Origin of the sequence: Streptomyces sp. NPDC052236 (genome assembly GCF_044548015.1) — a bacterium.
GTDB lineage: Bacteria > Actinomycetota > Actinomycetes > Streptomycetales > Streptomycetaceae > Streptomyces.
The window spans coordinates 115343-172093 of record NZ_JBIUBL010000001.1; the positions used below are offsets into that span (position 1 = coordinate 115343).

Genomic DNA, 56751 nt, shown 5'->3' on the forward strand with positions numbered 1-56751 from the left:
CGGGCGCACTCGTCGGCTCCCCCGGCTTCATGGCCCCCGAGCAGGTACGCGGCGACCGGGTGACCGCCACCGCCGACATCTTCTGTCTCGGGGCGGTTCTCGCGTACGCGGCGACGGGCCGTTTCCCGTTCGGCTCGGCCGACAGCGGCGTCCACGCGCTGATGTTCCGTATCGCGCAGGAGGAACCGGACCTGACGGGGGTCCCGGAAGGCCTGCTCGACCTCGTACGGGACTGCCTGGACAAGGACCCCGGGGCCCGCCCGTCACTGGCGGAGATCCTGGAGCGTACGAGCGCGGGTACGACGTCCGACGCGGACGGGGAGCCATGGCTGCCGGGTGCGCTGATCGCGCAACTCGGCCGCCACGCGGTGCAGTTGCTGGAGGTGGAACAGCCGAAGGAACGCCCCCAGCTCCCCCCGGCACCGACGCAGCCACCGACGATGACCTCAACGGCGTCCGCCTCCCCGAAGCCCCCCGCCCCGCTCCCGCTGCTTCCGCCACCGCCGCCGTTCCCGGTCGCCGAGACGGTGCAGTCGATGGCATACGGCTACCCGCCGCAGTCGCCACCCCCCGCATACGGCCATGGGTACGGCTACCCCCAGTACCCCGAGCCCCCAGTACCGGCATCGCCACCGCGCCGTCGCCGCGGACCCGCCATCGCCCTCATCGCCGTGGCCCTGGTGGTCGCGCTCGGCGCGGGCGGCCTCGTCTACGCGCTCATGGGCGACGACGACGGCAAGTCCGCCGCCCCCGCCCCGAAGCCGGGCCCGACGAACACGGCGGCCCCCACCACCCCCAGCCCGCAGACGCCGTCCGCCACCCCGTCGAACGCGCCCGCCACCACCCCCGCGAGCGGCGACGTCCCGGCGGAGTACGTCGGCACCTGGCGCGGCTCCTTCGAGACCGCCGACGGCACCAACACCCGCGTCATGACGATCACCCAGGGCACGACAGGCGACACGGTCATGACCCTGAGCGGCACCGGCCCGAACTACGACTGCGGCTGGCAGGCCACCCTCCGCGCCCCGGGCCCACCCCTCGAACTCGGCCCCACCCAGGTCACATCCGGGGACCGAAAGCAGTGCGCCCCCGGCCAGTGGAGCCGCCTCGACATGCCCGACGAGACAACGATCGTCCGTGAACTGGTGGGCTCGGGCGGCTCACCGATCACGTACACGAAGTCCAGTTAGGGAGTTTCGTCCAGATCACCGGGAAGTCGGGGCGCCGGCCTTCCGACCGACGCCCCGTACGGTTCACCCCGTTTTCAGCGCCTCAGTAGGCGATCTGGCCGGTGCTCCGCCTCGTTCCCTCGAATTGGATGTAGAACTCGGTTGTGTCCCGCACATTCGTGGCGGCCAGCACCCACCGCCCCGTCGTGGCCGTCTTCCAAGCGTTGCAACTGCCGGTGGCCCTGAAGCAGGTCCTGACCCGGCGGGTGGCATCGCTGATCTTCACGTTGATGTCGACGCAGCTGGCGGTGGTGCGGGCGTACGAGCCCGTAGCGGGCCAGTGCGCGTTGCTGCTGCCGCTGCCCGGCGTACCGGTGTAGTTCCTCGGGGTGTCCAGGCAGGCCTGAACCGTTGTGGGCGCCTGCGCCGAGGCACTGGCCGGGCCGGTCGTCGCAACGGCCACTCCTCCCCCGAGCAGTACGGCGGTCAACGCGAAAGGAGCGATACGAGTTTGCATTCGCACGAGATTTCCCCCTCAGTGTGGAGTGCTTCCGACATCGCAGAAACTAACGTCCGTCATACCTTCACCACGTCAACCCAGGGGTGCACCTTCTGACTGGACCCCTGGCGGTACCGGTAAACCACAGCTGTAGACGCGGCGACCGCCGAAGGCTGCGGCCGGCCGGCCGCCACCGCCCCGTACGGGCGCCGTGCCCGTACGCTGCCGCCCGTGCGAAGGACGAAGCGAACGCTCCGAGCGGCACGACCGTCGTTACTCGACGCCACCCTGGCCATGGCCTTCACGGCGGTGAGCGTCCTGTTGAGCCGCGAGCCCCCGCCCAGCAGCGAGTGGCAGACGCAGGACGCCCTGGGCCTCACGCTGACCTGCCTGATCAACGCGCCCCTCCTGGCCCGAAGGAAAGCGCCCGTGGTGGTGTGCACGGTCGCCTGCTCCCTGTGGGCGGTGTTCATCGCCCTCGACTACTGGCCGGTCGTGAACTCCATGGGCCCCGCTCTCGCCCTCTACACCGTGGCCTCCCTGTGTCCCCTGCGCCCCGCCGTCGTCTGCACCGTGCTGGTGGGCGCCGTCTGGGCGTACGCCGGGATCCGGGCCGAGCAGGGTTCCATGGCCACCGTCGCCGCCCAGGCCGTCGTATTCCCGGCCGTCGCCTGCCGGTTCGGTATCGCCGCACGGATCTCCACGCAACGCGCCGAGCGCCTCGCCGAGTTGGCGCGGCAACTGCGCCACGAGCAACGGGACCGGGCGCGCCGCGCGGTCGCCGAGGAGCAGCGGCGCATCGCCCGCGAGCTGCACGACGTGGTCGCCCACCACATGTCGGTGGTCAACGTGCAGGCAGGAATGGCGGGTTATGTCTTCGACTCCGCGCCGGACACCGCCCGCGGGGCGCTGCGGGCCATCGCGGAAACCAGCCACGAGGCGCTGGGAGAACTGCGCCGCATGTTGACCCTGCTGCGCACCGGACCGGACAACGTCCGCGACGGGGACCGGGCCGACTCGGAGGAGGGAAACGCCGGGGACACACCGTACGCGCCGATGCCTGACCTCGCCCGTCTCGGGGAAGTGGCGGAACGGGTCAGGGCCGCCGGCGTACCCGTCGACCTGCGAATTGAGGGAGAGCCCCGGTCGCTGGCGCCCGGTGTGCAGCTGTGCGCCTACCGGGTGGTGCAGGAGGCGCTGACCAATGTCATCAAACACGCCCCCTCGGCGAGCGCCACCGTGCGCGTCGAGTACCGGCCCGGGGAACTACTGGTCCACGTCACCGACGACGGTCGGCGGGATCGCTCACTTCCGGCCAATATCCCTCCTTCGTCCGGACTCGGCTTGATCGGCATGCGGGAACGCGCCAGGCTCTACGGCGGAGCGGTGGACGTCGGTCCGCGGGCCGAAGGGGGATTCAGCGTGCGCCTCATTCTTCCCACCTCGGCGAGCGCCGGGCCCGGGGGGAGTGGGTTACCGGGATGATCAGGGTGCTCGTGGTCGACGACCAGTACCTGATCCGTGCGGGGCTCGTCGCACTGCTGCGGGCGGCACCCGGCGTGGAGGTCGTGGGTGAAGCGGCCGACGGTGAAGAGGCGGTGGCCTGCGCGGCCCACACCCGGCCAGATGTGATTCTCATGGACATCCGCATGCCTGGCATGGACGGCACCACCGCCACCGAACGCATCCTCGCCGAGGCCGTCGGCCGCGCCCCGGAGTCCCCGTCCGGCAAGCCCGCGCTGCCGCGCGTCCTCGTGCTCACCACCTTCGACCTCGACGAATACGTGTACGCGGCGCTTCGCGCCGGAGCGTCCGGGTTCCTCCTCAAGGACACCGGCCCGCAGCGGCTGCTGGAGGCGATCACCGCCGTCGCAAACGGTGACATGCTCTTCGCGCCGAGCGTCACCCGCAGACTCATCGAGTCGTACGTCCAGCGCGCGGAACCGGTCCCGGACACCCCGGCCGCCCTTGAGGCGCTCACCGCACGCGAACGCGAGGTGCTTCAGCTCACGGCCAGAGGCCTGTCCAACACCAAGATCGCCGAACAGCTGTACATCAGCGAGGCGACCGTCAAGACACATTTGAACCGCACCATGACCAAGCTCGACCTCGGCAGTCGTGCCCAGGCCGTCGTGATCGCCTACGAGACCGGCCTCGTCGTACCCGGCAGCTCCGCCGGCTGAGTGTGCCGCCGTCCGCACGGGAAAACGGTTCTGCGTGCGGCCGGATCGCGCCTATGGTCGTCCGCGACGACGACCGTGACATGACGTGGAGGACGACTGTGCGCTACCGCGACCTGGGACGCAGTGGAATGTCGGTGTCCGAGATCGGCTACGGGGCCTGGGGAATCGGCGAGACCCATTGGGTGGGCGCCACGGAGGACGAGTCCGTACGCGCGCTGCACCGCGCCATCGACCTCGGCGTGAACTTCATCGACACCGCCCGCGGCTACGGCGAGAGCGAGCGGATCGTGGGCCGGGTGGTCCGCGAGCGGACCGGTGACCAGGTGTACGTGGCGACCAAGGTGCCGCCGAAGAACGGCATCTGGCCCGCCCCCGACGGTCTTGACCCCGCGACCACCTTCCCCGGCGCGCATATCCGCGACAGCCTGGAGACCAGTCTGCGCACCAGTGGCCTCGACCACTTCGACGTACTGCAGTTCCACGTCTGGAGCGACGAATGGGTCGGCCGCGGCGACTGGCTGGAGACCATCGCCGAGCTGAAGCAGGAGGGGAAGATCCGCCTGTTCGGCGTGTCCATCAACGACCACCAGCCCGACAACGCCCTCGCCCTCGTCCGTAGCGGCGTGGTGGACACCGTGCAGGTGATCTACAACATCTTCGACCAGGCCCCGGCCGACACCCTGCTGCCCGCCTGCCAGGAACACGGGGTCGGCGTGATCGTCCGGGTCGCCCTCGACGAAGGCGGTCTGACAGGCCGGATCAAGGCCAGAACCACCTTCCCCGAGGGCGACTTCCGCAGCCGCTACTTCCGCGGCGACCGTCCCGCGCAGGTCGAGCAGCACGTCAACGCGATCACCGCCGATCTGGGGATCGCCTGCGACGAGATCGCGGAGACCGCCCTGCGGTACGTGCTCAGCGCACCGGCCGTCTCCACCGTCATCCCGGGCATGCGCAGCGTACGGAACGTGGAGCGCAACACCGTCGTGAGCGACGGCCGCCCGCTGACCGCAGACCAGCTCGCCGTGCTCGCCAAGCACCGCTGGCAGCGCAACTTCTACGCCTGACTGAGGTACGGCCGGGGTCTCCATGGCCGGGCTGTTCAGTGGCTGCTGAGGAGGCCCTGCGCGAAGCCACCGTCGACAGGGAACTCGACGTTGGTGGTGAAGGTCGCGTCGGCAGCCAGGAACAGGGCGGCGGAGGCCACCTGGAGGGCCCGCCGGTGCCCGGGCGCCGGCGGGCCGGTACGAGGAAGGCCGCCAGTCTGCTGGCGTCCGCTGCCGGGGCGCGCGCGTCGGTGGGGCCCCGCTGCTGCCGGCCGAGCGCGGCGACGTCGACCGGATCACCGCCGCCGTACGGAAGGCGCTCGGGGACGCGGGGTTCACGGAGGCGTCCGGGCGGGTCGCCGAGCTGGGCTGGGAGGCCGAGTCAGAGGCTCACGCCTCGAAATCCGTCATGCCGTACTCGACGGATTCATAGTCGCCAAGGTCCACTTCGTCGTCCCATCCGGCGACTTCGCCGATGAGCGGCGGCACCTCTATCCGGCTCCAGTCGACGGTGACCCTGACCGCGTCCCCGAGGCTGCCCATGAACATCCGATCGGACAGTGTCCCGCCGTCCGCGGCCTCGTCGAAGTCGTAGCCGACAGGCTCGCCCGGACCCTTGAACGTGATGTCCGGATAGCCGTCGATCGCGATGGTGATGAACGGGTGGAGGTCGATCGACTGCTCCCGTTTGCCGTGCTGGTAGACGTCCAGCGTCAGTTCCGCGCCGTACCAGCACAGCAAATACAGGTTGATCTCTTCGGCCAGCTCCCCGGCAAGGTCGGCCTTCACCTCATCCAGGGTGCCCCTGATGAAGTGCGCGTCCATACGGGCGCCCCCTGGGCTCACGCCGAAGGCCAGGTCGTAGAAGCTGAGTTCAGTCATACCCGGGACGGTAGCGGCCACCACTGACAGTCACTCCAGTAGTGCGCACGCTGCCTTGTTCAGCAGCACCGGGTGTACGAACCGGCTGTCGGGGGTCGGCGGTACGCGCCAGGCCAGCGGCCAGGTAAGGCCGTGCAGGGCGGGCACCGGCACGTAACTCACGTGGCACGGTCCCGCGTTGAGGCGGATGGTGCCGCGTGGCCAGTGGCGGTGGGACGTACTCCCCGCCGGTACGAGGAAGTAGACGGATCGCCACCCGGACGACTCGATGACGATGGGGCCGGGTTCGCCGTCCGTCAACTCCTCGATGAAGTCGGCGAGCCTGCGCCCGTCCTCGCCGTCGACCCGTACCGCGTCGAATTGCACGCCTGCCTTGCGGAGCTGGAATCCAGAGGCCGGAATCCAGTCCAGGTTCACTTGGCGACTTTCTGTATTCATAGGGACATTCTGAGTGACGACGACTAGCGTTTTCCATGGTCACGCGGGTGGCGTCGGGCAGGGTCGACCGGTCCCAACAATCGTCCCGCTGGGCGAAATTCGGCATGGATCGGTTGGGACCGGTTGAGTCCGGTCGAGTCGAAAGGTGATCGGAAATGGCACGAGCAGAGAACAAGGAAATGGCAGGCCCAGCGACGCGTCTCGTGGCCGATGTCGCAAAGCACCTGCGCAACAGGAGGCACTGGACACAGGACCAGCTGGGCAAGCAACTCGGCTTCTCCGGCGCGGCAGTGAGCGCGATGGAGACGTGCGCGCAGCCCGCGAGCGACGAGATGCTCGTCGCGCTGGAGCGGGTGCTCGGGGAGGGCACCGGCATCTTCGAGCACGCGCGGGACTACGTACGGCTGGACAAGTACCCGGCGCAGTTCAAGAATCACGCGCTGCTGGAGCTCAAGGCGGTGGGGCTGTGCCTGTACGCGCCGATCGCCGTCCACGGTCTCTTCCAAACTGAGGAGTACGCGCGGGCGCTGATCAGCGGTGGGTACCCGCCGCCCCCGCAAGAGCGGGTCGACGAGTTGGTGGAGGGAAGGATGGCACGGAAGGCGCTGTTCGACCGGGAGCCGATGTCGCTGATCGAGCTGGTGCTCGAAGAGTCGGTGCTGCATCGCGGGATCGGGAGCGAGGAGATCATGCGTGCCCAGATGTCGCATCTCGCGGAGTGTGCGCGGCGGCGCAACGTGACGCTCCAGGTCCTGCCGAGGAACTGCGGCTTCAGCGGCGAATACGCGGGCGCTCGCGGCGAGCTGAACCTGGTGGAGACTCCTGAGCACGACCGTCTTGCCTATCTGGAGATCCAGGGCGAGAGCTTGCTGTTCACCGAGCCGGGAAAGGTGAGTACATACGCACAGCAGTATGCGAAGATCCGAGCACAGGCCCTGGGTCCTCGTGAATCGCTGGACCTTATCGAGCGGTTGGCAGGAGATTGGCAATGAGTAACACCCTTCGGTGGTTCACCTCCAGCTACAGCGACGACACCGGTGGCAACTGCGTCGAGGTCGCCATCGACTGGCGGACGTCCTCATACAGCGACAGCGGCGGCGGCAACTGCGTAGAGATCGCCACCTGCCCCCACGCCGTACACCTCCGCGACTCCAAGCTCCAGAACAGCCCCACCTTCACCGTCGCCCCCACCGCCTGGACGAACTTCCTCGCCTGGGCGGACTGAGGAGAAGCAGCCATGACGACCACTGGCACGGAGATCCCCGGCCCGGCGGGTCTGCCCTTACTGGGCTCGATGCTTGATCTCAAGCGCGACTCGCTCGGCACCTACCTCCACGCACAGCGCGAACACGGAGACGTAGTCCGGATCACCGCAGGCCCGCCCGGCCTGCGGGTCGAGATCTACGGCGTGTTCTCGGCGGAGGGCGCCCAGCAGGTGCTGGCGACCGAGTCCGCCAACTTCCGTAAGGACAACCCGTTCTACGAGGAGGTCCGGCAGTCCTTCGGCAATGGCCTGCTGACCAGCCAAGACACCGACTATCTGCGGCAACGGCGGCTCGTACAGCCCCTGTTCACCCGCCGCCGGGTCGACGGCTACGCCGCCTCCATCACCGACGAGACCTCGGCCATGCTCGCCACCTGGCGCAACGCCCCGGACGCCACGGTGGACGTCGCCGCCGAGACGACCCGGCTCACTCTGCGCGCGGTTGCCCGCATCCTGTTCGGCGTGGATGTCGAGAGCGCGGTCGACGTGGTGCAGCGCAGTTTCCCGATCATCGGGGAGTACACACTCACGCGCGGCTACTCCCCCGCCAACTTCCCGCGCTCCTGGCCGACGCCCGCAAACCGGCGGGCCACCGCCGCGATGGACGAGCTGTACGCGGAGTGCGACCGGATCATCGAGAAACGGCGCGCGGACGGGGACGCCGCGATGGGCGAGGACCTGCTGACGCTCCTCACCCACGCCGAGAGCGACGAGGACACCCCCCTCGACGCGTCCGAGGTCCGCGACCAGGTGCTGGTCTTCCTGCTGGCCGGGCACGAGACGACGGCGACTTCGCTGGCGTTCGCGCTGCACCTGCTGGCCCGCCACCCGGAGGAGCAGACCCGGGCGCGGGAGGAGGTCGTACGCGTACTGGCGGACGGGCGGGTCCCCGGGGCGGCGGATCTTGACGCGCTGCCGTATCTGACAAAGGTCCTCAAGGAGGCGATGCGGCTCTATCCGGCGGGGCCGGTCGTCGGCCGCCAGGCCGTCGCGGCGTCGGAGATCGACGGCCATACGATCCCGGCGGGCGCGACGGTGGTCGTGGCGCCATGGGTGACGCACCGGCATCCCCGGTACTGGGACGAGCCTGAGCGCTTCGACCCCGAGAGGTTCACACCCGAGCGCGAGAAGGCCCGCCCTCGGTACGCGTGGTTCCCGTTCGGGGGCGGGCCACGAGCGTGTATCGGCCAGCACTTCTCGATGCTGGAATCGGTGCTGGCGCTCGCGATGATCCTCCAGGAGTACGAACTGGAGGCGGTGGACGTGGAGGTCCCGGTCTCCACGGGCATCACGCTACGGGCGGCGGGCCCGGCCCGATGCGTCTTGCGGCCGGTGGGCCGAGGCACGGGACCCGCCTGACGCGGGGCGCGGGGCCGGGACGACTCGCACCGGCTGGACATCGCGGGCGACGCGCCGTCCGTGGACGATATCGGCGAGAGCGCGTACCCGTACCGGGAGATCGAGTACGCGTACACGTACGGCCGGCCGCCCGCCGACTCGCCGGCGTCGAGCTTCCTGGCCCGGGCAGGACGTGGTCCGGACGCACGGGCACTTGCCGTGCGCGACGCCGAAGGGGCTGCGGATCTGCGGCGAGGGCTGACCTCGCGGTCACCGGTGCGTCAGTCGCAGGACCGGTGGTGCTTCTCACTCGCGCCACTCGGGTCAGCAACTGCCAAGGTGACCTTCATACGCCCCTCCCTGTCCCCTGCCCGGAAGTTAGCAACGCGTCCTGGTGGCGGATAGGCCACCGTTCGGGCAGCTGAGACTCGTCGGCGCGATCGGCGCGATCAACGTGCTGAGTGCGGCGGCGCCGTCGAGGAGAGCTCTCGATCGGGCATCGATGCTCGCGTCCCGGGCGGCCAATGTGGTCATTACTTCGTCCCATCGGCGGGTGCGTCGCAGCTCCGGCATCAAGGCGTGGAGTGGGGCGATGCGGTAGCCGGCCATGCGTAGCTGATGAACGATCCGCGCGTCTCGGATGTCATCGGGGAAGTACCGTCGCGGTCCTCGCGGGGAGGCTCGACGGGGCACGACAAGGCCCTCCGCGTCCCAGTGCCGCAACGTCGAGGGACGCACACCGAGCGCGACGGCGAGCTCAGAGATGCTCATGGCGTCCGATGGCCGTACCTCGTCGATCGGTTCCTCGGAGATTGTCGCGGCGGCCTCTTTGGCCAGCCTGAGCTCCCGCCGCTCCGTGTCGAGTCGAGCGTGTGCCGCGTCCAGTAGGGCAAGCAGGTCCGAACTGGGATGCGCGTGCGCCGCACGCATGATCCTCTTGGCCTCGACCGGCCCTGTGCCGTCCGCAAGAGCTCGATAGGCCAGCGCGGAACGCAGATGCGCTTCGTCGTAGATCCGGTATCCCGTGCCGGTGCGCGTCGCTGGAGGCAGCACGCCGTCGCGCTCGAGATTGCGCACCTGTTGGACAGAGCACCCCGCATGTCGCGCGACATCGATCGTCCGCATATTGGCCGACTTGCGACTTCTCACCAGTCCACCTCGGCTGTTGGGGCCAAAGTCTCCACAAGTGAATGAAACGCTGGAACACATGAGTATCGACGAGATCATTGAGTTCCTCAACGGCCTCGATGGGGTTCTGACCCTCAGGCCGACACCCGGCGACGGTTCACCCGAGATCAGTTGGGGCGACACGTTCTTCTACTACGCACCCGATGGCGAGGTCCCGAAGACAACTCAGCCCTTCGCGACGATCGTGACGAAGGACTATCCGGGCGACGAGCGATCACGTCTGAACCGTCCCGACACCTTTCGCCTGAATCTCTTCGCCGGAAAGGAAGCCTTCACCAGCCGGACAGGCCAACAGCCGCGCGACGCGACCAGGAGTGAGGTCGACCCGGGTGAGACCGACCCGAGCGTGATCGACTCCGTGATGGCACACCCCGTCTACGGCACTCTGGGCTGGCTGGCTGTGGTGAACCCGGGATCGCGAACGGAGCCGGCGATCCGAGAGCTGCTTTGCACGGCCCGCCTCCTGGCCCGCTCGCGCTACCAGCGGCGTGTCTGATGGTCTCGCTGTCCGCGGCCGACCCGACCCCGTCAATGGGTCGGGTCGGCCGCGGACAGCCCCGTGCTCCTACAGGAAGGAGTTGATCTCGATCGTCTCGGTACGGCCGGGGCCGACTCCGATCGCCGAGATCGGCGCGCCCGACATGTCCTCCAGCGCCTTGACGTACGCCTGCGCGTTCGCCGGCAGGTCCGCGAACGTCTGCGCCTTGGTGATGTCCTCCGACCAGCCCGGCAGATACTCGTACACCGGCTTCGCGTGGTGGAAGTCGGACTGGCTGTACGGGAGCTCCTCGACGCGCTTGCCGTCGATGTCGTACGCGACGCACACCGGAATCTGCTCCCAGCCGGTCAGCACGTCCAGCTTGGTGAGGAAGAAGTCGGTCAGGCCGTTGACCCGGGTCGCGTACCGCGCGATGACCGCGTCGAACCAGCCGCAGCGGCGGTCGCGGCCGGTGGTCACGCCCCGCTCGCCGCCGATGCGGCGCAGCGCCGCGCCGTCGTCGTCGAAGAGCTCCGTGGGGAACGGGCCCGCACCGACGCGCGTCGTGTACGCCTTGAGAATGCCGATGACCCGGCTGATCTTCGTCGGGCCCACGCCGGCTCCGGTGCAGGCGCCGCCCGCGGTCGGGTTCGATGAGGTGACGAAGGGGTACGTGCCATGGTCGACGTCCAGGAGCGTGCCCTGGCCGCCCTCGAAGAGGACGACCTTGCCCTCGTCAATGGCGTTGTTGAGGATCAGGGTCGTGTCCGCGACGTACGGCCGGAGCTTCTCCGCGTACTGCAGCATCTCCTCGATGATTTTGCCCGCCTCGATGGCGCGGCGGTTGTAGAGCTTGGCGAGAAGCTGGTTCTTGGAGTCGAGCGCGGCCTCGACCTTCTGCTCAAGGATCGACTCGTCGTAGAGGTCCTGGACGCGGATGCCGATGCGGTTGATCTTGTCGGAGTACGTCGGGCCGATGCCACGGCCGGTCGTGCCGATTTTCCGCTTCCCGAGGAACCGTTCCGTCACCTTGTCGAGGGTGACATTGTACGGAGTGATCAGATGCGCGTTGCCGCTGAGCAGCAGCTTTGACGTGTCGATGCCTCGGTCATTGAGGCCGCTCAGCTCAGAGAGCAGAACCGCCGGGTCGACCACGACGCCGTTCCCGATGACCGGGGTACAACCCGGCGAGAGAATGCCGGAAGGGAGGAGATGCAGCGCATACTTCTGGTCGCCGACGACGACCGTGTGGCCGGCGTTGTTGCCGCCCTGGTAGCGCACTACATAATCCACTGATCCACCGAGCAGGTCGGTGGCCTTTCCCTTGCCCTCGTCACCCCACTGAGCACCGAGCAGCACAAGTGCGGGCACAGGCGTACACCCCTTCCGGGCGGGGCATGTCCAAGGTCAGGGGGCCTGAGCCGTGCCTGGGTCTTCGGACCGGTTGCCCCGGAATAGACCAAGCCCCTGGCGCAATAGCGCAAGGGGCTCTTGCACAAAGATGCTACCCGAGGAAGGACCGAGGTGTCGGCTCACGACCAGCTACTGGTGGTCATCGACCCGGTCGCCCGCCGAAGTGACGGCGAGTCCGTGCGGATCGCGAAGGATGTTCTGTGTGGCGGTTCGGAGGCGAAGATCTGCCTTCCTGAGGGACCGGAGGAATTCGCGCGGGCGCTGGCCCGCAGGGGCTCACGGCGGCCAGTGGTGATCGGAGACGACAGAGCGTTGCTGCGGGCGGTGGCGCTGCTGCACCGTGACCGGTGGCTGGGAGACGGGGCGCTGGCGGTCGTCCCGGTCGGCCCTTCGGTGGAGCTGGCGCATTCGCTGGGCGTGCCGATGGGCGCGGTGGCGGCGGCGCGGGCGGTGCTGGAGGGGGCGGTGCAGCGGCTGGACCTGCTGGAGGACGAGAGCGACGGGGTGGTGCTGGGGGACCTGTCGATACCGGCGCGTACGGCTGCGGCCGGCGCGAACGGGGCGGCGCATGGTTCGCACGGGGGTCATGGGACGACGTGGGTGTGGGACACCTGCCGCTCCCTGGTCCGCACCCTGGTCCACCCGGCCCCGCCGGTGCCGGTGGCGGCGCGGGCGCAGCGGCTGCGGGTGGAGGCGGACGGGGTGGTCCTGACGGACCTGGACCGGCTGGTGGAGGCGGTGACGGTACGGGCGGGAGGCGGGCGCGCGGACGTGGTGGTCCGCCACGGCGCGGACACGGAGCCGGTACGGGCGAGGGCGCTGTCGGTGACGGTGTCGGGAGCGGACTTCCGCTACCGCGCGGACGCGCACATCACGGGCCCGGTGCAGACGAGGACGTGGACGCTGCGGCCGGGGGCGTGGGGGCTGACGCTGCCGCGGGTGGCGGGGGGCGGGTAACCCTGCGGGGTATTGGGGGCGTCAGCCCCCAATACCCCGGTACCGCCCTTCGGGCGGAGTCCTCAATCGCCGGACAGGCTGGATTTCGCGCCGAACAACTCCGCGCGCCGCACGCGCCAGCGTTCCAGCATTCCCGCCAGTTCCTCCTCCATGAACTCGAAGAACGCCAGCGTCTCCGCCAGACGGCGGCCCGCCTCGCTCTCCGGTCCCAGGCCGACCACGCCTTCCCGCAGCGCGTCCTCCCACCGCTTCATCATCTGGTCGCGGTTCGCCAGCGCCTCGTACCACTGGTTGTTGTGCACGCGGTAGCGATCACGCCGTGAGCCAGGCTCGCGCTCCCGCGAGACCATGTGCTGCTGCGACAGATACCGCACCGCGCCGGAGATCGCCGCCGGGCTGATCCGCAGCTGTTCGCTCAGCTCGGCCGACGTCATCGCCCCCGAGTCCGACGACAGCAGCGCCGCGAAAACCCGCGCGGGCATCCGTTGCATCCCGGCCTCCGCAAGCTGCGCGGCGAAGCTCTCGACGAACCGAGAGACCGCCTTGTCGTCTCTCTGCGTTCCGTCGCGTTCGGTCATCACCATCATCTCCCCAGCTCAGCGCGCTATCACGAGTTTATACGGTTCCTTAACTTCACAACTTTGTGAAGCGAGCGTACGTTCAGAAACATGACTAACGCAATCACCGTCGCCGGACTGCACAAGGCGTTCGGCCGGACCCACGCACTGGACGGCCTCGACCTCGCCGTCGAAACCGGCGAGGTACACGGTTTCCTCGGCCCCAACGGCGCCGGGAAGTCCACGACCATCCGGGTCCTCCTCGGACTCCTGCGCGCCGACTCCGGCGCGACGCAGCTCCTCGGCAAGGACCCCTGGAACGACGCTGTCGAACTGCACCGGCGCCTCGCCTACGTTCCCGGTGATGTCGAGCTCTGGCCCAATCTGACCGGCGGCGAAGCCATCGACCTGCTCTCGCGGCTGCGCGGCGGCATCAACAAGCACCGCCGCGACGAGCTCATCGAGCGCTTCGACCTCGACCCGACCAAGAAGGGCCGCGCCTACTCCAAGGGCAACCGCCAGAAGGTCGCCATCGTCGCCGCGCTCGCGTCCGACGCCGAGCTGCTGCTCCTCGACGAGCCGACCGCCGGTCTCGACCCCCTCATGGAGGTCGTCTTCCAGGACGTGATCCTCCAGGCCAAGCACGCGGGCAAGACCGTGCTGCTCTCCAGCCACATCCTGGCCCAGGTCGAGAAGCTCGCCGACCGGGTCAGCATCATCCGTCTCGGCCGGGTCGTGCAGTCCGGGACGCTCAGCGAGATGCGCCATCTGACCCGTACGACCGTCGAGGCCGAGACCGAGCGCCCGGCCGACGGACTCGACGCGCTGCCGGGCGTGCACGAGGTGCGTACGGAAGGCGGCCGGGTGTGGTTCGCCGTGGACGGCGCGCACCTCGACGGCGCGATCCGCAGGCTCTCCGAGTCAGGCATCCGCAGCCTGATCAGTCACCCGCCGACGCTCGAAGAGCTCATGCTGCGCCACTACGGCGACGAGCTCGCCGCCAACGGAAGCACCAACAGCAGCACCAACGGAAGCGCCAACGCACACCCGACCGGAGAGGTCCGATGACCACCGCCACCGCAACCCGAGCACCCGCCCCCACCGGGTCCGTCGCGGGCGGCAACGCACTCGCCGGGACCCGCACCCTGATCCGGTTCAATCTGCGCAGGGACCGCGTCCGGCTGCCCGTATGGATCCTCGCGCTGTTCCTCTCCACGGTCTCCACGGCCAGCAACTACAAGACGCTGTACGCCGACCCCGAGGACCGCGCCTCTGTCGTCAAAACCATGGACAGCCCGGCCGGGCTCGCCATGAGCGGACCGCGCCACTACCTGGACGACTACAACTTCGGCGCGATGCTGGGCCACCAGATGTTCGGCTTCATGGCCGTCATGGTCGGCCTGATGAGCGTGCTCATCGTCACCCGGCACACCCGCAACGAGGAGGAGACCAACCGCGCCGAACTCGTCCGCTCCGCCGTCGTCGGACGCCACGCGCACCTGGCCGCCGCACTGACCGTCGCGGTGCTCGCCAACCTCGTACTCGCCCTGCTGCTGGCCCTCGGCCTCAGCGGAATGGGCATCGAGTCCATCGACCTCGGCGGCTCGCTGCTCTACGGCTTCGCGCACGCCGCCGTCGGCATCGTCTTCGCCGCCGTCGCCGCGATCACCGTGCAGATCACCGCGTACACGCGGGGCGCGTCCGGCATGGCGCTGGCCGTCATCGGCATCGCGTACGTCCTTCGCGCCGCCGGGGATGTGGGCGGCAACGGCGCGCTGTCCTGGCTGTCGCCGATCGGCTGGGCGCAGCGTACGTACGTCTATGTCGACAACCGCTGGTGGCCGCTGCTGCTCTGCCTGGCGCTCGCCGTGGTCTGCGGGGCCATCGGCTTCGTACTGTCGACGCGGCGGGACGTGGGCGCGGGCCTGCGCGCCTCGCGGCTGGGCAGCCCGGTGGCGTCGGACGCGCTGAGCCGCCCGCTGGGCTTCGCGCTGCGGCTGCACCGCTCGATGCTGATCGGCTTCGGCGCCGGTCTGTTCCTGATGGGCGTGATGTACGGCTCGATCCTCGGGGAAGCCGAGGACATGCTGAAGAACATCGAGCAGATGCAGGAGGCGCTGGAGCGAATCGGCGGCGCGACGATGGCCGAGTCGTTCGCCTCGATGGTCATGGTCGTCATCTCGGTCGTCGCCTCGGTGTACGTGGTGATGGCCGCGCTGCGGCCACGCGCCGAGGAGACGGCGGGCCGGGCGGAGCCGCTGCTGTCGACGGGGCTGTCCCGCACCCGGTGGGTGAGCAGCCACCTGGCCATGGCCATGGCGGGCGGTACGGCGCTGCTGCTGCTCGCCGGGCTGGGCTTCGGCATCTCGGGTGCTGCCTCGGCCGGGGACGGCGGGCTGTTCCTGAAGCTGCTGGGCGCGGCGCTGGCGTACGCACCGGCGCTGTGGGTCACGGTCGGGGTCGCGGTGGTGATCTTCGGCTGGTTCCCGAGGGCGAGCGCGGCGACGTGGGTCGTGCCGGTGTACGGGTTCGTGGTCGGGTACCTGGGCCAGCTGCTGCAGTTCCCGGACTGGATGAACAACGTGTCGCCGTTCGGGCATGTGCCGCAGTTGCCGGCGGCGGAGATGAGCTGGACGCCGATGGTGGTGCTCACGGTGATCGCGGCGGGTCTGGTGTGGCTGGGCCTGGAGGGCTTCCGGAGGCGGGACCTGGAGACGAAGTAACGCCCCTCTGTGTAAGCCCCTCTCTGTAACTCTGTAAGCCCCTCTCTGTAACGCCCCTCTCTCGCGGTCTCTACAGCTCTACGAGGAGTTCCTTGACGCCACGGATGACGTAACCCGGCTTCCACTCCGGCTCCGCGACCAGCCTCATCTCCGGGGCCTCGCGGAGCAGCTCTCCGAAGGACGCCGCCAGTTCGATACGGGCGAGCGGCGCGCCCAGGCAGTAGTGGATTCCCGCGCCGAAGGTGACGTGAGCGTTGTCCGCGCGGGCGAGATCGAGGGTGTCGGGGCTCTCGAACCGCGCCGGGTCCCGGTTCGCCGAGCCGAAGAGCAGCGCGAGCTCGGAGCCGCGCGGGATGACCGTGCCGTCGATCTCGATGTCGTCCAGGACCCACCGCTCGAAAAGCTGGAGCGGGGTGTCGTAGCGCATCAGCTCCTCCACAGCTGTGGACAGGAGTGTGTGGTCGGCGCGGAGGGCGGCGAGCTGCTCTGGATGGCGGAAGAGGGTCCACCAGCCGTTGGCGATGGTGTTGACCGTCGCCTCGTGGCCCGCGTTCAGCAGCAGGACACAGGTGGAGATCATCTCCTGCTCGCTGAGCCGGTCGCCCTCCTCGTACGCGGCGATGAGCGCGGAGATCAGGTCGTCGCCGGGGTCGGCGCGCCGTGCGGCGATCAGCTCGCGCAGATACGCGCTGAATTCGAGCGAGGCGCGGACGGCGCGGGCGGCGGTCTCCTCGGCGGGGTTCAGCTCGTACATCCCGCAGATGTCGGCGGACCAGGGCCGCAGCAGGTCCCGGTCGGCGGCCGGAATGCCGAGCATTTCGGCGATGACGGCGACGGGCAGCGGCTCGGCGACCTCGGCGAGCAGATCGCCGCCGCCCGCGTCCCTGACCTTGGCCACAAGCTCGGCGGCGAGCCGCTCGACGGTGGGCACGAGGACCTCGACGGTGCGGGGCGTGAAGGCTTTCGCGACGAGCCGCCGGATGCGGGTGTGGTCGGGGGCCTCCAGGTCGAGCATCCCGTAGTCGTTGAGCGTGTGGAACGGCTCGTGGGCGGGAGGCGGGGGCGTACGGCCGAACTCCTCGTGCGTGAAGCGGTGGAGGTAGGTGCGGCCGAGGCGGCGGTCGCGGAGGAGGGTGTTGACGTCGGCGTAGTGGGGGACGAGCCACTGGTTGGTGGGCTCGAAGTAGTGGACCCGGCCGAGGGAGCGCAGCTCGGCGTAGGCGGGGTAGGGGTCTGCGACGAATGCAAGGGACCACGGGTCGAACGTCTCTGCCATACGGAGACGCTAGCGCGTGCGTCAGACCTTGCGAATGAGGACCGTCGTCGGCAGCAGCTTCTCTATATCGTCCACGTCCGAGGTGAATACGGTGACCTGGCTCTTCTGCTGGCGGGCGACCACTGCGAGCACGGCGTCGATGGCGTATTTGTGACCGTGCAGCCCCGCGCCGGCGAGGAGCTTCCTGGCTTGTCGTGCCTCCTCCCTGCCGAGCGGCGCGATCTGCACGCGCGAGAGCACCCAGTCCCAGCGCGGCGCGCGGGTGCGCCCGTCCTCTGCCTCGATGACGGTCATGGGGGAGGTCACCACTTTGGCCTTGCCTTCGACCACGAGGCCCAGCAGCGCCATCATGCGCTCGTCACCGCGCACCGCCTGCGACAGCGCCTCAGAGTCGAGAACAAAGGTCCTCGGCCGAGCGCCACTGGGGCGCTGCTTTCCACCGCGCGTCATGCGGCCACATCCTGGGCCGCCACATCCCGCTGGGCTCGGCGGCGGTCGTGCTCGGCGTCGATCTCGTCCAGCTCGGCGAGCGCGGCCTCACGTGCCTCCTTCGTAATGGGCCCATGCTCCTGCTCCAGCCAGTCCACGAGTTCCCGCATGCGGTCGTGCTCTCGCTGCCTCTCAAGCGCCTCGGTCACATACGCCGACAGACCTCGCTCGCCGGCTTCCGAGCGGATCTCGTCCAGCAGTTCCTCGGGGATGGTGATCGTCACCTTTTTGGTAGCCATACCTCCGAACGTACTCCCCGTGCCCAGCGCCATACAATCCCTCGAATGAGTGATCACAGGGTGGTCATATGGACGGTCACGACGGCGTGACCAGCCGCGCCTCGTACGCGAAAACCGCCGCCTGCGTACGGTCCCTGAGCCCCAGCTTCACCAGCACCCTGCTCACGTGCGTCTTGATCGTGGACTCCGCCACCACCAGGTGCGAGGCGATCTCCGCATTCGACAGCCCCTGCGCGATCAGCACGAGCACCTCCGTCTCGCGCTCCGTCAGGTCGCCTATCTGCGCCATCGCCGGTGGCCGCGGGTTCTGTGAGAGCTTCGAGAACTCCGTGATCAGGCGTCTGGTCACCGTCGGCGCGAGCAGGGCCTCGCCCGCCGCCACCACCCGTACGCCGTCGGCCAGCTGGCGTGCGGACGCGTCCTTCAGCAGGAAGCCCGAGGCGCCCGCGCGCAGCGCCTGGTACACGTACTCGTCGAGGTCGAAGGTGGTCAGCACCAGCACCTTCGAATCGGCGTGCGCGGCGACGATCTCGCGGGTCGCCTCGATGCCGTTCAGCTCCGGCATACGGATGTCCATCAGCACCACGTCGGGGGCCAGCTCGGCGACCTTCCGCACCGCCTCGCGGCCGTTGACCGCCTCCCCGACGACCTCGATGTCGGGCATCGCGTTCATCAGGACCGAGAAGCCTTCGCGGACCATGATCTGGTCGTCCACGATCAGAACGCGGATGATGCGGGTGGTCATGAGGTCTCCCCGGAGTCAGAGGCGGAGTCAGCGGCCGATGAGGCAGGCGCGGGGACCGGGATGAACGCGGTCACCTCGTACCCGCCCTCCTCTGTCGCCTCCGCCGTCATCTCGCCGTTCAGCATCGCCACCCGCTCCCGCATGCCCGTGATGCCGTGCCCGGCCCCCGGTGACGCCTTGACCAGGCCCTGCGGGGCCGTATTGACGATCCGCAGCCCCAGGCCCCCGAGTACGTAACTGATCTCGACCTTCGCCGTCGACCCCGGCGCGTGCCGCAGCGCGTTGCTCAGCGCCTCCTGGGTGATCCGGTACGCCGACAGCTCGACGCCCTGCGGCAGCTCGCGGACGGCGCCCGTGACCGTCTTCTCCACGTCGAGGCCCGCCTCGCGGACGTTGGACAGCAGGTTCTCGATGTCCGCGAGGACCGGCTGCGGCGCGTCGGGGGCCTGGTAGTCCTCCGCCCGTACGACTCCGAGGATCCGGCGCAGCTCTGTGAGCGCGGCGACGGCGTTCTCGCGGATGGTGAGGAACGCCTGCTCCAGCTCGGGCGGCGGGTTCTCCACCCGGTACGGCGCGGCCTCCGCCTGGATCGCGACCACCGACATGTGGTGGGCCACCACATCGTGCAGTTCGCGGGCGATGGTGGTGCGCTCCTCCAGCAGTGTCCGCTTGGAGCGCTCCTGCGCGGTAACGGTCTGCTGCGCAGTGACGGTCTGCTCCGCCTCGCGGCGGACGAGACGGACGGTGACGGCGAGCAGCGCGAGGGCGGAGACGAAGAGGAAGGCCGGGGCGTCCGTGCCGTTCCCGCCGCCGAAGACGATCTCCGCGAAGATTCCGTACAGCGCACTGACCACCCACATCCAGACGGCGGTACGCGGCCTGGTCCGGGCGGCCACGACGGTCAGCACGATCAGGTGGGCCGCGAAGGAGGTGGCCGACCAGGGTCGGTCGTCCCAGTAGTCGCCCATCAGGAGCAGAAACGGGGTCGATATCAGGGACGCCCAGAAGGCGGCGAGGGGCCGGACCAGGGTGAGGAGCACCGCGCCGGCCGGGAGGAAGCCGGTGAAGACGAAGAACTCGTTGGCGTTGCCGTCGCCGACCGTGGCGGCGATCGCCAGGACGAGCAGGGCGGCGGCGACGACCGTGGCGTGCGGGGTCCAGCGGGCGTACTCGCGTATCCGGCCCGGGATGCGGCGGATGACGGGGCCGTCCGCGCCCAGGGGCGGCAGCAGGCGGTAGGCGAGGACGTCGTGGAGGAGCTCCTGGCGCAGGCCCTGGAGCAGGCCCTGCGCCAGTCGGTATTCGGGGCTGCGGGATTTGGCGTCGTCGGAGGACTGCGTGCGCTGCGTCTCGGTCACGTCGGCAACGGTATGCGGCGGTGGGGGCGCGGTCGTCACCACGGATATGGATCCTGCCGCGTCCGTCCCAGGTACTACCGCGGCACTTACGGCAGGCGTCGGGTCACCAGGCCAGCTGGGCGATCTCCTCCGCGACGACGGCGCAGGCGTCGGCGGCCGGGTCGATCAGCGGGAAGTGCCCGACGCCTTCGAGGAGGGTCATCCCGACGGTCTCACCGGCCTTCGCGGCGGCGTCGGCGTATGCCTCGGAGACGGAGTACGGCACGGTGATGTCGGTGCGGCCCTGGACGATGGTGGTGGCGATGCCGGTGGGCAGCAGGACGGCCGGGTCTGCGTACGCGCTGCGCGCGGCGAGCTCGCTGTGGCCGCCGAGAAGCTGGACGACCGCGTCACCGCACACGCCGAGCTCGACGGCCTGCCCGAAGTCCGCGATGGGCGCGAGGGCGACGACCCCGCGAAGCGCGGGCGGCGCGGGGAGCCGCCAGGGCGCCCCGGCGGGCAGCACATGCCGGGAGGCGGCCCACAGGGCGAGGTGCCCGCCGGCGGAGTGCCCGGTGACGACGGTACGGCGGGGGTCGGCCTGCGGCAGGGCCTCCTTCACCAGGCGGGGCATGGCGTCCATCACGGCGGCGACATCGTCGAAGGTCTCGGGCCACCGCCCGGCGGGGGCGCCTGCGGGGGCACCTGCGGGGACGCCGCTCCCGCGCTGCGGCGGGATGTCGCTCCCGCGCCGGTACTCGACGTTGGCGACGGCGAGGCCGCGGCGGGCGAGGAAGTCGGCGAAGGGGGTGACATGCTGCCGGTCGTAGGCGGCGCGCCAGGCTCCGCCGTGCAGTAGGACGACGAGGGGCACGCCGGCGGGGGCGTGCGGGTGCGCTTGCGGGCCGCGGGGTGCGTAGAAGTCGACGACCTGGTCGGGGTGTTCGCCGTACGCGATGGAGGCGTCGGGGGCGACGGCGGGATGCGAGAACGCCGACTCGGTCTCGGCGGCGTCACGAGCGACGGGGTCCGGCATAACTGCTCAACCTTCCTGGCAGGCGGCGAAATTGACCTGACCAGCGGGGACGGTACCAGCACGGATGGGAAAGCTTCTGCCCACCTGCCCCGGCGGCGGGTGCGGGTACGCGTACGGGGCGGGTGGGGGCCACACGGCAAGGCGGCCACGAACCCCTCCGACGACGACTGGGCGGGCCGCCCGGCCGGGCGCGGAAGCCGCCGCCAGGGAGCGCGGGGCCCAGGCTTCGGCCCCGCGGCCCGGAGATCTCAACGTGGGTCGCCCCGCACGCCCCCCGCCGCGCCGCGAAGGGGCACTCCGCAGCGCGAGCTGCACCGCCGCCAGGGTCTGCCTGGGTATTGACCCCACGGACCCGCGCCTGGGCCGGAGCCCAGGGTGCGGCGTCAGCCCCCGCGCCCGGAGGGCTGACGCCCCGGCTGGGCCTCCCCGGTTACTGGGAAGGCCGCGCGGAAAGCAACACCTCCGCCAGCACCGACGCCGCTCGCTCCACCTCCCCGAACCCCACATACAGCGGCGTGAACCCGAACCTCAGCACATCCGGCCTCCGCAAGTCCCCGATCACCCCCCGCGCGATCAGCCTCTCCATCACCGCCGGCGCGTCCCCGTTCCCGCACCGCAGCGCGACCTGGCTGCCCCGCGAGCCGTGGTCCCTCGGCGTCAGCGGCACGACCCCCGCCGACTCCGGGACGTACGCGTCCACGCACTCCAGGAAGAAGTCCGTCAGCGCCAGGCTCTTCTCCCGCACCGCCTCGATCGCGACGCCGTCCCACACCTCCAGCGCCGCCTCCAGCGCCAGCATGGACAGGATGTCGGGCGTCCCCACCCGGCCCCTCGTCGCGCCGTCTCCCGCGTCGTACGCGGGAGACATCGCGAACGGGTCCCTGTGCGACGTCCAGCCCGGCAGCGGGGAGTCGAACGCCGCCTGGTGGCGTTCGGCGACGTACAGATACGCCGGTGAACCCGGGCCGCCGTTCAGGTACTTGTACGTGCAGCCGATCGCCAGGTCCACCCCGTGCGCGTCCAGGCCCACCGGCAGCGCGCCCGCGCTGTGGCACAGGTCCCAGACCGCCAGCGCGCCCGCCTCGTGGATCGCCGCCGTCAGGGACGGCAGGTCGTGCAGGCGGCCCGTGCGGTAGTCGACGTGGTTGACCAGCGCCACCGCCGTACTCGGGCCGAGTGCCGACCGCAGGTCCGACGGCGCGACCGGAACCACGCGCTTGCCCGTCATCCGGGCCGCGGACTCCGCGATGTAGCCGTCCGTCGGGAACGTCGTCGCGTCGACCACGACATCCGTACGCGCGGGGTCGGAGACCAGCCGTACCGCTCCCACCACCGCCTTGAACACATTCACGCTCGTGGAGTCGCCGACGACCACCTGGCCGGGCCCCGCCCCCACCAGCGGCGCGATCCGGTCGCCGATCCGTTCCGGCGCCGTCCACCAGCCGCTCTCGTCCCACGAACGTATGCGCAGTTCGCCCCACTGCCGCGTCACCACATCGGCGAGCCGCCCCGGCACATGGCTCGGCAGCGCGCCGAGGGAGTTGCCGTCCAGGTAGACCGTGTCGTCGAGCGTGAAACGCTTCCGTAGACCGGCCAGCTCATCGGCGGCGTCCAGCGAAGCCGCCCTCTCCACCAGAGACTCAGACATAGCTGCGCGCCGTCCACAGCTCCGGGAACACGTTCTTGCGGGCCCGCTTCTCCAGCCACGCCACCCCCGCCGAACCACCCGTGCCCACCTTGGAGCCCATGGCCCGCCGTGTCGCCACCAGGTGATCGTTGCGCCAGCGCCACACCAGCTCGCCGACATCGGTCAGCGCCTCGCCCAGCCCCACCAGCTCGCTGTCCTGGTCCGCGGCGCCGTACACCGTGGCCCAGACCGCCTCGACCTCCGCCGACGGCTCGTACCGCTGCGAGAGGTCCCGCTCCAGGACCTCGGACGGCACCGGCAGCCCGCGCCGTGCCAGCAGCCGCAGTACCTCGTCGTACAGGCTCGGCTCGTACAGGGCCTTCTCCAGCTCTCCGTACACCCGCGGCGCCCCCCGGTGCGGCACCAGCATCGACGCCGACTTGTCACCGAGCAGGAATTCCAGCCGCCGGTACATCGCCGACTGGAAGCCCGATCCCTCGCCCAGCGCGTTGCGGTACGAGTTGAACTGGGCCGGGGTGAGGTGGGCGAGCGGCTTCCAGGAAGCGTTGAGCGACTCCAGCTCGTATGTGCTGCGCTTCAGCGCGGCGAGCGCGACGGGCAGGTCGTCCTGCCGCAGGGCGCCCGCGGCGGTCTCCCACTCGTGGACGATGACCGTGAACCACAGCTCCATCACCTGGGTGGTGACCAGGAAGACCATCTCGCCCGGGTCGTCCGAGAGCGGATGCTGGAGGTGGGTCAGGACGTCCGCCTGGACATAGTCCTCGTACGGAGTGGTGCCCGCGAAATCCAGGTTCGGGGCAGCGTCATGCGACATTGCTGTCTCCTCGACGTGTCCGGGTAGCGGTCCGCTCCTTCCTGATCGACTGGAGCCCCGGTCCCCACCCGCATCATAATCCGGGTCATAATCCGGCCTCGCCCGCACCCGCCAAAGGCCCGTATCCCCGGCATGCGCGGGAACACGGGCCTTTGGTTCCGGCGTTCGGGCTGCTCAGCCCAGCGTGTCCGCCGCCGTCTCGGACGAGTCCCGCAGGAACGTCGAGCAGCGCTCGTACTCCGCCTGCTCGCCGATCGCCTGCGCGGCGCGGGCCAGCGCGTGCAGCGCGCGCAGGAAGCCGCGGTTCGGCTCGTGCTCCCACGGCACCGGGCCGTGGCCCTTCCAGCCGCTGCGGCGCAGTGAGTCGAGGCCACGGTGGTAGCCGGTGCGCGCGTAGGCGTACGACTCGACGACGCGGCCGTTCTCGAACGCGTCGTCGGCGAGCTGTGCCCAGGCCAGTGACGACGTCGGGTACTTGGCGGCGACGTCGGCGGGGGCCGTTCCGGCCGCGAGGAGATCGCGCGGCTCGGGGTCGTCGGGCAGGTGGGTGGGGGGAGTTCCCCCCAGCAGGTTTTCATGGATGGCCATGGGCACCAGTGTCACAGGTCCCCGCGGGATCCGCCGAAACGGTACGGGGTCATGAGGCAGGCGTCAGCCAGATCGGCCGGATCGGTCCGGGTCAGCACCCGCCGGACCCGCCGGACCTTCCGGACCCGCCGGACCCGCCGGACCTGCCGGACCCTCCCGACCCTCCCGACCCGCTGTCGAGCGCTCCAGCGGCGGCCCCGACACACCGCAGTTGAACCTGCACTCGGGGTGGCACGCCTCCGCCGCCGGCATCCGCACCGTCCCCCACGCGATCAGCGCGCCCACCACCAGCACCCCCGCACACATCGGCATCGCCCGCCGGAACGTCTCCCCGAACTCCGCCGCCGAGCGGTACGCCTCCGGGCCCATCCCCGCCAGCAGCGGCAGCGCCGCCACCGCGAGCAGGCCGGCCGCCCGCGCCGCCGCGTTGTTGACGCCGCTCGCCAGCCCCGCCCGGCCCGTCTCCACGGACGCCAGCACGGACGCGGTCAGCGGGGCCACCAGGGTCACCATCCCCAGGCCCATCACCAGCAGCGCGGGCAGCACATCACGTACGTACGAGGCGCTCTCGCCCACGCGCAGCATCAGCAGCATGCCCGCCGCGCAGATCAGCGGGCCGACGGTGAGTGGGATGCGCGGGCCGATCCGCTCCCCCAGCTCACCCGATTTCGCGGAGAGCAGCAGCATCAGCACGGTGGTCGGCAGCAGCGCCGTACCGGCGCCGAGCGCCGTGTAACCCGCCACCACCTGGAGTTGCAGCGCTGCCAGGAAGAAGAACCCGCCGAAGGCGGCGTACACGCACACCGTCACCAGATTCACCGCCGTGAACTGCCGCACCCGGAAGATCGACGGCGGCAGCATCGGCACCGGCATTCGCCGCTCGACCAGCACGAACACCACCGCGACCGCCACGCCCGCGAGCCCCGCCCACAGCTGCGGGGCGATGAGCCCGTACGTCACCAGGGCCAGCGCCGCCGCGCCCAGCACCGCCCCCAGCACGTCGAACCGGCCGTGCGCCCGCGGGTCGCGGGACTCCGGCACATGCTTCAGCGCGACCGGCACGCACAACGCGGCCAGCGGCACATTCAGCAGGAACACCCAGCGCCAGCCGGGGCCGTCGACCAGCCAGCCGCCGACGAACGGGCCGATCGCCGCGCCGACGCCGCCGAGCCCCGACCACAGGCCGACTGCGCGGGCCCGGTCGTCGGGGTGGAAGCTCGCCTGGATCAGGGACAGCGAGCCGGGCGTGAGGAGCGCGCCGCCGATGCCCTGCAGGGCGCGCGCGGCCACCAGGACCAGGTCATTGGGGGCGAGGCCGCACAGCAGCGAGCCGACGGCGAACCACACCACGCCGAAGACAAAGATCTTCCGCCGCCCGTAGCGGTCGCCGAGCGCGCCGCCGAGCAGGATGAGCGAGGCCAGCGTGAGCATGTAGGCGTTGACGGTCCACTGGAGGACCCCGAGATCGGCATCGAGATCGCGCCCGATACGGGGCAGGGCCACATTGACGACGGTCGAGTCCAGCAGCGCCATGCCGGAGCCGAGCACGGTCGTCAGGACCAGCCAGCGGCCGGTGGCCGAGGACAGCCTGATCTCTCCCGGAGTCCGCTCCGCCGGGCTCTTCTCTCCCGGGCCCTTCTCCGCCGGACTTTTGCCCATACCCGGATCATCCCCGGGACCGGCCCTCAGGCCAACCGGACACCAGACATGCGTCGGGCCCGGTGCCCCTCGAAGAGGTACCGGGCCCGGCGTACAACGGTGTTACTTGAGCTTCGTGCCCGTCGAGCGCAGCGCCGCACACGCCTCGGTGACACGCTTGGCCATGCCCGCCTCGGCCGCCTTGCCCCACGTCCGCGGGTCGTACGTCTTCTTGGAGCCGACCTCGCCGTCGACCTTCAGCACACCGTCGTAGTTCTTGAACATGTGGTCCACGACGGGGCGGGTGAAGGCGTACTGGGTGTCGGTGTCGAGGTTCATCTTCACGACGCCGTTCTCCAGCGCGGTGGCGATCTCCTCGGCGGTGGAGCCCGAGCCGCCGTGGAAGACGAAGTCGAACGGCTGGCTGCCGGGCGCCTTGGAGTACTTGGCGGTGACGCCCTCCTGCAGGTCCTTCAGCAGCTCGGGACGGAGCACGACATTGCCCGGCTTGTAGACGCCGTGGACGTTGCCGAAGGAGGCTGCCAGCAAGTAGCGACCCTTCTCGCCCAGGCCGAGCGCCTCGGCGGTGCGCAGCGCGTCGTCGACCGTCGTGTACAGCTCGTCGTTGATCTCGTGGGTGACGCCGTCCTCCTCGCCGCCGGTCGGGGTGATCTCGACCTCAAGGATGATCTTGGCGGCGGCGGCCTGCGCCAGCAGCTCCTGGCCGATGGCCAGGTTGTCGGCGAGGGTCTCGGCGGAGCCGTCCCACATGTGGGACTGGAACAGCGGGTTGCGGCCGGCCTTGACGCGCTCGGCGGAGATGTCGAGCAACGGGCGGACATAGCCGTCCAGCTTGTCCTTCGGGCAGTGGTCGGTGTGCAGCGCGACAGTGATGCCGTACTTCACCGCGACGATGTGCGCGAACTCGGCGAGCGCGACCGCTCCGGTGACCATGTCCTTGCTGTGCTGGCCGCCCAGGAACTCGGCCCCACCGGTGGAGATCTGGATGATGCCGTCGCTCTCGGCCTCCGCGAAGCCGCGCAGCGCAGCGTGCAGGGTCTGGGACGAAGTCACATTGATGGCCGGGTAGGCGAACTTGCCTGCCTTCGCCCGGTCGAGCATCTCGTTGTAGACCTCGGGAGTCGCGATGGGCATATGTCCGCTCCTTGTGATGTGCGGGTGGGTGGTGCTGGCCCTGACCTGGGGGCGACGTCATCGTCGGCGCCCATCTTTCCAGACTCTGCGCCCGGCTCCACCATGCGCGCCCCGGCCGAATGCGCCAAGGGTGTGATGTTTCACGTGAAACGCCACACCCCATTGACATCACAGCAGGTCAGAGCCTTGTCAGGCGAGACCGAGCTCGTCGAGGGAGTACGCGTTGACGTACTCCAGCCCCGCCTCCGCGATCGCCGGGGCCGCGCCCCGCTCCACGATCACGGCGACCGCGACAACCTCGCCGCCCGCCTCCCGTACCGCCTCGACGGCGGTCAGCGGCGAGCCGCCGGTCGTGGAAACGTCCTCGACCACCAGGCAGCGGCGGCCCTTGACGTCCGTGCCCTCGATCCGGCGCTGCATCCCGTGCGCCTTGCCCTGCTTGCGTACGACATACGCGTCGAGCCGCCGCCCGCGTGCCGCCGAGGCGTGCAGCATCGACGTGGCCACCGGGTCGGCGCCCAGCGTCAGCCCGCCCACGCAGTCATAGTCGAGGTGGGCGGTGGCGTCGAGCATCACCTGGCCGACCATCGGGGCGGCCTCGCCGTCCAGCGTGATCCGGCGCAGGTCGATGTACCAGTCGGCCTCGATACCCGAGGAGAGGGTTACTTTGCCGTGCACCACGGCCTTGTCCTTGATCTGCTGGAGCAGGTCGGCTCGTACGTCAGTCATGGCACGAGCTTAGAGGCGATGCCCTCAGAGTCGGCGCCAGGTCCAGGTGGACGCCAGCTCCAGGGGTTCGATGGGGGTGACCAGCTGCGGGTGGGTGTTCAGGCCGTTCGGCGGGCCGGACTGCGGCTCGACGCAGACCGCCTCGGGCTGCTCGTCGTAGACCACGACCCACTCGGTGCGGCTGGTGACCGTGAGCTCCAGCTGCCCGGGCCAGGTGAGCGCGACCAGGACGCCGTCGGGCATGCCGAAGCAGTCGTCCCAGGGGCTGGGGCGGGGGGCGATGCGCTGTCCGGTGGGCAGGTGGTCGGCGCCGCGCTCCTCCTGCCACTCGGGCGTGAAGTCGATCCGTACGTCCTCGCCGCCGGGGGTGCCCAGATTGCGCAGGAACCAGGGGTGCCAGCCGACCTGCGCCGGGAAGGACGACTCGTACGTCTCGACGCCCATCGTGAGGGTCAGCGAGTCCTCGGTCAGCGCGAAAGTCTGGGTGACGCGTCCGCTGTACGGCCAGGGGGCGGCCAGGTCGTAAGTGAAGGCCGCCTCGCTCTTGTTGGCGCGGGCGGTGCGCCAAGCGGTGTCGCGGCCGGTGCCGTGGATGGCGTGCGGCGGAGCGTTGACCGGCAGTTGATGCCGTACGTCGCCGTTGCGGAACCGGCCGTGCTCGACCCGGCCGCACCAGGGGACCATCGGGAACGAGCCGTACCGCTCACCTTGGCGCAGCACCTCTGTGCCGCCGATGCGCAGGCTCGCGATGCGGCATCCGTTCTGCGGATGCACGGTCACTTCGACGTCTCCGGCGGCCAGCCGGACGCTCTCTTCGCTACTCACACCCCGACACTACTGGCGGCGGCGGTCACCTGCGTCGGCGCAGTGCCCGTCCGACGATCACGGCGGAGGCGAGCGCGAGGGCCGCGGCGGGGGCGACCCAGCGCAGGGTGGCGGTCGCGTTGGTCGAGCCGGGCGCGGGTAGGGGGGCGTAGCGCCCGCGCGGCGGGGCGTGGTCGACCTCCTCGGCGCTGCGGCCGATCATGGTGCGGCGGGCGTGCGCGGCCTCGGCGGGCGGCTCGTCGGGGACGGTGAAGGGGTACGACTCCGACGCGTCAGCGGCATCCGGTACGTCTACTACGTCCGGCACATCCGGTACGTCCGGCACATCCGGTACGTCGGGCAGCTCCGCCGTCTCGAACTCTTCCTCGGCGACAGGGTCGAGCGACGGCGGCGGCACGGGCGTGTCGTACACGGATGGACTCACCGCTTCGGGCTCTTCCGCTTCGAGCCCCTCCGCTTCGAGCTCTTCCGCTTCGAGCCCCCCCGCTTCGAGCTCTTCCGCCGCCACCGCGAGCCGGTCCGCGAACCGGTCCAGCATCCGGTGCGCCGCCGGCACCGTCGTCGCGTCCGCCAGCTCCGCCAAGCGGCCGTCCGCGTGGGACGTGCCCGTGAAGGCGAGCGTCGTACCGCCCTCGGCGGGCTCCGGACGGATCGTCAGCCTCAGCTTGGCCGACCCCGTACCGCGCGCCTCCACGCCCTCGCCCTCAACCGTGAACTCCTCCGCCTGCTCCACGATGCGCAGGACGCCGCGGTAGGTGATCGTGTGCCCGCCGATCCGGACCCTCAGCCGCCCGGAGAGCGGGGATGCAGACTCGTCCGCGTCCTGTTGGAGCCCCGGGACGCAGCGGGCGACCCGTGCGGGGTCGCGCAGCGCCTGCCGCAGGGTCTCTGCCGGAAGCGGAACAAACACCTCATGCTCCATGGAAGCCGAGCCTACTCAGACAGAACCGCCGCGTCTGCCTTTCGGTCCGTCAATCCGTGTAGCGCGGGTGGACCAGCGTCGACGGCGGCAGGCCCGGCAGCCGCGTGCGCTCAGCGCCGCGCGCGCCCGCGTCCAGGACCCCCGCGGCCAGGACGGACGGCGCGGGCGACCGCAGCCCCGGCACCGTGGGGTCGAGGCCGAGGCGCGGCGCCCGCCCCGTCGCCGCGAGCAGGAAACCCCAGTCGCGCGACGCGGCGGAGCCCGTGGTGGAGGCGTCGGCACGGCCCGCCCGGAACCCGGAGAGCCGGCCGGTCGCGGCGCAGTACGGCCGGGTGGCGAACCCGGCGGCGCGCAGCGTCGCGTCGACGGTCCAGAAGGTGCGCGGGCGGGTCTCCGGCGTGCCTGCGTGGACGGCGAGCCGCCCGCCGTCCGCGAGGATCCGCGCGGCGAGTCCGTAGAACTCCTGGGAGTACAGCTTGGTGCTCGGGGTGATGCCCGGGTCGGGGAGGTCCGAGATCACCACGTCGTACGCCCCGCTGGGGGCGCGCAGCCAGGAGAAGGCGTCCGCGGTGACGACCCGCACCCGCGGATCCGCGTAGGCATAATCGTTCATTCGGGCGAGGGCGGGGTCCGTACGCGCGAGCCCGACGACGCCCGGGTCGAGCTCGACCACGGTCACCGAGGCGACGTCCGGATAGCGCAGCACCTCGCGCGCGGCCAGTCCGTCGCCACCGCCCAGGATCAGTACGCGGGCGTGCGGGCCGTGCATCGCCGGGTGGACCAGCGCCTCGTGGTACCGGTGCTCGTCGCGTCCGCTGACGCGCAGCCGACCGTCCAGGAAGAGGTCCGGCGGCCCCTCCCGGCCGCCCGTGAGCACGACTTCCTGTACGTCCGTGTGGACGGCGACCCGCACCTGCTGCCCGTACACCGCGCGGCGCGCCGCGCGCTCGAAGTCATCGACCAGGACGGCCGCGGCGCCCAGCACCGCCAGCACCGTCACATGGGTGATGAGCAGCCACCACCGCGAACCGGCCGTCAAGTCACGGCGGAAGAGCCACAGCACGAGCGCGCCCGCCGCCACCGCGTTGACCGCGCCCGTCAGCAGCGCGCCGGTGAGCTGACCGAGCCAGGGCAGCAGCAGAAACGGAAAGGCGAGCCCCCCGACGAGGGCGCCCACATAGTCGGCGGCGAACAAGTCGGCGACCGTGCCCTCCGCGTCGCGCCGGGAGATGCGCTGGATCAGGGACATCAGCAGCGGGATCTCGGCGCCGATCAGCACCCCGATGGCGAGCGAGAAGCCCACCAGCACGAACCGGGACTCGCCTATCCAGGCGAAGAAGGCGTACAGCACTATGGCGGAGCAGCCGCCGATCAGTGCGAGCGCCGCCTCCAGCAGACCGAAGCCGAAGGCGGCCCGGCAGCTCAGCCGCTTGGCGAGCAGCGAGCCGACGCCCATCGCGAAGACCATCACCGACAGCACGACGGACGCCTGGGTGACCGAATCACCGCTCAAGTACGAGGCGAGGGCGAGCAGTTCGAGCTCGTACACCAGGCCGCAGGCGGCGCAGACGAAGACCGCGACCAGCACCAGACACCGACCGGCGCCTGGGCGCACGGGCAGCCGGACCACACTCTGGGTAGATGTAACCGACTGCCGATCGATCATGTCGTAACGCTACGTCACGAACCGCCCGCGCCTTGTCACCCACACGGGTGTCATCGCAGCGCGGCAGGCATGCCTACGCCCACCCGCGTACGGGTGATGACAAGGCGGCACTCCTGCGGATACGCGTGCCAGGTCCGCCACCACACCTGCCCCTCTATCCGCTGCGCCAGCAGCGCCGTGAACGCGTGCGGGGAGCCCGGAAACGTACCGGCCAGGCCGTACGGATGGTCGGCGACCAGCGCGAGCAGCTCCTGCGCGCGCCCCTCGAACGACTCCCCCTTCAGCGTCTCGACGCGCGCCGCGAACTCGTATTCCCAGTCACCGAACCGCCTTGTCACGCCGAGCGGCAGCGGGGTGCTGGAGCCGGGCATGCAGGCGACGGTCTCGTAGCAACTGTGCTGCGCCTCCGCGAGAAGCACCTGATGAGAGGCGCCCAAGAGTCTCAACTGAAGCTGTGCTCCGGACAGTTCGAGGTCGAGGACGGCCAGGGCGGGAAGTGGCTCCCGGTCCAGCGTCCAGCCAAGGTCGGCGGCTCGGGTGTCGGTGTAGCCAGTCTTGAGGGTCGTGAGCATGGGTCGGCTCCGCAAACACGCTTCGGCAGGTGGACACATGGACAGGAACACGCCCCAGGGGAGGGCGAGTTCACGGTGATGAGGACTGCCTGCTCGGGTCCGCACAAGGTCCGAGGGCTGGATGGTTCCAACAGGTTCAGACAGCGAGGGAATCATGAAGTCCGCTGTACACAAAGCGTTTTTACCCAACTTGACGGGGTTTCCATCCCCCCGGGGGCCACACGGTTCAATTGTTCAACAGAAAGACCACGGAAAGAGCCGTCCGAGACGGCTGAAACGTGCCCAACACGGCGGCACCCGGCGGAAGTTGATCCCGCCGGGTGCCTCCAGTGGTCGCGGACCAGCTGCCCCGTGTCAGCTGCCTCCGCCACACCCCCCGCCGCCCCCGCATGAGGAGGAGGACGAGCTGCACGACGAGCCGCCGCCCCCGCTGTCGCCCGCCCACCAACTGCCGCCGCTGTCCGCACCGGCGCCCCCCGCGCCGCTGCCCGCCCCGCGCCGGCGGCCCTTGCTGACCGCGCCTTCCCGTTTGGCGGCCGCCATCCCGACCCTCACGATGCCTACGAGCACGACGATCACAAGCGCGATGAAGAATGCCGCTTCGCCCACTGCCCCCACGTCCTTCCGTTCCCCCGGAGCAGGATTCCCGGGAGGACTCCTGCGTGAAAGGGGGATGCCCCCGGTGTCAGAGGCCCAAAGCAGACTTGAGCAAGTCCAGAGCTTCGGCACAGGATGACGGCCATGACGCGACGCGAATCGGGACAACACGAAGCAGAGCCTCGGCACGAAGCAGCGCCTCGGCACGGAGCGGAGCCCCGGCGCGAAGCGGAGCCTCGGCCGCTGCTCAACCGCCGCCTGACCGAATTCGGCACGACGATCTTCGCGGAGATGTCGGCGCTGGCCCTGCGGACCGGGTCGATCAACCTCGGCCAGGGGTTCCCCGACACCGACGGGCCCGACGAGATCAGGGAGGCGGCGGTACGGGCGCTGCGCGACGGCCGGGGCAACCAGTACCCGCCAGGCCCCGGCGTCCCCGAGCTGCGCACCGCGATCAGCGACCACCAGCGGCGTTTCTACGGCCTGTCCTGGGACCCCGACACCGAAGTACTGGTCACGGCGGGCGCGACCGAGGCGATCGCGGCGGCGCTGCTGGCGCTGGTGGAACCGGGCGACGAGGTGATCGCGCTTGAGCCGTACTACGACTCGTACGCCGCCTGCATCGCGATGGCGGGCGGCACGCGCGTGCCGGTGTCGCTCCGGCCGCAAGACGGCACGTACCGCCTCGACCTGGACGAACTGCGGGACGCCGTCACCGACCGGACCCGGCTGATCCTGCTGAACACCCCGCACAATCCGACCGGCACGATGCTCACGCGCGAGGAGCTGGCCGCGATCGCGGCGATCGCCGTCGAGCGCGAGCTGCTGGTGGTCACCGACGAGGTCTACGAGCATCTCGTCTTCGACGGAGAGCACCATCCGATCGTTTCCTTCCCCGGGATGCGCGACCGCACGGTTTCCATTTCGTCCGGCGGAAAGACTTTTTCGTTCACCGGGTGGAAGGTCGGCTGAGTCAAGGCTTCTTCACCCCCCTATTCAGGTTGTGGGGCTGAAGCCCGAACACGCCCTCTCGCCAACTCCCTGCCTTGAACCCCAAACGACGTGCACTTGCAGAAAGTGCTTGATCCCCGGGCGCGCGCTCTAGAAAACCCCAAACAGCGTGCACCCCTCGGCGCGTGGCCTACGTCTTCTACTGTCCTACCTGAAACCGGGGATCACGCGGCTCACTCGCCCACTTGGAGATCCCCCGACCTCAGGAAGGAACCACGTGCAGCAGACGCTGATGTACGTGATCATCGCGGTCCTCGCGGCGCTTGTCGCCGCTCTTGCCGGCAGCTTCGTGACCGTCGTCGAGGGAGGGCGTCCCACGACGGCCTTCAAGGCAGGAGCATTCACCTTCGCCGGCTCCCTGACGCTCCTTATCGTGGTCATGGACGCCCTGGGGGTGGTGGGCTCATGAGCGATACAAGTGCCCTTCGAGGGCGCGTGCAGGCCGAGGATCTCTCCTCCCTCGACGAGGCGCTCCTGAAGGTGCGCCGACACCGCACGCACCTCTCGCAGCTGATGAACACCCACGATGCGACTCACCTGGTCCTCGGGCTGCTGTTCCTGAGCCGGAAGGCGCACGCCACTCCCGGCACCGGCGTACCGACATGGTCTTGGTTGCTGAGTCAGTCGGCAGCGGGCAGTTCGGGAATCCGCGCCGCCGTGAGCAAGTGTCTGGCCCACTGGCTCCCCACAACCGACGCACAGGGCAACGACGCGGGCACGAGGAGCCTGATGCCCGTTCCGCCCCCCGGTTCCGATGAACACCTGCACGCTCTCATCCAGGCAATCGGCTCCACCCAGCGTGTCGGACCCCTACTCGACCAGTGCCTGCGGGACCTCTCGGCGGACCAGGCAGACGGCAGCCACTACTTCACGCCGGCGGACATGGCGCGTCTCATGGTCGGCGCGGCCGCGCCCCGCGACAGGCACAGAGTGCTGGACCCTGTCTGCGGTTCAGGGGGACTGCTCGTCGAGAGCCACCGCTATGTCCACGACCGTGTCGAGCTGGACCCTGCCATGTCCTTGCAGGGAAGGGAGCAGCACGCCTACACCTCGCAGGTAGCTCGTATGAACTTCGCGGTGCGGGGGATCACCGCCAACGTCTCCCCACCGGGGGACAGCCTTGCGGAACCCGAACGGGAGCCCCACGACATCGTCTTGGCCAACCTTCCCTTCAACCAGCGCGACTGGGCGCCGGGAGACAAGACAGAGCAGAGCACCCGTCGGCCGGCTCCCCCGGTCCCTGTCGACCCTCGGTGGCCGGATGAACCGCCGTCCCGCGGATCCGCCAACTCCGCGTGGATTCAGCACATCGCGCACGCACTGGCTCCGGCCGGACGCGCCGCCTTCCTGATGGCCGACACCGTGGCCAACACCCGACAGCCCATCACCCGAAGGCTCCGCGAACGCCTCCTGCGAGACGACCTCGTCGAGTGCGTGATCGCCCTGCCGCCCCGCGTGTTCGGTCACACCCAGACCACCGCCTGCCTGTGGGTGCTCAACAAGGACAAGAGGGCGCGTCCCGGCTGGGGCATCCGGGACCGCCGCCGGCAGGTGCTCTTCATCAACGCGCGGCGAGCCTTCGAGCTGGTCCCGGACTCAAGAGCGCGCAGGCTGGGCGAGAAGAACGCTGCACTGATTTTGGAGACCCTCGCAGCGTGGCGTGGCCTCTCCGAGGACGGCGTCGCGGCCACGCCGTACAAAGACGAGACCGGCTGGTCCCGAAGCTGCTCCACCGAGGAGATCGCCGACCACGAGTACAGCTTGATGCCAACCTCATACGCCGTGGAGCCTCCCAGCCCCAAACACGACACACGAAGCAGGATCGACCAGCTCAAGCTCGAACTGGTCGATTCGATAGACCGGATGCGCGATCTGGAACTCCAACTGCTGGACGTCTTGGAGGAGATCTGATGGAAGCCGACACCCACCAGACCGACTCGGATACGGCGGCTTGGCCGACCACCTCCATCGCGTTCGAGCAGGTCCGCAGGGATATCTACACGACCTGCGGCGTCGTCGACGACAAGGCATCCGATCAAGCGCCAGGAGTGGTCGGCTCGGAGTTCGTCCGGGACGGCAGGATCCTCTCGCCCCGCATGAATGAGTGCGTGCCAGGCGGTCCTCCGGCCACCCGCGCCCTCAGGGAGGGCGACTTGGCCGTCGTACTCGTCAGGCGGGTGGGCGAGTCCGCGCTGGTCACCTCCGAGCACGCGGGATGGCCGGCGACCAGGTCGATCGGCATCATCCGCGCTGAGCCGCACATCGTGCGGTGGCTTCGCATCTGGCTGCAGACGCCCATGGCGAAGGCCCGGATCGACGAGGACGTGACGGCACACGTCGAGCCCACCATCAGCCTCGACACCCTCCGGCGCATGCTGATTCCACTGCCCCCGCCGGACGTCGCCGCCGCATACCACCGGGCCTTCGGCCTCATCGAGGAGATGACCTCCCTCTACGAGAAGAGCGCGCGGCAGGCTGTGGAACTGGCCGACTTCCTACACGACGAATGGGCGTCGATGAATCCCTCCTGGGAAACACGAGCACTCGCCGAGGTCGCCAAACCGAAGACGGGCAACGGCTCCGAACGCTCGCTCCCTCGTCCGCCGACAGGACCCACCGTCGACGCGATCGCTCCGCGCGACCTCTTCGACCTCCCCGTGCCCCACGCGGAGAGCTTCCGCCTGCGAAGCCCAGCGGACGCCGGCGAGGCACATCCTCCCGGCACCTTCATGCTGAGCACCCGTCCCGACGGCGCGCACATCGCTGTGACGCGCCGCCCCGCGACCCCCCTCAGAGGTGTCGTGGCGATACGGCCCATCGAGGACAGGGACAGTTGGTGGCTGCTTCACGAACTCAGAAGCAGGAGCGGCGAGATTATGCAGACTGCGCAGGGGCGGAACGCCCGGGAGGTCTCCGCCCTCGCCCTCAAGCGCCTGAAAGTCACCTGGCCAGACCAGTTCACGCGCACCGCCTTCCACAGGATGGCCGAGCCCCTGCACGCCACGGCGCGGCTCCTTGTCTCCAAAATCGCGACGTTGCACAACCTGCGGGACGCACTCCTGCGCGATATCTCGGCAAAGGCCGGTGTCCTCCGGGAGCCGGCGGCACAGCCGGGAGAAGAGGGCTCTCTCACTCCTCGCCCCACTGGGGTCCCCGCACCACGCGGGGGCAAGACCGGCAATGAGTCAGGATGGTCCCCAGAGGCTCGACGGGTACCCGAGTGAGAACGGTGGAGACATGAACACCAGGCCACTGCTGAACCGAAGGCTGGACGGACTCGGGACAACGATCTTCGCGGAGATGTCGGCACTGGCGACCGCGACGGGCGCGATCAATCTGGGCCAGGGCTTCCCCGACACCGATGGTCCCGAGGAGATCCGCGAGGCCGCCGTCCGCGCCTTGCGGGATGGCAAGGGAAACCAGTACCCGCCCGGCCCGGGGGTTCCGGAACTGCGCGCTGCGATCTCCGAACACCAGCAGCGCTTCTACGATCTCCCCTTCGACCCCGATACCGAGGTCCTGGTCACCGCCGGCGCCACCGAGGCCATCGCCGCCGCCCTGCTTGCGCTCCTGGAGCCGGGCGACGAGGTGATCGCCTTCGAACCCTTCTATGACTCCTACGCCGCCTGCATCGCCATGGCCGGCGCGAAGCGCGTGCCGCTCACCCTGCGCGCCCCGTCCTTCCGCCCGGACCTGGATGAGCTACGGGCCAAGATCACTTCGCAGACCCGCCTCCTGCTCCTCAACACGCCGCACAACCCGACCGGCATGGTCCTCTCCGCCGAAGAGCAGGACGCCATCGCCGCACTCGCCATCGAGCACGACCTGCTCGTTGTTACTGACGAGGTGTACGAGCACCTTGTCTACGAGGGCACACATCGCCCCATCGCGGCCCTGCCCGGCATGCGCGAGCGCACCGTCTCCATCTCATCCGCCGGCAAGACCTTCTCGTTCACCGGATGGAAGGTTGGCTGGGTCACGGCGAACGGCCCGCTCGTCTCAGCGGTCCGGACGGCCAAGCAGTACCTGACCTACGTCAGCTCGGGTCCCTTCCAGTACGCGATCGCCGAGGCCCTCCGACTGCCTGACTCGTACTTCGACGGCTTCCGCGCCGACCTGCGACGCAAGCGCGACCTCCTCGGCGACGGGCTACGCGCGGCCGGGTTCGAGGTCTACCAGCCTCAGGGCACGTACTTCATCACCACCGACATCATGCCCCTGGGCGAGAAGGACGCCTACGCCTTCTGCCGCGCCCTTCCCGAACGTTGCGGCGTCGTCGCCGTCCCCAACTCGGTCTTCTACGACGACCCCGACGCCGGCCGCAGCCAGGTCCGCTTCACCTTCTGCAAGAAGGACGATGTCCTGCGCGAGGCAGCCAGTCGGCTGCAACGCCTGGCCAGCTGAATTCACGTCCTCTTCGTCCCGAATGAGGTTCGGTCGCTGACCTTGTCTGCGCAGATGACGTTTCCCCTAGTCAGGGGCATGGTATCGATCGGTCTCGCGTGGTGTGGAAGGAGCTTCGGGAGCAAGTCGGCTCCCAAATGGCTCCCAGTCGGGACTGCTTGCCTGCCTAACACCGACGTGTAGCTGGCCTCGGACAAGGCTTGACGTTGCCTCCTACCCACTGGCCGTTGGAAGCCTCACGTCTCCGTACCCCTCATGAGAAGCCCTGCGCTACGAACCAAAGCGACAGAGGAGCCGAAGCCGGCCTACTGGGCATCCAGTTCGTCAGCTGCAGTGGACCTCCCCCGGATGCCACGGCGATCAAGGAAGGCACGCAGGAAGGGACTAGATCCGGCGAGGACCGCGGCCCCTGTACCGATCGGGGCGGCCAAGCTCGGGCTGAGCCAGACCATCAGAACTGTAGCGAGAGTGAGCGCGCCACTCATGAGCGCCCAGGGTGCGATGAACGTCCTCTGGGCGGTCTTGCCTCGGCGGCGTACATTCATGCTGACACCTTCTTCATGCGAAGCGTGGACTTGGTGTGAGAGTGGCCTCCCCCGGGGGGCCGCTCGCTGCTCGGCATGAACACTGTGCTGCATAACCAACTACCGACTGAACTGAGGCCAGTTACCCTTTGGCCCTGATGAAGTCTCTAGGGCGGACGCGGGGCTACGCAGGTGACCAGGGCGCAGCGTTGCGGCCAAAGGGTCAGGAGTACCTCAACAACCCTTTGGCCCGCATAAAGTTTCTAGGGCGGACGGAAGACATTGCAGGCCACCTCGGGGGATATGTGCGGCCAATGGGTCAGGAGGTGTGAGCTGAGTGTCCAGGGGTGTTGACCGCCGCGCCCGGCGGCTGCGGGAACTACAACAGATGGAACTACTCTGCGAGAGCGCGATCACGACCATAGGGCAGCTACATGATCGCGGTACTCAACCCCGCACAGTGAAGATCCGGTCGCCCTTTATCGCTGGTAATCGTTGGAGCGAGCCACCCATTCAGCGTATATCCGCACCCCGGGGGTTGAATCTGCAGTTACATTTGATCTCTCTCTTTGAGGCTCAGTGTCGAAAGCGAAGCGGCATTGCTGGGCCGAGTCCTTTGGAAATTTCTGCGGGCGTGCCTGGCAACCCATCTTGGGTGGATCTTGTCGTGTCGCGCGCCAAAGGTAATCTGCAGGCGGTGAATCCAATTACAGAGCGAGGGAATAGGGTTCGCCAGGTCAAATCCGCATTCGCTAGGCTCGCTGCCGAAAACCTCGTGATCAGGAACGTTGGCGCGCCCTCTAGGCCCATGGCTGTGATGTTGCTGCATGAGTCAGGGGCGCCTGGCCCGGAACAGTACGACTACGTGATACCCGGAGGCTATGAGGTCCCGCCATCGGTGATCGTTCTGTCCGAGTTGTTCTTCACGAACGGCTGGGTCCATCTCCTCAGCGACTCAGAGATTCGGATGTACCTTGTTCTCAAACATCTGGCTGCCCGCTTCCCTCGGATGCATAAAGATGAGGGTGTTTTCTGTTCTGAGCGCGAGCGTCAATCGCTCTATCGTATATCGCGTGACGTGTATGAAGCTCATTTGACTCTTGAGAAGTTCGGTCTGATTGAGCGAGTAAATAACCCGCTGAGGCATGGTGACGGTAAGGTGGTAAATCACCGCCAGGTGGTTGCCGCCGGTGAGCCGCTGCCACCCCATCGGTTCAGGGTTAGTGGGAGTATTGCGCTGAGCGATTATGCGTTCGCGAGAATCAGAAGGGCATTACTGAACTACCCGCCGAGTTTTGCGGAGTCGCAGCGTAGAAGAAAGCTGGGACTGTAGATCAGTGCTACGCCCCCGAGCTCTAGGCCCGTACTTCGCGGGCGGGTAGGTGGAGGCCGCACAGCCGGGCGCTTGCCTAGCACGAACCGGAGTGATTGCCTTCGAACTCCGGTAGGAATCACGGACGGATCCAGGGCTCCGGCACGGTGCCGGAGGGGCCACACGGGCCGGAGGGCATCGCGGGCGCTGGGTCGCGGCGGAAGGCGTGTGCATCAAGGGGCCAGATGGGATCAGCCCAGATTTCCTGCGACGGGACACCAGTGCTCATCACTGTCTTGGCTGGACCACCGGAGTGTCAGCGCAGCATGACAAGCTCTCCGCAGTGCTGACGAGGAGGGTCTCATGAGTGCAGACCGCATTTGCACGGCCGAGGGTGACGGGTGGTCTTGTGAGCGTTTCTGTTACGGCAAGCAGCCGTACTGCATTTCCCACTACCGGCAGAACCGAAAAGGTAGAGGGCTTCTTCCAGTGAGGGTGTCGGGTGAGCTGGACTCCTGCAAAGCTACTGGGGGTGATTGGGTGTGCTCGCGTGATGTGGTCGCCAAGGGCCTGTGTGACGTTCACTATCGACATCGAAGGGAAGGGAAGTCCTTCACTCCAATCCGATCGCCGCAGGTGAAGGGGAACTGCAAGGCATCAGGCCGTGGATGGTCTTGCGAGCGCACGGAGAAGTCTATGGGGTATTGCAGCGCACACTATCGGCAGCAATATCTTGGGGTGGAGCTTCGACCGATCTTGATCCGCATGGCTACGACTGGCGTGTGTCGCGCCGCTGGCGATGGGTGGTCGTGTTCCAAACCGAGCCGCTCCATGGGGCTCTGTTCCGGACACTACGCGCAGAGCCGAAAGGGCTTCGAGTTCTCGGACTTAGCGCCACAGGCTACCGGGCTAAGCAACCGAGAACGAGTCGAGTGGTACCGCGACAACAAGAGTCGGACAACAGAGGCTGGCTGTTGGGAGGTGAGCTCCACTGGTCCGAATGGATACAGGCAGGTGAATGTGGGCGGAGGCAGGATGAAGCTCTTACACGTCCTCTCGTACGAGGTATTCAACGGTCCGACCACTGGTTTCCCAGTGCACCATAAATGTGCTGCCCCAGCCTGCTTTAATCCTGACCACCTACAATTGGTCACACAGCGCGAAAATGTGGCAGAGATGCTTGAAAGGAACTCCTATATCAAGCGAATTCAGGAGCTTGAGAGAAAAGTGCGTGCCCTCAAGGCTCAGCTTCGGGCAGCTTTGTCTAATGAGCAGCTGGACAACCCCTAAAGGTGAGCTTCCAGGCGACAACAGCGCGCAGGAGGAGCGGCGATGCTCGCACCGCGGGAGCGGAAGGGCAGCATGACCGACACCGTCCCGTGTCCGCTTGCGGCTGCTTCCACGAGGTAGCCGTGGTCGTCGACGGTCGAGCGGTCACCGAAACGTTCGTACACCTTGAAGTGCTGCTCCACCCCGCGTTCCCCGATGGCGCAGCCGCCCGGCCAGGGCAAACGGGCCCGTCCGTAGGCGCCCAGCAGCGCCGGGACCAAGTAGTACGAGGCCCAGATACGGGCAGCGGCCTCGGGGTCGGGATCCGGCAGCGGCTTGTCGCTCGGCAGGATGGCCGTGGTGTGCGGATCGCTGACGGGGCGGGATGCGTGGTGGTCACGGACCCGCTAGGCGGAATGCTCAGTCGCACGGCGACCACTTCTGCGGCGACTGGGGGGACTTGGCGGGTGCGGACTCTCGGACGCCACCACACTGCCAATCCGCGAGCCTGGGAGTGAACCCCGCCCGTGTCGGGGCCGACAGACCTATTTGTTTCCTCCATAGGCTGGGAAGCGTTGCCTCGCAAGGGGCGCGGTAGGGTGCGCATCCAGCGCCGCTTGTGTGCGCACACCCGCCGCCAACCCCGGAGGCCCGACGCGTGCAGGTCATCGTCCAGGACTATGGCAGTCCCGTGCCCAGCGGTTCCGAAGCCTTGGTGTTGGAGGCTGACGACTGGGACGACTTCGGCTACCGCACCACTTACCATCTTTGGTATCGGACCCCGACAGACACCTGGAACCTGGGTCCGGTGAAGATCGCGGTGCCCAATCAGAAGGCTGGCGCGGTCCCCTTCGAGCACGGGCGCTTCGACGATGGGCTGCCTGGCGAGTTCTTCTCGCTTGGGCAGTCCGACAGTTACTACGACGAAATCAGGAAACTCGGTGGTGACAAGCGCGCCGAAATCCTTGAAGCCCTCTGCGACCTGGCCTACTTCCCCAACCGGCTTCAGGATGCGAAGCAACACCGGGTGACCGACGTCTCGCTCCTGCGAGGTGTGGAAGAGCAGACAGTCAGGGCGCAGTTCAACCGCATCGCACGGGGCGGAGTCCGGCTAACGGAGTACCGATTCCGATACGACGCACCCGGGCAGGGAGCGAGTGGTGGTCTTGACTTCCAAGTAGTCCCGGAGTCCAGTCCATCCAGCAATATCCACGTCCTTATCGGCCGAAACGGAGTCGGTAAGACGACCCTGCTGCGCAACCTTGCCGGCGCAGTCGCCCGCCCTGATCTAGATAGCCGCTTCGGAAGCGTGACCATGCTTCCCACGGCTGCCTCGGAGGCTGGCGAACAGTTCGCCAATGTCGTCTCTGTCACCTTCAGTGCCTTTGATCCGTTCGTCGACATCGAAGCCCTTGTCCCTGACGCTGAGAACGTCTCGTCCCGGGCGGCGTCATACGCCTATGTCGGACTTCAAGGCGGCGTGGACCACAATTACTCTGTCGAAGACCGCACCACCCTGCAAGGTCGGCTACGGCAAGACTTCAAGGCGGCCCTTACCGAGATCTTCACATCGCGCGCCCTGGCGGACTGGCGCGAAGCCATGCTGCTGCTGAGCCGGGATCCGCAATTCGCCGGTTCCGGGATCGCAGCATTTGCCCACGACATACGCGCTGGCATGAGACTGCGCGCCAGTCAGGTTGAGGACTTGACGTCTGACTTTTCGCAGCTGAGTTCGGGGCATGCGATCGTGGCGCTGACGATGACGCAGCTCGTCCACAGTGTGGCCGAGCAGTCGCTCGTTCTCCTGGACGAGCCCGAAGCGCATCTCCATCCGCCACTGCTGGCCTCCTTCATGCAGGCGCTGTCGAAGCTGCTCACCGACCGTAACGGTGTGGCCGTCGTGGCCACTCACTCGCCGGTGGTCCTGCAGACAGCCCCGCGTTCATGCGTCTACAAGCTGATCCGCCACGGGGAAACCAGCCGCTTTGAGCGACCCCAGGTCGAGACCTATGGGGAGAACGTGGGCGCGCTGACGCACGAGGTGTTCGGGCTGGAGGTGATGCATTCCGGCTTCTATGCGGAGATCATCAAGGCCGTCACGCGAATGGACTCCTATGAACAAGTGCTGACACATTTCGGCGGGCAGTTGGGCAGTGAGGCGAGGGGGCTCGTCCGCATCCTCCTTGCGGAGAAGACGAACAGGGCCGTGTGATGTGGTCCCTGAAGATTCCTCTGATCAAGGCCGCGGACAGCTACAGAGCGTGCGTTGCCACCAGTACTACGGAGGGCGGCCGCCGCGAGAACCTGCTGAACGCCTACGACACCGTACGGAAAGCAGGCCAGAGTCTGCGGCAGGCCGCTGCGGGCAAGTCTCTGCACGATCTGATCGACAAGCACTTCTCCGTACCTGAGATCGACGCTGAGCACTTCGTGCAGTGGGTCTACGGCAACGGCATGAACACTGTCGCCGGCGCCAAGATCCGCGGGCAGCTGATGACTGCTCCACCCAACGAACGGTGCCCGCTGTGCCGACAGGGAACCGTCTACCAGCTCGACCACTTCATGCCCAAGAGCCTGTTCCCCGCCTTGTGCGTGGACCCGCTCAACCTGGTCCCGGTGTGCGAGCGGTGCAACCTCATCAAGGGAAATCGGCGGCCCGACCAGCTGGAGAACACCCTCCTGCATCCCTACCTGGACCGGATATCCCATGAACGGTGGCTCGATGCCCGTACAGCACAAGATGGCGAGATGGTGCGGCTGGAGTTCTTCGTCACTCCTCCAGCCACCTGGGATGCAACCCTCACTGCCCGGGTCGCCCACCATTTCCAGCTCTTCGATCTAGGCCGACGCTACGCCATCGTCGCGAACCGCGTCATCGGAGACCTGACGTTCCGCGTTGATCAACAGTGGGCCCTCGGCGGCGCAGCCATGGTTCGCGCTTACCTTCAGGACGAAGCGGACACTCGCTTCGCCGCCGATGCCAACAGCATTGAGGGCGTCACTTGCGCCGCCCTCGCAGCCGACGACCGTTACTGCCAGGGCCCTCCGGCAGCCCTGTGAGGGCGCCAGACGCGGCCGGAGGACGGGATCAGGGCCCTCAGCAGCGTGGTGGGGCCCGGCAATCGCCACACAGGTTGCCGGGCCTTCGTGCATTCGTCAGTCAACGAGGTAGTGGGCTTCGATGTAGGCGACGGTGGAGTCATACGGCTCCCCCACTGGCTTCACCACGTATCGGCGGAAGACGTCGGCGGTGGCTCGGCGGACGCCTCGGTTGCGAGCATCTGCGTTGTCCCAGGAGCCTGCGAGGGTGCGGGTGACCACCTGGTCGATTTCCTCGGCCAGATTCCTTTCCGTGACTGTGAGGCCGGACGGTGCGTGGTCGTGGATGATTCGCGACAGGACACCCACGTTGTCGTCGTCCAGCACGACGACGGCTTCGTCGGGATGCTTCTCCGCGTCCACGATGGCGCGGGCGACCCGGAGTGCTTCGGACAGGAAGTCCAGGGCGTCCTGGGCGTTCTGGATGATCCGATCTCGCAGCAGCTTGATCCGCGCCGCTAGGGCGGTGTACTTCGCGGAACCCGGCTCGACGCCCTTTTCGAGGGCGGCCTTGATGTGGTCCAGGATCTCCGCCGCGGACGGAGGTGTCTTGTCCTCGCCGTCGTCCTTGTTGGGCTTGGGGCGGACGAGGGCCAGCAGCTCCTTGAGAACGGCGATGCCCTGGGCGTCAAGAACGAGAGGTTCCTCCCGGGCGGCGGCCACCGAGAAGGAGTGGACGTGGGCGTTGATGATCTCCAGAACCATCGGCCCCAGCTCGCCCAGCCGTTCCTTCCTCTCCTGGTCGGAGGACTTCTTGAACAGGGTCGTGTACACGGACCCGAACAGCCCGAAGCCGTCGCGGTACTTGGCGACCCGCTTGTCGGTGTTGATGAGTGGGTACAGGCGGGCCAAGAGCCGGTAGTCCTTAGTGAACACCTCAGCGGCACCATGGCTGGCGTCCAGGAAGACGTTAATGGCTCGCACGGACTCGTATCCGTGGACTGTGAGGTCCAGGCCCTCCACGCCCGCAAGGAGGTCTTCGATGCGCGCGAAGGTGATGCGGAACTCGTCGACAAGGTCGGCCAGGTCGGTGACGAACCCACCGCCCTTCCCGGCCCTTTCCGAGGTGGGGTCGACGACGGCTCGCTGGACCTCTTCGGCTAGGCCGATGTAGTCCACGACCACGCCGCAGGTTTTCACGAACCCGGTCGGAGACACCCAGGTGCGGTTCGGGCGGGTGATCGTCTGGAACAGGTTGTGGGCCTTCAGCGGTTTGTCCAGGTAGAGGACGCCCTCGTTGGGAGCGTCGAAGCCCGTCATCAACTTCGCGGTCACCACCAGGAAGCGCAGCGGGTCGTCCGGGGTGAGGAACCGCCGTTTCTGCTTCTCCTCCTCGACCTCTGAGAGCTGGAACGGCCGCATGGCGGGGTCTTCGTCCTTGGAGTCTGAGACGGAGATGTTCACCTCGGCGGTGATCCGGACATGCTTCCCGACCCCGGCGAGCACCTGCGACGTCTCGAAGCCGGCCAGCAACTCGTTGATCTTGTCCGTGTACGCCACGGCCAGCTCACGGTTATAGGCGACGACCTGGGCCTTGAGGCCGTTACGGTAGGCACCGGCCAGGTAGTGGTCCACGATGTCCTGGCAGACCGCGTGTATGCGGTCGGGGTTGGCGAATACCGAGGTAAGACGACCGAACTTGCGGGAGAGGGACTCACGGTCGGGGTCATCGAGGTCGAATTCGTCGGCGAACTGGTCGAACTCAGCCTGCAACGCCCCGTCGTTCATCTCGAAGATGACCGGGTGCGGGTCCAACATGACCGGGACGGTCGCCCCGTCCAGCAGAGACCGGGACACCGAGTACCGGTGCAGCACCCTGCCCGGGTCGGTCTCCTCACCGAAGAGGGCGAAGGTGTCAGTGGCGAGGTTCCTGACGGGGGTGCCGGTCATGCCGAAGAATTTCGCGTGCGGCAACGCTGCGCGCATCTGCCCGGCCAGGGACTGCGACCTGGCGGACTGGGTGCGATGTGCCTCGTCGACCAGCACGATGATGTTCCCCCGGGTCGACAGGTTCTTGCCGGCGTCGGCGAACTTGTGGACGGTCGTGGAGATGACGCCGCGCACATCGTCGGACAGCAGGGAACGCAACTTTTGGCTGGTGGCGGGCTGGTGGAAGTAAGTGTCCCCCATCGCGGAGGTGAACACCCCGGAGGTCTGCCGGACGAGCTGAGTCCGGTCCGAGAGCAGGATGATCGTGGGTGACTCGGTGCGGGTGTCGGTCAGAAGCAACGAGGCGGCAAACACCATCAGCAGTGTCTTCCCGGAGCCCTGGTGGTGCCAGATCAAGCCCTTAGACCCGCCCTCAAGGACCCGCTCATGGATTAGGTGCGCGGCCTCAATCTGCGGGTATCGGGGCAGGTACTTCTTGTCCGCCCCACCCCCGGAAGTGTCGAAGAGGGCGAAATTCGCCAGCATGTCCAGGACAGTCGCTGGGTTGAGTAGCAGTTCGACGGAGCGCTGCACGTCGGCCTGCCCGGACAGGTTCTCGTCGTCGTCGGTGGACCGGAACGGCTGCCACAGGTTTGTGGGTGCCCCGACGGCACCGAACCGCAGCTTCAGCCCGTCGGAGGCGACGGCGAAGACGCTTGGGGTGAAAAACCACGGGTACTCGGTGGCGTATACGTTGTTGATCTCGCGGGCGGCGTCGGCCCACCCAGACTTCGCGGTCGGTGACTTCACCTCGACGACTACCAGGGGCAGGCCGTTGACCCAGTACACGAGGTCGAACCGGCGAGAAGCCTTGCCGGGGACGGTGATGGTTACCTCATCCGACACGACCAGAGTGTTGGCGGTCGGGTGCTCGAAGTCGATGATCTTAAGGGCATGCCACACGCCGTCGGCGTCCCGGAACTCCTTGTGCCCGCGCAGCAGGTGCAGTACCTGCTCGTTGGCCCGCACCAAGCCGCCTTCGACGGCGTTGACCGTGGCGACGATTTCCTCGACCACGGCGTCCACGTCGAACCCGCCGATCACCCCAGGGTTCAGTCGGATGATGGCGTCCCGCAGTTGACCGGTGACCACCGTCTGTGTCGTCACACGCGGCAAGCCCCGCCCCGCCGTGAAGCCCCACCCCATCGGGAGGGACCACTGGATCATCAGGTTCTGGAACTCGCGCTCTCGTATGCCCTTCGCCACGGCTCAGACCTCCAACTCGGCGGACTCGATGTCGATGGTGCGGTCCAGCAGCCCCGCTAGCAGCCCTGCACGAGCCTGACGGAGCCTGGTGGCCTCGGTACGGATCACAGCGATCTGCCCCTCGATCGCGTCCAGGGCCTCCGCTGCCTGCTCCTGCTCGGGCCGGGACGGGACGGGAAGAGCCACCGCCAGGAGCTGGTCGGGGTTGAGTCGCTTCCGGCGCTGCACGGTGCCGACGACCCTGCTCTGCATCTCCGCCCACAGTCGAGGTGTCCGGCAGACGTGCTTCATCCATCCCGGGGCGATGTCAGCGGCGAGAGTGAAGGTCGGGAACTCGTTGCTCGCCACGAAGCCGTCGAACTCGGCAGGAACCACGGTGATCGGCCCCTCCCAAGCAGTCAGCTTCCGCATCACCACCTGGTTCTCACGAAGGACGTTCATCGCGGTGTACTCGGTATCTGCCCCGTCGAACGCATCTTTGTCGATAAGACCCTTGCCAGCGTTGAGCACTCCAGCGAGGTGGAAAGTCGTTCCCGCTTTCATTGGGGTCCGTATGACGTCGAGGCGCATCACGGCTCCGAGCAACCGGGACTCCGCCTCGTTGCCCTCAGCGGTGCACCAGAGTAGAGACATTGCCGCCCGGTACACACCCTCCAGCGCCCCCGCTTCGTCGTCGAGTGCAGTGATCTGGTCGTCTACCGCGCCGACAACCTCGACGATCCGCTCTTGCGCCTGCTGAGGGGGCACGGGAATCTCAATCATGCTCAGGTTCGCACCCGAGATCCGCACGACTTTCGTCTCGGATACGTACTTGATCTTCCGTGAATGGAACAGAGATGACGAGAAGAAGTACGAGACGTACGCAGGATCGAACCCGTGACGGAAGATGTAGCAGTCATCGTGAACTGCAACGTCGTCGTCACCCAGCCATGCGACCGCCTTCCCGACGTCATCAACGTTCTCGCTGGTCGCGGCGATGACCAGATCTCCAGGGTGAGCAAGGCGCATTCGCGCACGGGAATCTTCGGCCAGGAACGTGAGGGGATCCCTCACGATGGCCCCAAAGTCAGTGTGAATCTGCGCGTAGTGGATACAGCCAAGCCCGGACTCCACGTAGTCGTTCTTCGTGAAACGACGACCGCGCATCAATTCTCCAACTTCGGCGAGCGCCTTCCGGGGCCACTCCGACTGCTCACTCATCGAAGCCCTCGATTCCGGCGGACGCAAGGACCGCGAGCATCCGCTGCTCGGCCTTCTGACGTTCGGCGCGGGCGACGTTGTAGGCATCGATGAGGGTGCCGAGGTCTTCCTGCTCGGCAGCGGCATGTTTGATGTACCTGCCGATGTTGAGGTCGTACCCGTTCACCACGATCTCCGGCAGTGGAGTAAATCGTGCGGCCAGGCCGCCGTCGTGGTCGACCGGATGGCCGTCGGCATCGAAGGTGGAGTGGTAGGCGGTCACCACGTTGGCGATGTCAGCGTCGGTGAGGATGTTTCGGTTGGTGGCCTTAGTGAAGCGTGTGGAGGCGTCGATGAACAGCACGCCACCCTGCCGCTCTGGGGCCTTGGTGCCGGGAGCACGGAAAACCAGGACACAGGTCGGGATGGTGGTGTTGTAGAAGAGGTTGGCCGGCAGCCCGATGACGGCTTCGAGGAGGTCGTCGTCCAGCACTCGCCGGCGGATGGCTCCTTCTTCGCCGCCGCGGAAGAGGACGCCGTGGGGCAGGACGACGCCAGCGCGGCCCTTCTTCGGGTCCATGCTGGCGATCATGTGCTGCACGAACGCCCAGTCGGCCGACTTCGCCGGTGCGGTGCCGCCGATGGTGCGGGGGTCGTTGGTCCAGGGCTTCCACTTCAGGCTGTAGGGCGGGTTAGCGACGATCACATCGAACTGCGCGACGGATCCGTCCGGCTTCTTGAAGCGCGGGTCCTTCAGGGTGTCGCCGACCTCGACCTTGAACTGGGTGAGGTTGTGCATGAAGAGGTTCATGCGTGCCACACCTGCGGTGTCCGGTACGGCCTCCTGCCCGTTCAGGCTGAGCGTGTAGCCACGGCCGCCGTGGGCCTTCAGGAGGTTCGCGGAGGCGATGAGCATGCCCCCCGACCCGCAGGTCGGGTCGTACACCGACTCGTAGCCCTTGGGGTCCAGGACCTCGACGATCAGCTCGACGACCTCGCGCGGGGTGAAAAACTGGCCAGCGCGGGTGCCGGACCCGTCGGAGAACCGCTTCAGCAGGTACTCGTACGCCCCACCGAGCACGTCGTGGGACATGTTGCCTTCGTGCATCTTCGGGGTGCGGTCCATCGCCTGCATGACCGCTGCCAACACCTCTGCCGACAGCACCTCTTCGGAGGTCCAGCTCATGGACCCGAACAGGCGGGAGAACTTGTCAGGGTTGGCCGTCTCGATGGCCTGCAGGGACGCGCGGACCCGCTGGCCGAGGCCGGACTGAGTGATGGTGGCGAGGATGGACGACCAAGAGGCGCGACGCTCCTGGACGGTGCCGGGGTGGATGAACGGGATCTCAAACGACTGGTAGTCGCGGTACTCAATCTCGCGGGCTTCCTCGGCGGAGTAGTCCAGGCCCTCGTTGTCGGCCAGGAACTCCTGGTGCTGGTGCTCCCAGGTGTCCGACAGGTACTTCCAGAACATCAGCGGGAAGACGACCGAGGAGTATTGCGCTTCGGGCATCGCCACGCGCAGCTCGTCGGCGGCGTCCCACAACCGGCTCTCGATCTCCTGCTGGGTCACTGCCATCAGTCGGGGGTGTCCTTGCTGGTCAAAGGGCGATGACCCGAAGGCCGTGGTGTTCCTGCTGGTCACCCAATTTCCGGGCGCGCTCGGCTTGTACACGCCGGGCGCCATGCTGGGTGAACCCACGCGGGGCGTCGTAATCCCTGTGCGGGCGACTCGCCAACGATATCCCTCCCCTAGGACAAAAAAACGGCGCGGCCAGCAATGGCCAGACGTCCCCCGCTCGTTGATCTTCTTCCCGCTCCAGCACACTGCCCACCTGAGCCACACGGTCGAACCCCTTGGCCAGGCACGCGCCATGGCGGTCGTTCCGTCCGGGATCCTGCCCAACCTCGGCTCCGCGCCCCGCCCTAAAACGGACATCACGTTCGCCCATCACCCCGAGATGGGCATGCCAGGTCCACCACGAGATCACGAAGTCAGGCTGGAGTACTTGCGGCAGCTGCAACCACGGCACGACGGAGCTTCGACCGAGATCCGGACGAAGTCTTTGCTTCGGCTGGTCAGCCGTGACGGGGGATACGAGATTCGAACTCGTGAGGGGTCCCCCCAACACGCTTTCCAAATGTTCGTCCGGGGGTTCGGGGGTGGCCGGGTGCGTCCTAACCAGGGACGGAGTGGTCTTCCTGTGGACGCGCGGACGGATCCAGACAGGGGTGAATGAGACCAAAAATGAGACCAGGGCCGACTCTGTTCTTCCGGTCAGCAGATGGATCTGTGCCCCTGGGTGGCCCCTCTCGTCGACCGCTGCCCGCGTAACCTTTGCTTTCCGGTCAGCTGGATGTGTCGACGAAAGCGGAACCGAGTTTCTAACCGCGGCTTCCCGCTGCCCGCTTCTGCAGCGTCCGGTGAGCGATTTTCCGAGCCCCTGAAGCATTCATGCGCCATGCTGCGAAGCGCACGCTCACGTCGAACTGCTCCGCTACCTCTTCGTCGGACCTTTTCGACAGGGCCGCCGTGATCGCCGCCGACATCGGGATGAGGAGCTCTCCGGAGAGGTCACTGGCCTGCCGTTCCTTCGCTGCCATCTCGGGACCCAGCTCGCGGCAGCCGCCGTCGGCAAAGAGGATGCCCTCGAACTCGTGCTCCAGGATGAGATGCGACATCTCGTGCGCCACGTTGGACCGGCGTCGCTGGAGTGTGTGCACGCAGTTTTCCACGATGAACCGCGCGGTTCCTGATGGCACCAGGGCAGCTGACCATGCCTCGGGCCGCCGCAGGGTGAAGTGGTCCAGCGCCTCGGACGAACATCCACTATCGCCGAGATCGTTCATCGCATACACCGGGATCCCGTACTCGCCGGTCAGTCGCATGAGATCGAGTGGGCTGTGCGGCCCGGTATCTATCTCCCGGCGGACGTCAAGCGCGAGATCCTGGAGAGCCTTCTTGGTCCACCGCTGACCCATGCGTCACCTCGAACGGGCTTCCCGATCGGAGGCGAACCGGCGCATCGCGGCACCGATCACCTCTTCCAAGTACTTCACATCTGCGGCACCCAGATCGCTGCGAGCTCTCAGCAACGGTGCCAACTGTGCCATCAACTCGGGCTCCTCAGCCCGGGTTTCCTGCTGCTCATCCTCTGGGTCCACCATGAAGGTCTCGGCAGGCATGCCGAGCCACCGCACGAGCGCCGCGAAGGCGTCCACGTCCGGCCGGTTCCCATTGGCCATGCGCGTCATGGTCGAAGGACTGACACCCACCGCGGCGGCCAATTGCCGCCACGAGAGCTCCTTCTTGGTCCTCGCGGCGTCGAGGGCCGCATATAGGGCGGACACGTTCACTCGGGTCCGGGCCATCGCCTTTCCTCCTCGGGATCGGGTGCTCAGTCTACTTTCAATCGGCGTTCGACATCCAGAACGCGGCCGTGTTACCTTGATCGCGTGTTCGACATTCGAAACACTGCGACGGTCTCGCGACGCTCGGCGGTCGCGGCCCCGGCTCGCCCGAGGAAAAGAGGCATGTCAATGACCAGTTCCAACGAGGCGGCCGCAGAGGCGGCTCCGCCCCGGCCGCACACCGTCACCGTGACGGTCAACGGCCGCCCGGTGGTCCTCCCGGACCGCGAGGCCACGGGCTTGGAGATCAAGAGGGCCGCGATCGCGGAGGGCCTACCGATCGACGAGGGCTTCCAGCTCTCCGTCCAGCGGGGCAACGGCCGCTACGAAGTCGTGGACGACAACGAGACCATCCGCGTTCACGCGCACCAGGAATTCCTGGCTGTCCCGCCGGACGACAACTCGTGATCACCTTCGCTCCGGCAGTCGCCGAAGCCGTCGAGGCCGTTCGTGCGCACTTCGCCGGTCACCCGGTTGAGGTCGTCGCGGACGGCGCCGGCGGGGTATTCGTCATCGTTGGGGAGGTGCCGGTCGGCCCCGCCTACACCTCGTCGGCGACCTGGCTCGGCTTCCAGGTCAGCGCCGCCTACCCGGACGCCGATATCTACCCCCACTACACCGGGCTCCTCGCCCGCGCCGACGGTCAGCCGCACGGACCGGCCATCCAGCAGGTCCAGTGGCAGAACCGCCCCGCGATGCAGATCTCCCGACGGTCCAATCGCCGGGATGCCGCCGTGGACAACGTCGCGCTCAAGGCGGAAAGGATCCGACGGTGGCTCGCCGACCAGTAAACCCGCCCGCCGACGGCTGGAGCCTCACTCTCCCGCCCCGGCTCTGGGCCGATCTGTCTCGGCACCTCTTCCGCGCCGACGGCGACGAACACGGTGCCGTTCTCCTCGCGGGTCAGGCCGACGGCCCGCGCGGCCCGAGACTTCTGGGCCTCGAGCTTCTCATCGCCCGGGACGGGGAGGACTACGTCCCCGGCGAGACCGGCTACCGAGCCCTGTCCCCGACGTTCGTACGTGACGCAATCGTCCGCGCCCGCGACGAACAGCTTTCCTACCTCGCTGTCCACTGCCACTTCGGCCTCGACAACGTCCAGTTCTCCCGCGTTGACCTGGCTAGTCACGAGCGCGGTTACCCCACCCTGCGGCAGATCAGCGGCCAGATCGTCGGAGGGCTCGTCCTCACTCCGCACGCTGCTGCCGGTGACCTGTGGTTGCCCGACGGCGGCCGGGCCCCATTGGCCGAGACCGTCATCCCGGCCGGGAACCTCCTTCGGCTGAGGCCGAGCCCCGCGCAGCCGATGGCCTCCGACCCCTTGTGGGACCGGCAGGCGCGGCTGCTGGGTGACCGCGGACAGGAAACCCTCACCCGGCTGCGGGTCGCGGTCGTCGGTCTGGGCGGCGTCGGCAGCATCCTCGTCGAAGAACTCGCCCGGCTGGGCGTCGGAGAACTGGTCCTCATCGACAGCGAGACCGTCGACGCGACCAACCTCCCCCGCCTCATCGCAGCCGAGCTCGGCGACGTCGGCAAGCCCAAGACCGAACTCGCCGCCCGGAACGCCATCCGGGCAAACTCACAAATCCGCCTGATCACGGTCCCGCGACGGGTGGAGCATCCCGAAGCCCTGCGCGAGCTGGTGCAGTGCGATTGGATCTTCCTCGCTGCGGACAGCCACGCCGCCAGGCACTGGGTCAACGCGGCTGTCCACGAGTACCTCATCCCCGCGACGCAGGTCGGCGTGAAGATCCCCGTGACCGTCGACGGCGAGATCGGTCAGATCCACACCGCCAGCCGCCTCATCGCACCCGGTGTTGGCTGCCTTTGGTGCAACCGGCTCATCGACCGCACCGAACTCGCCATCGAGATGCACCCGGACTCAGAACGCGAACTGGCCCGCTACATCCCCGGGATCCCGGCACCGAGCGTGATGCCCCTCAACACCCTCGCCGTCAGCGAGGCCCTGACCCACTTCCTCCTTGCATCCGCCGGCCTGCACCAGGACGACAACGACCTTGGAGCGGTAATCCACCTCCCTCGCAGCCGCGAACGACATCTCCAAGACCCCCGCCAGGACACCGGCTGCCGCTGGTGCACCCCCACCGGCAACCTCGGACGCGGCACCAATGGAGAACTGGCAGCCCAGCTGGCGAAGAGCACTCGGCCTTGAGTTCGAGGCGTTCGCAAGCCGCCAACGATGCCTCGCGCACATCCCACCATCCCCAAGTGGCTGCGCGAATGCCGGTGAGCCTGCTCGGAGGTCGTCGGCATACGCAGCCAGAGCCTGTTGATCCTCAGCCCTACCCATCAATGGAGACCTGGGGCCCTCCGGGAGGTAGTGGTGTAGGGCGCCAGCGATGGTGTCCACAAATTTCTGTGTGTTGATGTGGAGGAGGGCCTCGGTTTGGCCGTCGACGTGGCCGAGGCCGCAGCTGAGGGCGCCTTCGATGAGGTCGACGCAATGCTGGGGTCTTTGAGGACGAGAGGTTGCCCCAGCACGCTTTCCAAATGTTCGTCTGGGTGTTCCGGGGGGTTCGAGAACGTCCTGACCCGTGGTGAAACAGTTCCGGCCATGGCGCCTGAACGGTGCCGGACGGGGGTGAATGCAACCAGAACTGCAACCACGGGGCACTGAGGCTGGCGTCTGTCTGCCGTGACGGGTGGCGCGAGCTGTCGGTCCGCTCGGGGACTGCAACGCCCCTGCGCTGAACCATCGGCTGAGGCGCTTCCGTGGCGCAGGGAGCCGGTCAAATTTGGTGCGCGCATTGGGAGTTGACTTCCACGTGCTAATGTCGCTTTCGCCTGCGACGCGTGGAGCGGAGTATGGTCGCTTCAGGGATCCCCTGGGGTAGGCAACGTGGAGGCATGCTTCCTCACGCCGCAGACCGTGCCGAGTGCCGCGCTGCCGCCGAAGACCACGCTGGGGCTTACTCCAGAAGCGTCGGAGGGGATACGCCTGACGGCTTCAGTCGTCCGACCTCCCGGGCACGGACCACATTCGTGTGGCACTCCGGGAGTGAGCGCGACGATCAGTGAATCAACTGTCCCGTGCTCCGTTGGCGTGCCCAACTGCCCCAGGAGGGCAACGGAACATGACAACTCTGTTTGAAGAGACGGCTGCCCCGCACGACCACGTACCTCCGCGACCGGTCGACAAGCTTCCGGAGCTTGCTCCCATCGCCGCCCGCCGCAAGGCGGCTGAGAAGCTCGTCGACACGTTTGACCTCACGCCAGATGCGGCCGAGTGCGTCGCCAACGCGGTAGTGGACCCGGCCGAACTCCGAAGGTCAATCGCGACGCCCACGACGCTGGCCATCACGGGAGGCGCCCTTCTCGCTGTGCGTGCGCGGGTCTGGACTCGCCGCACGCTGCCTGACATCCGCAACCCCCGCATCGGTGACGCCCGCCGGCATCCCATTGCGATCGAACCTGGGACGGACGAAGAGTCCCGGTTCGCGCCGGTCGACGACCCCACCAGCAACGGCACCACGCCACACCTCGAAGTCGAGGTCGAATCGACCGAGCACATGGCGTGGGCCTCGGCCCTCGCTGCCCGTGCAGTGCTCGATGCGAACGACTGGCGATATTCGATCCGCAATCAGGGTGTTCTGACTGAGGTGTGGCTCGTTGCCAACCGCTACAGCCACACTGCTGAAGAGTGCCCCGACCTCTGGGCAATGACCACTGCCGAGGGATCGTCCCGTACCACTGCCGCCCACGACCTCCTCGGAGATGGCAACAGCGTTGACGTCGCTGTGAAGGCCGAGTCCGACACCTTCATGAGGAGCCGCATCAAGGAGCTGAACACGGCATTTGAGCAAGGTCCCACGGTCAAGCAGTCCGAAGCGCTGCGCTGCGAGACCATGCCGGCGCTCATCCTTGTCGGCTATCGGCCTCTGCCAGGGGGACCTGACCGGTTCTCCTCTGCGGTCAAGTCACTAGTAGCGCTCCGGCACGTCGACGCCCCGAAGGAGTGGGGCGAGGGACCTGAGCTCGAGTCACTCGCGGACGAGGCACTGACCGTGATGGAGGACCGGCGGATCCTCACCTCTCAGCGTCGTCGGTGGCTGGCCGGTGCCATCAGCCGTTCTCAAGCAAAGATCGCGCATTTGCCGACGGACCCGGCTATCCGAGCAGCCGAGATCATCGCCTTGTTCACAAGCAACGACCAGGCTGTTCGTGACGCGATCCGTGACGCTGTGACCCGTCAGTCGACCCGCAAGCGTGTTACGAAGAATGTCCGAGTGAAGCTTGCGGTGGCCTTGATCGTAAGGTCTGTGGGGGGCGAAGGGGCCAGTCCTGACCGGGTGCGCCGTTATATGCAGCACGGATTTGTCGCGGTGCGCGACAACCACTTCAATCCCACGCACCGCGACGCCGATGCCGTACTTGCTGATGCCCTCGACGAGTTCGACGACGATCCGGCGGGAGCGCCGGGGCAGGCCCGTCTCGAACTTGCCGCTCGAGCTACGTACCCCCTCATCGCCACGCTGTCGTTGTGGGCCGACCGCGGAACCAGCAACAACCCCAATGTCGATGACCGACGCCGTCCGGGCGAGGTCATCGACACAATGCTCGCGTCGCGCCTGGGAATTCATCAGTTGCACCAGGCCGTCGTCGACCACAACGATGGTCGTTCCGCACTCCGCGCCGTGGACGATGACGGCAGCATCCGTCTCACCGAGGACCGGGCTCAGGACCAAACCCTCAGCGACGTGTACCTGCGCTCGACGTTCCCGAAAGCCGGCTCACCGAGCAGGCCCGCCTCCATGGACACTCCCGACGATGCACTACGAGACGCTGCTGCTGTTCTCGGAGCCGCTGTGCGTCAGCTTGAAGAGGCTATGACTGCCCTGCGGGGTATCAAGGCAGCGGACGGAACAGACCACGTCGAGACCGTCGGCATCGACCTCAGCCACGTGAACGAATGGAAGGGCACCCTCGACACCGCAGGCGCAGACCTTGATTTCTGGGGCCGAATTTGGGAGCGGCGTAA

General features: G+C 67.9%; 51 protein-coding genes and 4 pseudogenes (2 of these 55 only partly in view). 26 read left to right on the forward strand and 29 right to left on the reverse strand.

From position 1 onward, the window contains the following. The 5 genes from ACIHCQ_RS00490 to ACIHCQ_RS00510 all read left to right on the forward strand — a co-directional run. On the forward strand, window positions 1-1190 hold the 3' portion of the coding sequence (locus ACIHCQ_RS00490; protein WP_399657524.1) for a protein kinase. It extends 520 nt beyond the left edge of the window; 1190 of the gene's 1710 nt are visible here — the last part of the coding sequence; the start codon falls outside the window, past its left edge; the stop codon is at window positions 1188-1190. Window positions 1191-1333: 143 nt separating this feature from the next. Then, window positions 1334-1549: a hypothetical protein gene (locus tag ACIHCQ_RS00495; protein ID WP_399656307.1), complete on the forward strand. Its 216-nt coding sequence runs from the start codon at window positions 1334-1336 to the stop codon at window positions 1547-1549. Between the two features lie 413 nt (window positions 1550-1962). Further along, window positions 1963-3153 carry a sensor histidine kinase gene (locus ACIHCQ_RS00500; protein ID WP_399657527.1) on the forward strand — a complete coding sequence of 397 codons (1191 nt, stop codon included), beginning with the start codon at window positions 1963-1965 and terminating at the stop codon, window positions 3151-3153. Further along, window positions 3150-3851 (forward strand): response regulator, encoded by a 702-nt coding sequence (locus ACIHCQ_RS00505; RefSeq protein WP_399656309.1) that lies wholly within the window; start codon window positions 3150-3152, stop codon window positions 3849-3851. The genes ACIHCQ_RS00500 and ACIHCQ_RS00505 overlap by 4 nt, the downstream gene beginning before the upstream one ends. Window positions 3852-3949: 98 nt before the next feature. Next, the gene (locus ACIHCQ_RS00510; protein WP_399657530.1) at window positions 3950-4915 is read left to right on the forward strand and encodes an aldo/keto reductase; all 966 of its coding nucleotides are present in this window, start codon (window positions 3950-3952) and stop codon (window positions 4913-4915) included. Window positions 4916-5284: 369 nt separating this feature from the next. On the opposite strand, the gene ACIHCQ_RS00515 is transcribed toward ACIHCQ_RS00510, so the two are convergent. Together ACIHCQ_RS00515 and ACIHCQ_RS00520 are read right to left on the reverse strand one after the other, a co-directional pair. Continuing rightward, window positions 5285-5776, reverse strand: a complete 492-nt coding sequence (locus tag ACIHCQ_RS00515) for a hypothetical protein (RefSeq protein ID WP_399656311.1) — start codon at window positions 5774-5776, stop codon at window positions 5285-5287. A gap of 30 nt (window positions 5777-5806) precedes the next feature. Then, complete coding sequence (locus ACIHCQ_RS00520; protein WP_399656313.1) at window positions 5807-6214, reverse strand: hypothetical protein; 408 nt, start codon at window positions 6212-6214, stop codon at window positions 5807-5809. Between the two features lie 155 nt (window positions 6215-6369). Here ACIHCQ_RS00520 and ACIHCQ_RS00525 point away from each other — a divergent pair, with 155 nt between their 5' ends. The 4 genes and pseudogenes from ACIHCQ_RS00525 to ACIHCQ_RS00540 all read left to right on the forward strand — a co-directional run. Next, window positions 6370-7206 carry a Scr1 family TA system antitoxin-like transcriptional regulator gene (locus tag ACIHCQ_RS00525; protein WP_399656315.1) on the forward strand — a complete coding sequence of 279 codons (837 nt, stop codon included), beginning with the start codon at window positions 6370-6372 and terminating at the stop codon, window positions 7204-7206. Continuing rightward, entirely contained in the window at window positions 7203-7439 is a 237-nt protein-coding gene (locus ACIHCQ_RS00530; RefSeq protein WP_399656317.1) for a DUF397 domain-containing protein, read from the forward strand. The genes ACIHCQ_RS00525 and ACIHCQ_RS00530 overlap by 4 nt, the downstream gene beginning before the upstream one ends. 12 nt (window positions 7440-7451) lie before the next feature. Continuing rightward, complete coding sequence (locus tag ACIHCQ_RS00535) at window positions 7452-8837, forward strand: cytochrome P450 (protein WP_399656319.1); 1386 nt, start codon at window positions 7452-7454, stop codon at window positions 8835-8837. Window positions 8838-8864: 27 nt separating this feature from the next. Continuing rightward, a pseudogene (locus ACIHCQ_RS00540) lies at window positions 8865-9078 on the forward strand (phosphate ABC transporter substrate-binding protein); the annotation flags it as partial. Between the two features lie 116 nt (window positions 9079-9194). On the opposite strand, the gene ACIHCQ_RS00545 reads toward ACIHCQ_RS00540, so the two are convergent. Next, window positions 9195-9941 carry a MerR family transcriptional regulator gene (locus tag ACIHCQ_RS00545; RefSeq protein ID WP_399656321.1) on the reverse strand — a complete coding sequence of 249 codons (747 nt, stop codon included), beginning with the start codon at window positions 9939-9941 and terminating at the stop codon, window positions 9195-9197. Between the two features lie 10 nt (window positions 9942-9951). On the opposite strand from ACIHCQ_RS00545, the gene ACIHCQ_RS00550 reads away from it, so the two are divergent. Continuing rightward, a complete protein-coding gene (locus tag ACIHCQ_RS00550) occupies window positions 9952-10500 on the forward strand; it encodes a DUF6194 family protein (protein ID WP_399656323.1) in 549 nt (182 codons plus the stop codon). A 69-nt stretch (window positions 10501-10569) separates the two neighbouring features. On the opposite strand, the gene ACIHCQ_RS00555 is transcribed toward ACIHCQ_RS00550, so the two are convergent. Further along, window positions 10570-11853, reverse strand: a complete 1284-nt coding sequence (locus tag ACIHCQ_RS00555) for an adenylosuccinate synthase (RefSeq protein ID WP_399656325.1) — start codon at window positions 11851-11853, stop codon at window positions 10570-10572. 153 nt (window positions 11854-12006) lie between these two features. Here ACIHCQ_RS00555 and ACIHCQ_RS00560 point away from each other — a divergent pair, with 153 nt between their 5' ends. Next, window positions 12007-12852, forward strand: a complete 846-nt coding sequence (locus ACIHCQ_RS00560) for a diacylglycerol kinase (protein WP_399656327.1) — start codon at window positions 12007-12009, stop codon at window positions 12850-12852. 62 nt (window positions 12853-12914) lie between these two features. On the opposite strand, the gene ACIHCQ_RS00565 is transcribed toward ACIHCQ_RS00560, so the two are convergent. Continuing rightward, window positions 12915-13430: a GbsR/MarR family transcriptional regulator gene (locus ACIHCQ_RS00565; protein ID WP_399656328.1), complete on the reverse strand. Its 516-nt coding sequence runs from the start codon at window positions 13428-13430 to the stop codon at window positions 12915-12917. 90 nt (window positions 13431-13520) lie between these two features. Between ACIHCQ_RS00565 and ACIHCQ_RS00570 the strand changes: the two genes are divergently transcribed. Both ACIHCQ_RS00570 and ACIHCQ_RS00575 read left to right on the forward strand, forming a co-directional pair. Beyond that, on the forward strand, window positions 13521-14477 hold the full coding sequence (locus tag ACIHCQ_RS00570) for an ABC transporter ATP-binding protein (protein ID WP_399656330.1): 957 nt from the start codon (window positions 13521-13523) through the stop codon (window positions 14475-14477). Further along, on the forward strand, window positions 14474-16132 hold the full coding sequence (locus ACIHCQ_RS00575; RefSeq protein ID WP_399656332.1) for an ABC transporter permease: 1659 nt from the start codon (window positions 14474-14476) through the stop codon (window positions 16130-16132). Before ACIHCQ_RS00570 ends, ACIHCQ_RS00575 begins: the two co-directional genes overlap by 4 nt. A 70-nt stretch (window positions 16133-16202) precedes the next feature. On the opposite strand, the gene ACIHCQ_RS00580 is transcribed toward ACIHCQ_RS00575, so the two are convergent. The 17 genes from ACIHCQ_RS00580 to ACIHCQ_RS00660 form a co-directional block, all read right to left on the reverse strand. After that, window positions 16203-17408, reverse strand: coding sequence for a cytochrome P450 (locus ACIHCQ_RS00580; RefSeq protein WP_399656334.1), 1206 nt, complete (start codon window positions 17406-17408; stop codon window positions 16203-16205). 21 nt (window positions 17409-17429) lie between these two features. Further along, window positions 17430-17858, reverse strand: a complete 429-nt coding sequence (locus tag ACIHCQ_RS00585) for a PIN domain-containing protein (RefSeq protein WP_399656336.1) — start codon at window positions 17856-17858, stop codon at window positions 17430-17432. Next, complete coding sequence (locus ACIHCQ_RS00590) at window positions 17855-18136, reverse strand: CopG family transcriptional regulator (protein WP_399656338.1); 282 nt, start codon at window positions 18134-18136, stop codon at window positions 17855-17857. The genes ACIHCQ_RS00585 and ACIHCQ_RS00590 overlap by 4 nt, the downstream gene beginning before the upstream one ends. A 76-nt stretch (window positions 18137-18212) precedes the next feature. Continuing rightward, the gene (locus ACIHCQ_RS00595) at window positions 18213-18881 is read right to left on the reverse strand and encodes a response regulator (protein ID WP_399656340.1); all 669 of its coding nucleotides are present in this window, start codon (window positions 18879-18881) and stop codon (window positions 18213-18215) included. Continuing rightward, window positions 18878-20239 carry a sensor histidine kinase gene (locus ACIHCQ_RS00600; RefSeq protein WP_399656342.1) on the reverse strand — a complete coding sequence of 454 codons (1362 nt, stop codon included), beginning with the start codon at window positions 20237-20239 and terminating at the stop codon, window positions 18878-18880. Before ACIHCQ_RS00600 ends, ACIHCQ_RS00595 begins: the two co-directional genes overlap by 4 nt. Before the next feature lie 103 nt (window positions 20240-20342). After that, entirely contained in the window at window positions 20343-21254 is a 912-nt protein-coding gene (locus ACIHCQ_RS00605; RefSeq protein WP_399656344.1) for an alpha/beta hydrolase family protein, read from the reverse strand. Window positions 21255-21684: 430 nt separating this feature from the next. Further along, entirely contained in the window at window positions 21685-22902 is a 1218-nt protein-coding gene (gene kynU / locus ACIHCQ_RS00610; RefSeq protein ID WP_399656346.1) for a kynureninase, read from the reverse strand. After that, on the reverse strand, window positions 22895-23716 hold the full coding sequence (locus ACIHCQ_RS00615) for a tryptophan 2,3-dioxygenase family protein (RefSeq protein WP_399656348.1): 822 nt from the start codon (window positions 23714-23716) through the stop codon (window positions 22895-22897). The genes kynU and ACIHCQ_RS00615 overlap by 8 nt, the downstream gene beginning before the upstream one ends. Window positions 23717-23890: 174 nt before the next feature. Continuing rightward, window positions 23891-24304, reverse strand: coding sequence for a DUF3151 domain-containing protein (locus ACIHCQ_RS00620; protein ID WP_399656350.1), 414 nt, complete (start codon window positions 24302-24304; stop codon window positions 23891-23893). A gap of 63 nt (window positions 24305-24367) precedes the next feature. After that, a complete protein-coding gene (locus tag ACIHCQ_RS00625) occupies window positions 24368-25963 on the reverse strand; it encodes an MFS transporter (protein WP_399656352.1) in 1596 nt (531 codons plus the stop codon). 102 nt (window positions 25964-26065) lie between these two features. Beyond that, window positions 26066-27097: a class II fructose-bisphosphate aldolase gene (fbaA, locus tag ACIHCQ_RS00630; protein ID WP_399656354.1), complete on the reverse strand. Its 1032-nt coding sequence runs from the start codon at window positions 27095-27097 to the stop codon at window positions 26066-26068. A 189-nt stretch (window positions 27098-27286) separates the two neighbouring features. After that, window positions 27287-27826, reverse strand: a complete 540-nt coding sequence (pyrE, locus tag ACIHCQ_RS00635; protein ID WP_399656356.1) for an orotate phosphoribosyltransferase — start codon at window positions 27824-27826, stop codon at window positions 27287-27289. A 24-nt stretch (window positions 27827-27850) separates the two neighbouring features. After that, a complete protein-coding gene (locus ACIHCQ_RS00640) occupies window positions 27851-28651 on the reverse strand; it encodes an aldose 1-epimerase (protein ID WP_399656358.1) in 801 nt (266 codons plus the stop codon). 25 nt (window positions 28652-28676) lie between these two features. After that, window positions 28677-29573, reverse strand: coding sequence for an SRPBCC family protein (locus tag ACIHCQ_RS00645; protein ID WP_399656360.1), 897 nt, complete (start codon window positions 29571-29573; stop codon window positions 28677-28679). A 49-nt stretch (window positions 29574-29622) separates the two neighbouring features. Beyond that, window positions 29623-31239: a polyamine aminopropyltransferase gene (locus ACIHCQ_RS00650; RefSeq protein WP_399656362.1), complete on the reverse strand. Its 1617-nt coding sequence runs from the start codon at window positions 31237-31239 to the stop codon at window positions 29623-29625. A gap of 50 nt (window positions 31240-31289) precedes the next feature. After that, window positions 31290-31811, reverse strand: coding sequence for a DUF2617 family protein (locus tag ACIHCQ_RS00655; protein ID WP_399656364.1), 522 nt, complete (start codon window positions 31809-31811; stop codon window positions 31290-31292). Window positions 31812-32165: 354 nt separating this feature from the next. Next, window positions 32166-32420: a hypothetical protein gene (locus ACIHCQ_RS00660; RefSeq protein WP_399656366.1), complete on the reverse strand. Its 255-nt coding sequence runs from the start codon at window positions 32418-32420 to the stop codon at window positions 32166-32168. A gap of 132 nt (window positions 32421-32552) precedes the next feature. Between ACIHCQ_RS00660 and ACIHCQ_RS00665 the strand changes: the two are divergent. The 7 genes and pseudogenes from ACIHCQ_RS00665 to ACIHCQ_RS00695 form a co-directional block, all read left to right on the forward strand. Beyond that, window positions 32553-33377, forward strand: a pseudogene (locus ACIHCQ_RS00665) (aminotransferase class I/II-fold pyridoxal phosphate-dependent enzyme); the annotation flags it as partial. Window positions 33378-33636: 259 nt separating this feature from the next. Continuing rightward, complete coding sequence (locus ACIHCQ_RS00670; protein ID WP_399656368.1) at window positions 33637-33828, forward strand: hypothetical protein; 192 nt, start codon at window positions 33637-33639, stop codon at window positions 33826-33828. After that, window positions 33825-35330: an N-6 DNA methylase gene (locus tag ACIHCQ_RS00675; protein WP_399656370.1), complete on the forward strand. Its 1506-nt coding sequence runs from the start codon at window positions 33825-33827 to the stop codon at window positions 35328-35330. The genes ACIHCQ_RS00670 and ACIHCQ_RS00675 overlap by 4 nt, the downstream gene beginning before the upstream one ends. Continuing rightward, complete coding sequence (locus tag ACIHCQ_RS00680; protein ID WP_399656372.1) at window positions 35330-36643, forward strand: hypothetical protein; 1314 nt, start codon at window positions 35330-35332, stop codon at window positions 36641-36643. The genes ACIHCQ_RS00675 and ACIHCQ_RS00680 overlap by 1 nt, the downstream gene beginning before the upstream one ends. A gap of 13 nt (window positions 36644-36656) precedes the next feature. Continuing rightward, complete coding sequence (locus ACIHCQ_RS00685; protein WP_399656374.1) at window positions 36657-37823, forward strand: pyridoxal phosphate-dependent aminotransferase; 1167 nt, start codon at window positions 36657-36659, stop codon at window positions 37821-37823. Between the two features lie 1179 nt (window positions 37824-39002). Next, window positions 39003-39680 carry a hypothetical protein gene (locus ACIHCQ_RS00690; protein ID WP_399656376.1) on the forward strand — a complete coding sequence of 226 codons (678 nt, stop codon included), beginning with the start codon at window positions 39003-39005 and terminating at the stop codon, window positions 39678-39680. 1014 nt (window positions 39681-40694) lie between these two features. Next, window positions 40695-40949, forward strand: a complete 255-nt coding sequence (locus ACIHCQ_RS00695; protein ID WP_399656378.1) for an HNH endonuclease signature motif containing protein — start codon at window positions 40695-40697, stop codon at window positions 40947-40949. Here the strand turns inward: ACIHCQ_RS00695 and ACIHCQ_RS00700 are convergent. Continuing rightward, a pseudogene (locus ACIHCQ_RS00700) lies at window positions 40936-41281 on the reverse strand (UDP-N-acetylglucosamine 1-carboxyvinyltransferase); the annotation flags it as partial. The gene ACIHCQ_RS00695 and the pseudogene ACIHCQ_RS00700 overlap by 14 nt on opposite strands. Window positions 41282-41586: 305 nt before the next feature. On the opposite strand from ACIHCQ_RS00700, the gene ACIHCQ_RS00705 reads away from it, so the two are divergent. Continuing rightward, window positions 41587-43140 (forward strand): AAA family ATPase, encoded by a 1554-nt coding sequence (locus ACIHCQ_RS00705; protein WP_399656380.1) that lies wholly within the window; start codon window positions 41587-41589, stop codon window positions 43138-43140. Continuing rightward, entirely contained in the window at window positions 43140-43988 is an 849-nt protein-coding gene (locus ACIHCQ_RS00710; protein ID WP_399656382.1) for an HNH endonuclease, read from the forward strand. The genes ACIHCQ_RS00705 and ACIHCQ_RS00710 overlap by 1 nt, the downstream gene beginning before the upstream one ends. A 96-nt stretch (window positions 43989-44084) precedes the next feature. Here ACIHCQ_RS00710 and ACIHCQ_RS00715 read toward each other — a convergent pair whose 3' ends face one another. The 5 genes from ACIHCQ_RS00715 to ACIHCQ_RS00735 all read right to left on the reverse strand — a co-directional run bounded on the left by ACIHCQ_RS00715 (window position 44085) and on the right by ACIHCQ_RS00735 (window position 51713). After that, a complete protein-coding gene (locus ACIHCQ_RS00715) occupies window positions 44085-47162 on the reverse strand; it encodes a type I restriction endonuclease subunit R (protein ID WP_399656384.1) in 3078 nt (1025 codons plus the stop codon). A gap of 3 nt (window positions 47163-47165) precedes the next feature. Further along, entirely contained in the window at window positions 47166-48362 is a 1197-nt protein-coding gene (locus ACIHCQ_RS00720; RefSeq protein WP_399656386.1) for a restriction endonuclease subunit S, read from the reverse strand. Further along, entirely contained in the window at window positions 48355-49920 is a 1566-nt protein-coding gene (locus ACIHCQ_RS00725; protein ID WP_399656388.1) for an N-6 DNA methylase, read from the reverse strand. The genes ACIHCQ_RS00720 and ACIHCQ_RS00725 overlap by 8 nt, the downstream gene beginning before the upstream one ends. A gap of 806 nt (window positions 49921-50726) precedes the next feature. Beyond that, entirely contained in the window at window positions 50727-51230 is a 504-nt protein-coding gene (locus ACIHCQ_RS00730; protein WP_399656390.1) for an ImmA/IrrE family metallo-endopeptidase, read from the reverse strand. Window positions 51231-51326: 96 nt separating this feature from the next. Next, on the reverse strand, window positions 51327-51713 hold the full coding sequence (locus ACIHCQ_RS00735) for a helix-turn-helix domain-containing protein (protein ID WP_399656392.1): 387 nt from the start codon (window positions 51711-51713) through the stop codon (window positions 51327-51329). Between the two features lie 162 nt (window positions 51714-51875). Between ACIHCQ_RS00735 and ACIHCQ_RS00740 the strand changes: the two genes are divergently transcribed. The 3 genes from ACIHCQ_RS00740 to ACIHCQ_RS00750 are packed head-to-tail and all read left to right on the forward strand — an operon-like array spanning window position 51876 to window position 53925. Further along, window positions 51876-52160 carry a multiubiquitin domain-containing protein gene (locus tag ACIHCQ_RS00740; protein ID WP_399656394.1) on the forward strand — a complete coding sequence of 95 codons (285 nt, stop codon included), beginning with the start codon at window positions 51876-51878 and terminating at the stop codon, window positions 52158-52160. Continuing rightward, window positions 52157-52543, forward strand: a complete 387-nt coding sequence (locus ACIHCQ_RS00745) for a hypothetical protein (protein ID WP_399656396.1) — start codon at window positions 52157-52159, stop codon at window positions 52541-52543. Before ACIHCQ_RS00740 ends, ACIHCQ_RS00745 begins: the two co-directional genes overlap by 4 nt. Further along, window positions 52525-53925, forward strand: coding sequence for a ThiF family adenylyltransferase (locus ACIHCQ_RS00750; RefSeq protein WP_399656398.1), 1401 nt, complete (start codon window positions 52525-52527; stop codon window positions 53923-53925). Before ACIHCQ_RS00745 ends, ACIHCQ_RS00750 begins: the two co-directional genes overlap by 19 nt. Window positions 53926-54138: 213 nt before the next feature. On the opposite strand, the pseudogene ACIHCQ_RS00755 reads toward ACIHCQ_RS00750, so the two are convergent. Further along, window positions 54139-54231 (reverse strand): annotated as a pseudogene (locus tag ACIHCQ_RS00755) (tat (twin-arginine translocation) pathway signal sequence domain-containing protein); the annotation flags it as partial. A gap of 616 nt (window positions 54232-54847) precedes the next feature. On the opposite strand from ACIHCQ_RS00755, the gene ACIHCQ_RS00760 reads away from it, so the two are divergent. Continuing rightward, window positions 54848-56751 carry the 5' portion of a hypothetical protein gene (locus ACIHCQ_RS00760; protein WP_399656400.1) on the forward strand. The gene runs 121 nt beyond the window's last position, so 1904 of the gene's 2025 nt are visible here — the first part of the coding sequence; its start codon is at window positions 54848-54850; its stop codon lies beyond the right edge, outside the window.

Excerpts from the sequence above, each read along its gene's own strand:
- ACIHCQ_RS00500 (WP_399657527.1), top strand. The coding sequence starts at position 1,963 with ATGGCCTTCACGGCGGTGAGCGTCCTGTTGAGCCGCGAGCCCCCGCCC.
- ACIHCQ_RS00505 (WP_399656309.1), top strand. The coding sequence starts at position 3,150 with ATGATCAGGGTGCTCGTGGTCGACGACCAGTACCTGATCCGTGCGGGG.
- ACIHCQ_RS00515 (WP_399656311.1), bottom strand. The coding sequence starts at position 5,776 with ATGACTGAACTCAGCTTCTACGACCTGGCCTTCGGCGTGAGCCCAGGG.
- ACIHCQ_RS00520 (WP_399656313.1), bottom strand. The coding sequence starts at position 6,214 with ATGAATACAGAAAGTCGCCAAGTGAACCTGGACTGGATTCCGGCCTCT.
- ACIHCQ_RS00525 (WP_399656315.1), top strand. The coding sequence starts at position 6,370 with ATGGCACGAGCAGAGAACAAGGAAATGGCAGGCCCAGCGACGCGTCTC.
- ACIHCQ_RS00530 (WP_399656317.1), top strand. The coding sequence starts at position 7,203 with ATGAGTAACACCCTTCGGTGGTTCACCTCCAGCTACAGCGACGACACC.
- ACIHCQ_RS00535 (WP_399656319.1), top strand. The coding sequence starts at position 7,452 with ATGACGACCACTGGCACGGAGATCCCCGGCCCGGCGGGTCTGCCCTTA.
- ACIHCQ_RS00545 (WP_399656321.1), bottom strand. The coding sequence starts at position 9,941 with ATGCGGACGATCGATGTCGCGCGACATGCGGGGTGCTCTGTCCAACAG.
- ACIHCQ_RS00565 (WP_399656328.1), bottom strand. The coding sequence starts at position 13,430 with ATGACCGAACGCGACGGAACGCAGAGAGACGACAAGGCGGTCTCTCGG.
- ACIHCQ_RS00570 (WP_399656330.1), top strand. The coding sequence starts at position 13,521 with ATGACTAACGCAATCACCGTCGCCGGACTGCACAAGGCGTTCGGCCGG.
- ACIHCQ_RS00575 (WP_399656332.1), top strand. The coding sequence starts at position 14,474 with ATGACCACCGCCACCGCAACCCGAGCACCCGCCCCCACCGGGTCCGTC.
- ACIHCQ_RS00580 (WP_399656334.1), bottom strand. The coding sequence starts at position 17,408 with ATGGCAGAGACGTTCGACCCGTGGTCCCTTGCATTCGTCGCAGACCCC.
- ACIHCQ_RS00585 (WP_399656336.1), bottom strand. The coding sequence starts at position 17,858 with ATGACGCGCGGTGGAAAGCAGCGCCCCAGTGGCGCTCGGCCGAGGACC.
- ACIHCQ_RS00590 (WP_399656338.1), bottom strand. The coding sequence starts at position 18,136 with ATGGCTACCAAAAAGGTGACGATCACCATCCCCGAGGAACTGCTGGAC.
- ACIHCQ_RS00595 (WP_399656340.1), bottom strand. The coding sequence starts at position 18,881 with ATGACCACCCGCATCATCCGCGTTCTGATCGTGGACGACCAGATCATG.
- ACIHCQ_RS00605 (WP_399656344.1), bottom strand. The coding sequence starts at position 21,254 with ATGCCGGACCCCGTCGCTCGTGACGCCGCCGAGACCGAGTCGGCGTTC.
- kynU (WP_399656346.1), bottom strand. The coding sequence starts at position 22,902 with ATGTCTGAGTCTCTGGTGGAGAGGGCGGCTTCGCTGGACGCCGCCGAT.
- ACIHCQ_RS00615 (WP_399656348.1), bottom strand. The coding sequence starts at position 23,716 with ATGTCGCATGACGCTGCCCCGAACCTGGATTTCGCGGGCACCACTCCG.
- ACIHCQ_RS00620 (WP_399656350.1), bottom strand. The coding sequence starts at position 24,304 with ATGGCCATCCATGAAAACCTGCTGGGGGGAACTCCCCCCACCCACCTG.
- ACIHCQ_RS00625 (WP_399656352.1), bottom strand. The coding sequence starts at position 25,963 with ATGGGCAAAAGTCCGGCGGAGAAGGGCCCGGGAGAGAAGAGCCCGGCG.
- fbaA (WP_399656354.1), bottom strand. The coding sequence starts at position 27,097 with ATGCCCATCGCGACTCCCGAGGTCTACAACGAGATGCTCGACCGGGCG.
- pyrE (WP_399656356.1), bottom strand. The coding sequence starts at position 27,826 with ATGACTGACGTACGAGCCGACCTGCTCCAGCAGATCAAGGACAAGGCC.
- ACIHCQ_RS00645 (WP_399656360.1), bottom strand. The coding sequence starts at position 29,573 with ATGGAGCATGAGGTGTTTGTTCCGCTTCCGGCAGAGACCCTGCGGCAG.
- ACIHCQ_RS00650 (WP_399656362.1), bottom strand. The coding sequence starts at position 31,239 with ATGATCGATCGGCAGTCGGTTACATCTACCCAGAGTGTGGTCCGGCTG.
- ACIHCQ_RS00655 (WP_399656364.1), bottom strand. The coding sequence starts at position 31,811 with ATGCTCACGACCCTCAAGACTGGCTACACCGACACCCGAGCCGCCGAC.
- ACIHCQ_RS00675 (WP_399656370.1), top strand. The coding sequence starts at position 33,825 with ATGAGCGATACAAGTGCCCTTCGAGGGCGCGTGCAGGCCGAGGATCTC.
- ACIHCQ_RS00680 (WP_399656372.1), top strand. The coding sequence starts at position 35,330 with ATGGAAGCCGACACCCACCAGACCGACTCGGATACGGCGGCTTGGCCG.
- ACIHCQ_RS00685 (WP_399656374.1), top strand. The coding sequence starts at position 36,657 with ATGAACACCAGGCCACTGCTGAACCGAAGGCTGGACGGACTCGGGACA.
- ACIHCQ_RS00695 (WP_399656378.1), top strand. The coding sequence starts at position 40,695 with ATGAAGCTCTTACACGTCCTCTCGTACGAGGTATTCAACGGTCCGACC.
- ACIHCQ_RS00710 (WP_399656382.1), top strand. The coding sequence starts at position 43,140 with ATGTGGTCCCTGAAGATTCCTCTGATCAAGGCCGCGGACAGCTACAGA.
- ACIHCQ_RS00720 (WP_399656386.1), bottom strand. The coding sequence starts at position 48,362 with ATGAGTGAGCAGTCGGAGTGGCCCCGGAAGGCGCTCGCCGAAGTTGGA.
- ACIHCQ_RS00725 (WP_399656388.1), bottom strand. The coding sequence starts at position 49,920 with ATGGCAGTGACCCAGCAGGAGATCGAGAGCCGGTTGTGGGACGCCGCC.
- ACIHCQ_RS00730 (WP_399656390.1), bottom strand. The coding sequence starts at position 51,230 with ATGCGACTGACCGGCGAGTACGGGATCCCGGTGTATGCGATGAACGAT.
- ACIHCQ_RS00735 (WP_399656392.1), bottom strand. The coding sequence starts at position 51,713 with ATGGCCCGGACCCGAGTGAACGTGTCCGCCCTATATGCGGCCCTCGAC.
- ACIHCQ_RS00740 (WP_399656394.1), top strand. The coding sequence starts at position 51,876 with ATGTCAATGACCAGTTCCAACGAGGCGGCCGCAGAGGCGGCTCCGCCC.